The following is a 57,671-nucleotide window of genomic DNA, read 5'->3' as shown; positions in this document are numbered from 1 at the left end:
TCCAGCGCCTCGGTCAGCAGCGCGAACGGCATCTCGGACTCGAACTCGGTGGCGCGGCCGGTGAGCGTCAGCAGCTTGCTGTCCCGGGCGTACCCGGCCAGCTCGGCGAGCAGGCGGGTCTTGCCGATGCCGGGCTCGCCGACGACCTCGATCACCTGTGCGCCGTCGCCGAGGGAGTCCAGCGCCTCGGTGACCGTGCGCCACTCGGCCTCCCGGCCGATCATCGACTGCACGCCGGCCGCCCTCCTCCCCCACGCCACGGGCCGCCATTCTTGCAGCACCAGGCCAATGGCCGGGCGTGGGGGCGCATATTCGGGAAGGGACGACGGGAGGGAAAGGGAACGACAAGCGCCAATGTCGCGGCCCCGGCGGCACTTACGGGCCGTTCGTTCAACTCTGCGAAACGACAGCTAACGCATCCGCGAGGGTTCAATCGACGGGTGTCGGATTACAGACCCGGGAGACACCCGTTCGAGCCTTCCGATCATGGGCCGGGATCCCGATGCTGATCCGGTCCCTGCAACGCTCCGTAATCGGTGAAGGGGAGAGCGAGCACGTGGCAGGCGCCAGTCGAGCACTCTCCGTAGATGGAAACGCCATCAGACCGCGGGGACCGAGGCGACCGCCTCAATCACATCAAGGCTGTGAAGGGTGCACCCGCAATGCCATTGAGGAATGAGCGATGGATCTGGGCCGGACGTGGTGCCTTCGGTGTCATCGTCATAGCGCTGGCGGCCTACCTCGCCACGACCGGACTCGACAAAGCGGACAAGATCGCCGGCAGCATCGGCGCGGTCCTCGCGCTGGCCGCCCTGTGCGCGCCGTATCTGTTGCCCCGGCCGGGAGAAGCGTCCACGTCGGAAACGAACCGGGTCGAGGGCTCCGGCGATGCCACCGCGGTCCGGGGCGGAGCGGCCAACACGGGAGTCCAGATCACCGGCGGCGGACCCGCGCACGTCACGCGGTCCGGAAACGCCCACGCCGAGGGACGGGGCTCGATCGCGAACACCGGCGTGTGGCGCGGGGCCGACCGGTGACCACCACCGACGAGACCACACCGCAGTCCGAGGCCGCCGTCACCGGCTCCGGTAACGCCACCGCCGCCTCGGGTGGCATCGCGAGCACCGGCGCCATTGTCTTCAAGTTCGCGAACGCGTCCCCGCAGGAGAAGACGGCGGGACGATTCGTGGCGTACGCGTTCGCCATGACGATCCTCCTGCTCGTGGCCTGGCTTGTCTGGAGGCAGGTCCAGGCTCCCGACCTGGCGGTCTCCGCCGCGCCGCTGGGATCGGCGCCCGCGGACGTCCGGGCCGGCCTTCCGGTCCAGCCGTCCGGCACCGGCGAGGACCCCGGAGCCGGTAACGCCGCCGCCCCCGGTCCCCGGGCTCCCGATCCCACGACCGGCGGGTCCCGACGGACCTCCCCCGACGCGTCACCGTCACCGTCCAAGGCGGTCCAGCCGGCCGTCACGCAGAAATGCACCGGGCGGCTCGCTCTTCGGGCCGGAATGAGCGCGGACCTGGCGACCTGCACGGCGAGCAGCGGGGGCGCCTCCGCGGACCTGCTGTTCACCAGCGCGGGGATCGATGTGAGAGACGGCATCAAGACGCGACAGGCGGGCAAGAACGGATCGGATACGGCCACCAACTACGACACCTGCAACGGTCTGTTCCTCTACCCGGGCCATCCGGACGCCGAGGTCCCGATCACGACGGCCGCCTGCCTGAGGTCGGACCGGAGCGTCGCCTACATCGACATCATCGAGAGGGACTCCACGCACATTGTCGTGAACCTCCTCGCCTGGAAGCTGCGGTGATTCCGGCTACCGGCCGGACGGGGTGATCAGGGTCCGGGCGGCCGCGCAGGCCCGGGCGGCGACGTCGTCGACGTTGTTGGACTTGCGGGCGAAGAAGCCCTCGGCGTACAGCGAGGTGTAGCCGTGTGCGACGGCGAGGGTCGCCTCGATCAGCAGGACGGCCGCCTCGTACGAGCTGGGGCCGGTCGCCGCGGCCAGGTCGAGCAGCGTGGTCATCAGCGCACGGGTCTGCTCGGCGCGGGCGTCGTCCGCGAGGCCGTACAGCTCGGCGGCGTAGATGACGTGGATGCCGGCGCCGGTGCCGGCCACGTACCGGACATAGGCGCCCGCCGCCGCGGCCAGGCGGTCGGCCGGGTCGGGGCCCGCCGCCTCGGCGGCGTCGGCGATCGCGGCGCGCAGGTCGCGGGCGGCCGCGGCCGAGACCGCGCCGAGCAGGCGGGAGCGGTCCGGGAAGTGCCGGTACGGCGCGGCCGAGCTGACGCCCAGCCGGCGGGCGACCGCGGCGACCGAGAAGCGTTCGAGTCCCTGCTCGGCGAGCAGGGTGAAGCTGGTGTCGATCAGCGCCGCGCGGAGGTCACCGTGGTGGTAGCTCCGTTCCGCCGACATACCCGCCTCCCCGCTTGCCGCCGTGTAAGTTACCTCTTACATTAGCAAGTGATAGCCCTCTTACATGGCGGAGGCACCGTGAGTATCCGGCTCGGCTACCAGATTCCGAACTTCACCTATCCGGGCGTCGAGGTCGGTGACCTCTTCGACACCGTCGCCGCGCAGGCCCGGGAGGCCGAGGCCGCGGGCTTCGACACCGTGCTGGTGATGGACCACTTCTATCAGCTGCCGGGCATCGGCGCGCCGGAGAACGCGATGCTCGAGGCCTACACGACGCTCGGCGCGCTCGCCGGCGCCACGTCGACGATCCAGCTGTCCACGCTGGTCACCGGCAACACGTACCGTAATCCCGCCCTGCTGGCGAAGACCGTGACCACTCTCGACGTGGTCTCGAAGGGCCGCGCCATCCTCGGGATCGGCGCCGGCTGGTTCGAGCGGGAGCACCACGACTACGGCTTCGAGTTCGGCACGTTCGGCCAGCGCTTCGAGCGGCTCGAGGAGGCGCTGACCATCATCGCGCCGATGCTGAAGGGCGAGCCGGCGACGCTCGACGGCAAGTGGTACACCGCGCGCGGCGCCATGAACAACCCGCGGCTGCGCCCGACCATCCCGATCATGCTGGGCGGCAGCGGCGAGCAGAAGACGTTCCGGCTCGCCGCCCGCTTCGCCGACCACATGAACATCATCTGCGACGTCGCGGAGCTGCCGCACAAGGTCGCCGTGCTGCGGCAGCGCTGCGAGGAGATCGGCCGCGACCCCGCCACGCTGGCGACCAGCTACCTGAGCATGGGCCTGGTCGGCGAGACGGAGCAGGAGGTGAAGGAGCTCGGCGAGCTCGTTCCCGAGGACCGCCGCAACCGGGTCTTCCTCGGCACGCCGGACCAGGTCGCCGAGCAGCTGCACGAGCGGGTGCTGGGCGCGGGGATCGACGGGATCACCATCAACCTGGTCCGCAACGGCCACCGGCCCGGCTTCGTCACCCAGGTGGGCGCCGCGCTCAGGCCGCTCGTCGGCTGAGGATCCCGCCGAGCTCATCGGCGGGGTACGGCGTGCGCTTGCTGACGTTCACGATGTCCTCGAAGAACCGTTCCGTGGCCACCGCGACGGGCGTGTGCCGCGCCACGATCCGGCCGGCGCACGCCGAGGCCTCGACGTCCCAGGGCTTGCGGGCGTGCTCGCGCAGGTAGGCCGGGCAGTCCTGCCAGGGGATCTTCAGCAGGTTGCTCACCAGCCAGACGGTCAGGTGGGTGGCCGTGTAGCAGCGGTCGTAGCTGCGGTGCCGCCGTACGAAGGCGGACTCCTCGGCGCTGAGGTCGAACCGTGCGTGCGCGGCCAGGCCGAAGTCGGCGAAGTAGAGGCGACGGCCGTCGGTCAGCAGGTTGCGGAAATGCGCGTCGAAATGCAGGAACCCCTGCGACTCCAGGAAGTCCACGCCGGCACGCAGGGCGCCGTCGACGAACGCGTACGCGGCGTCGGCGGCCTCGCCACCGTCGGCGGTGCGCGCGGTCAGCCAGGCGTCCACCGTGTACGGGATGTGCTCCATGAACAGGGCCACGTCGGCCGAGGCCGAGCCGATCGCCAGCAGCCGGGCGCGTACCTCGTCGTCGCCGTCCCAGTGGGTCACCCAGCGTTCCAGCTCGGCGTCCGGCATCGGATCCGGCCGCCGCGGCAGCACGCGCCAGTGGTACAGCAGCGGAAAGCCGTCGAAGCGATCCTCCAGCACCCAGCGGGTCGTCATGGCGTGCGCGGCGACCTCCCGCCAGGCGCCGAAACCGGTCGAGCCGATGCCGTACTGATAGAACAGCGGAAGCCGGAAGAGGTTCGCCGTCGAGCCGACGTTCTCCGGGCGTCGTTCCAGGTCGGTCAGGGGCACCCGCTTCACGAACACCGGCAGGCCGCCGACCTGGACCGTAACCGTCGTCCCGCCGATGCCCGCGGCGGACGCCGCGGCCTCGGCGAGCAGCGCCTCGACCTCGCCGTCGCGGAGCGCGGCGAGCCTTTCGGACAGTTCGGTGTGGCGCTCCACGCGGTCGGACACCCGGCAACCCTGCCACAAAGATCAGGTACGCAGGGTACGGCTGGGGCTGGTGCCGTATGCGGCGCGATAGTCGGTGCTGAACCGCCCGAGGTGGGTGAAGCCCCACCGGTTGGCGATCATCGCGACGGTGACGCCGGTGGTCGGGTCCGAGGCCTGCAGATCGCGGTGCGCCCTCTCCATGCGGACGGTGCGGGCGTACTGCGTCGGCGTGGTGTCGCGGTGGCGGCGGAACGCGAGCTGAAGCGCGCGGGGGCGTACGCCTGCCGCGGCGGCCATCTCCGCCACCGTGAGCGACCGGTCGATGTTCTCCTCGACGAAGGCCATCGCCCGGCGCAACACCTGCGACGAGACCTCTCCCGGGTGCCGCGGCCGCACGTCGTGGCCGGTGTTGGGGAACACCGCCAGCGCCGTCGACGCGAGAAGCTGGCGAGCCTGCCCGGCGATCAGCGGGTTCGACATGAGTGCGGGGTCGGACAGCACGGTGCGCGTGAGGTAGGCGACGGTGTGCACCCAGTGGCGGCCCAGCGCCGCGGAGATCGGCCGAGGGGTGTCGAAGCGCAGGTCCGCGCCGCTGATACCGGTCTGTGCGTCCGCGACCTCTTCGAGCAGCTTTCGGGGCAGCCGGACGTTCAGCGCGTCGACGTCGCCGAAGTCGACCTCCAAGGGCTGGTCCGGCAGGATCAGCACCACGTCACCCGGCCGCAACAGGTACTCGTCCTTGCCGTGTGCCGCGACGTAGTACCCGCTCATCAGGTGGGTGACGATCAGGTCCCCGGCGGGCGACGTGTCGAGCCGGGTGCGCGCCGAGTAGTGCAGCCGGTTGACCCTGACGTCGTCGAGTTGGGTGAAGACGGTGCGCAGGCCGGCTCCGCCGGGTCCCTCGCCGGCGAATCGCACGTTGACGTCGATCAGGGATCGCCGGATGAAGGCGTGCGCCTGATCGGAGTCGGTGGTGGCGAAGCGCTGCCACTGCGGGCCGGAAAAGACCGCGCCGGCGGTCATACCGACCACCTCCTCCTCGAGGATGCACCCACGCCCCGGCCCTGGGGCGGGGCCTTTGTCCACGATACGCATCGCCTTCGCGGCCGACGTAGTCCACGCGCTGATTCGCTGGCAATACGGCGCGTGCGGCCGCTATACAGGAGGTCGAAGCTGCTCAGGCGCAAGCCTGGGTGGTCCGGCGGGTGCCCGTGGTCAAGTAGTCGGCCTGGGCATCCGTGCGTTTGCGGCCGATGTGCCGCCACCGTCGCGATCGGTGTCAGCGGCCCCCGGGTATCTGCCCCTCGGCGAGGCCGAAGTGTTCGGCCAGCCCGGTGATCTGGAGAATGCGGTGCGCCATGGGGTGCGCGTCGGTGAGCCTCAACTCGCAGTCCACGAGCCGTGCATCGCTGTGGCACAGCAACAGGACCCTGATCCCGGCGGAGTCGAGGAAGCCCACGCTGAACATGTTGATCTCGATACGGCTGGGGCGGTACTTGCGCAGTACGCCGAGGACCACCTTGTGCAGCTGGCCGGCGTTGAGCGCATCGATCTCGCCGACCACGATGATGGTCTGCACGCACCGGTCATCGCCCCGGTCAAGGGTGATGAACAACGACCGCGACTCCGGTTGTTCGACATCGAGCACGCGTTCGTCGCACATTAGGTGCCTCCAGCGCAGTGGTGGAACTACCCCTCACTGCTGAAGGCTCTTGGCGAGACTAGCCGCCGCCCCGCGCCCCGGTCATCACCCGGTAGAGCGACGAGCCGCGGCCCGGATTACCCCAGCACCATCACGGCGGGAGCCCTTTCGGACCGGCCCTCCCAGGACGCCAGGCGCCGGCGCAGCTTGGCCAGGCTCAACGCGAGCAGCCGGGAGGCGTGCATCGGCGAGACCCCGATCCGTTCGGCGATCTGCGCCAGCGTGTGATTGCCGTAGAAGCGCAGCGAGACGACGCGCTGTTCGCGTTCGGTGAGCGTCGCCATGGCCGGGCCGAGGTCGATTCCCAGCTCCGCGAGCGCGTAGCCGTGCTCCGGCACGCCGAGCGTGTCGACGAGCTCGCACGATCCGTCGGGCCCCACCGGGGTCGACAGGGACCACGCCCGGTAGGCGCGGGATCCCTCGAGCCCCTCGATGATCTCCTCGTCCGAGACCCTCAGGTGCGCCGCGAGGTCGGCCACCGTCGGCGTGCGGCCGTGCCGCGCCTGCCACAGGCTGTTCGCCTCGCTGATCGCCAGCCACAGCTCCTGAATCCGGCGCGGCACCCGGACGGTCCAGGTTCGATCCCGGAAGTGGCGGCGGATCTCGCCCAGGATGGTCGGCACCGCGTAGGCGGCGAAGTCGCCGCCGCTGGCGGGATCGAACCGGTCGACGGCCTTGATCAGGCCGATGGCGGCGGTCTGCTGGAGATCGTCGAAGGGCTCGCCGCGGCCGGCATAGCGGCGGGCGAGGCGGTCCGCCATGGGAGTCCAGGCCTCGATGGACCGGCGGCGAAGATCCGGCCGGGCCGGATCGGCGACCGGCAACGCCGCGAAGGCGACGACCAGCCCGACGGCGTGTTCGTCCCGGCTGGTCGCGGCGACGGCCGACGTCTGCGCCGATGCTGTGCGCATGTGGTCCTCTCGGTACGCGAGCGCCCGCGATCAGGGCGCCGGAGCTCGGCGCTCTGTTTGACCGATGCACCCGACCCTAACGGCTATTCGTCCTGCCCGGTCGCCTTGGCGACAAGTGCCGCGGCGACTTCGCGGAGCTTGCGATTCGTGTCCTGGGAGATGCTGGTCAAGATCGAGAAGGCCTCGTCGGCCGTGCACCGGCGCTCGCCCATGATGATGCCCTTGGCCTGCTCGATGACGGCCCGGTTCTCCATCGCCCTGCGCAGATGTTCGGCGAGGCTGGAGGAGGAGTCGTAGAGGTGCGCGTTGGCCAGCGCGACGGCGGCATAACCGGCGAACGTCTGAGCGAGGGCGACGCTTTCACCCTCGAAGGCGCTGGGCGTACCGCTGTAGACGGTGAGCGCTCCGCTGTATGAGTCGTGCATGGGCAGGCCCACCGACAGCGCGGCGCGCACCCCGGCCGCGGTGGCGTGTGCGGCCCACTCGGCCCAGCGAGGATCCGCGGCCACGTCGGCGATGACCACGGGCAGCTCGCCGGCGGCCGCGTCGACGGACGGTCCCACGCGCCGCTCGTGCTGCCATTCCTCGAGACGCCGGGCATGATCGCCGGTGGCGACCGTACGCGAGACGAATTCACTGATAATGGTGACCGCCGCCGCGTCGGCGCCGGGCAGGCTTCGCCGGGCGAGGTCTGCCACCCGCGCGAAAACGCCGTTCAAATCGGTTTCGCTGAATTTGATCTGGCCGATCTCCGCGAAGGTGCAGAGGGACTCCACCGGCTGGTCCGTCAACGTCAGTTTCCCTGCAGCGGGCGCATGGTCTCGACAGACGACCATGCGGTACGGGTGGCTTACTGCCCGAGAGTGGTGGACACTCACGGACCTGCGCCGCTGCTTGACGCTGGTACACCAGCCGATGATTCCGACGGCCGGCCGCAGGACCGCCATGCTACTCGGCGGCGAACAGCCGGGTCCGCTCCGGATCGGACTCACGTGTGGACACGCGGCAGGCGCATCCGCACATGATCAATCGTCCATTCGCAGAATACCGTTCAGCCCGGTGAGGTCGAGAACCTGCGCCGCCACCCCGTGCACGCCGCGAACCGAGAATGCGCCGCGGGCGTGCGCGGCCTGAAGGTGCGCGGTGGCGAGAACATTCGCGCCGTCCGCGCCGAAGAAGTCGACTCCGCGCAGGTCACAACAGATGCGCGGCGTGACTCGGATCGCCGCGGTCAGGGCGGCGGACAACGTAGGCGCGGTATCGGCGTCGATGTCGCCGGCGACCTCGACCACGAGGATCGGACCACGCCGAACCCGCCGGATCCGCAGTGCCCGCGGCGAGAGTCCGGCACTCCCATGAGGGCGTGAATGCCCTCGAGTGGTATGCGGAGAACCTTCATCCGCACACGACGACCGCACTCGCGAATACGGCATCCACCCACCTCTGTCAAAAGGGTTCGGCGGGCACAGTGGCTTGACCCATGTCCAGCATACGGAGGCCGGGACGGTCAGGCCAGCGCTACGGGCCGTGCTGAATCGTCTGCGCGACCAGGGCGGCGGCGACGTCGCGGAGCTTTCGGTTGGTGTCCTGCGACAGCCGGCTCAGGATCCGGAACGCCTCGTCGGGACCGCACCGCCGGTCCGCCATGACGATGCCCTTGGCCTGTTCGATGATCGCCCGGTGCACCATGGCGTCCTGTAGCTGCCGTGCCAGCGTCGCCGCCGTGTCGTAGACGTGCGCGTTGGCGAGCGCGACCGCCACGGAACCGGAGAACGTCGTCGCCAGCACGACCGCCGCGCAGTCGAACACGTCGGGCTTCCTGGCGTAGAGGTTCAGCGCCCCGGTGACGTTGTCGTGCACCGGCAGGCCGATCGAGAGCGAGCTGTGAATCCCCGCCTTGAGCGCCTGCCGGATGTAGATCGGCCAGCGCTCCTCGAGGGTCAGGTCGGGCACCGAGAGGGTCGCGGTGGTCGCCGCGGCCTCCAGGCAGGGGCCACCACCCTCGTACTGCCGTTCGTCAAGGCTCGGCGCGAGGTTCCCGGTGAACGCCGCGGCGTGCGCGTTCCGGCCTCGGATCAAGGACACCGACGCCTCGTCGGCGCCGGCGACGGCACACTTGGACAGCTCGGCGACCTTGTGCAGGACGCCGTCGAGGTCGGTGTCGCTGAGATTGATCAGAGTGAGTTGCGCGAACGCACTCATCGGGTCGAAGGGCTGCTGTGCTTCCACGAGGGACCCCTTGAACGGGAGACAGACCCGCACCGCTCCTGACGCCGACCGGCCGATGCTGGCGGGGACTTTCAGCCTAGGCCCGGGGCAAAAGCATCCGTCGGCGCGGGCCGGGTGTGACGCCACTCACCCCCGTCCGGGTACCCGGTCCGGCGATCTGCTCAAGAAGGCATCGCGGCGGCCGATTGGATCCGGTTGCTCACCCCCCTTCGAAAGGCGTCTGAATGCTGGCTCTGGTGGTCGACGACTCGAGCACGATGCGCCACATCTTGCAGCGCATCGTGGGCGGGCTAGGTTTCGCCTCGTACGAGGCCGGCAACGGGCGGGAGGCTCTCGACCTGCTGTTGGAGATCCCCACGGTGCCGGACGTGGCGCTCATCGACTGGAACATGCCGGTGATGGACGGCCTCGAGCTGATCCGCCACGTCCGCAAGATTCCGCCGCTGCGGGACATGTGCATGATGATGGTGACGACCGAGGCCGAACACAGCCAGATGGTGCGCGCGCTGGCGGCCGGTGCACACGAGTACGTGCTCAAGCCGTTCACACCGGAGATCATCCGGCAGAAGCTGGCCTATCTCGGTCTGGTCGCGCCCGAGAAGCCGGTAGCGGCCCGGGTGTGACGCGCCGGATCGGTTAGGGGGCGATCAGGGGATGTCCCCCTGCCGGTACCCCTGAGCCTGTTCCTACAGTAGTGACATGGCAGCGGCGCGATCCCTTCACGAGATCATCGCGGGGTTGACCGGCGGCGCCGGGACCTCGGGCGACCTCGCCGCCGCGCTGGACGCCGGCGGGCACCCGGACCTACCGGAGGAGCTGCTCGCCGAGGCCGTGGTCAGCTACGCCGGCACCGCGCCGGCCGAGGTCGCGGAGCATCTCGCCCCGTTCGTCATGGCACACGGCCCGATCGCCGAGGACGACGCCGGCGCGGGCGATATCGGTCAGCTCCCCGATCTTCTCGCCACCGCCCCCGCGGGCGGGTTCGGCGACGACCCGGACCTGACGGCGGAGCTTGATCCGCCGATCGAGGCCGGCGACGGGGCGGGCGACGCCCTCGACGACGTGGACGCGGAGCCCGGCTGGGAGCCGCTGGACATGGCGTTCGGCCACGGACACGGGGCCGCGCCGTTCGACGACGCCACAGACGGCGCCCGGGACGACGCCGCGATCGTCGAGGCCGAGCCGACCGGGCACGCCGATTCGCACCATCTGCCGATGCACGAGGAACTGCCGTCGCCGGCCGACGAGCTGTGGGCGACGCACACGCTGCCGGACGAGACCCCGGAGATCGACGACCTCGACGACGAGTAAGGCCGGGTCACAGACCCGGCCACGCTCGTAAGGAACACCCCATCCGGCGGGATCAGCTGACGATCGCCGCCGCGTGTTCCCGCAGCTGCCGCAGGCGGTCCAGCTCGGCGTTCAGATCACGCAGCCGGCTCTCGCGCTCGGCCGTGCTGCGCTTGGCCGCCTCCGACGCGGCCGACAGCGCCTTGGCGTTGGACTGGGCAAGCTCCTCGGCCAGGCCGCTGTAGTGGTCGCGGAGCTGACGCTGGATCCGGCGCAGGGTGTCCCGGGAATCCTTGGTCATCACGAAGGTGACCTCGTCGCAGTAGCGGCGGATCGCGTTCCGGGCCTGATTCTGCCGATTCGTGCGTTGCCGCTTCTTCTCCTCGCGCAGGCCCTTGCGGCCCATCACCAGGCCGATCCCGACGCCGATCGGGCCGAGGGCGATGCCGGCCAGCGTGCCGAGCATGGTGAACATCAGCGCGCCGCCGTAGGCGCTCTTGAGCGCCACCATCGCCTGCTTGCCGACCTTCATCTTGTCCAGCTCGATCTTGTGGTCGACCTGGGCGGTGCCGGCCAGCGGCACCGGGTTGGCGATCGCGACCTGGCGCAGGATCTGGCCCGCGGCCTCCTGGAAATGCGTGCCCACCTGGTCGCTGAGCGCGATCGCCCGGTCCCGGAGCATCATGTAGTTGGCCAGCAGCTCGTGCGAGACCCGGGCCTGTAGCCACCGCTCGGTCTCGTCCCAGGTGTCGGCCGGGTCGTTCTCCTCGATCTCGGCGTCCGCCTCCTCCACCAGCCGGCGGATCCGGCCGCGCAGGTCGTGGTCGATGTCGGAGCTAAGATCGGCGATTCCGTCGCTGAGGGTCTGCTGCCACTTCGCCGCGGCCGCCTTGAGCGCCTCCACGCGCTTCTTCAGCCCGGCGAGGTCGTCCATCACCCGGGCCGCGGCGGCCGGGTCCGCCAGCGCGGCCCGCTCGGCCTCGAACTGGCTCTCGATCTGCTCGCAGATGCCGACCACCGACGCGCCCGCCTGCGCGGCGGCCCGGGAGGCCGCTCCGCCGGACACCCGCTGGGAGACGAACTTGACCAGGTCCGGGAAGCCGGACTCGACGTTGAGTTCCTTGTCGCCGCCGGCGACGGCGCGCAGCCGGAGGTCGGACGAGACCGGAATGATCGGCAGATCTCCCGCGCCGCGCAGGTGTCCGGCGTTGAGGTCACGGATCTTGCGCCAGTACGGATAGAAGTCGGTCTTGGTGAGCACGCACACCGCCGTCGAGCACACCTCGCGGGCCTGGCGCAGGAACTCCAGCTCACTGCGGGTGAGCTCCTGGGCCGCGTCGGTGACGAACAGCAGCGCGTCGGCCATGGAAGCCGCGGTCAGGCTGGCGGCCGAGTGCACCGAGCCGAGGCCGCCGACGCCGGGTGTGTCGACGATGACCAGGCCGCTGGAGAGCAGCTGGCGGGGCAGGCGGACCTCCACGCCGGTGACGCCGTCGACCGCGCCGCCGGCATCCTTCTCCAGGACGTACTCCCGCACCCGGTCGACGGGCACCGACTCGCGCCGGGGCGGCACCTCGTCGAGGAGCACCTGGGCGGAGGGTTCCTTGCCGTAGCGGACGTAGGTCGGCAGCGCGGTGGCGACGTCGTCGTTCACCGGGCAGACCTTGGTGCCGACCAGCGCGTTCACCAGCGAGCTCTTGCCCTGCTTGAACTCGCCGACGACGACGATGTGCACCACCGGGTCGGCCAGGGTCGCGCGGACGGCGGCCAGCCGGCCGGCGAGATCCGCACGCTCATACGCCTCGCAGGCGCGCAGCGCGAGGTCGACGACCTCGGTGGCCCGGCGCAGCGTGCCGCCGGCGTCAGGTGGTGCCGTATTCGCGGTCATCGTCGATCCTCCCGGTCACGGTACGTTACGGCGAACCGGAGTCGGCCCGGCCGGCGGGCGGGCGCGAGCGGGGCGTGACAGGTCCGCCACCTGCCACGCCCCGCTGTTCCCATTCGCCACGGCCCGACATCCGCCGGTCTGAGCACGATCCGATGATCAGGAGTCGAGGCTCGGGTCCGACTCGGTGCTGTCCTCGGCCTTGAGGACCGGCGCGACGTCGTTGAACGAGTCGTCGTTGTTGAACGAGTCCTCGTTGTTGAACGAGTCGTCCGTGGACTGGTCGTTGAAGGAGTCGTTCGTCGACTTGTCGTTGAACGAGTCGTTCGTCGACTGGTCGTTGAACGAGTCCTGCGTCGTGTCCGCGTCGCCGCCGGAGGCCAGCGACGAGTCCTCGACCTCGGAGTCGGTGACGGCCTGCTGGCTGCCCCCGCCGAAGTTGATGTTGATCGGACCGACCTCGCCGCCGCTGCCGCCGCTCGCGTTGCCGCCGACCCCGGCGCCGCCGCTCGCGTTGCCGCCGACCGCGGTGCCGCCGGCGCCGCCCGCGCCGCCGTCGCCGCCCGCGCCCTGGCCGAAGCCCGAGCCACTGCCGCGGAGCCCGACGCCGACCCCGGCACCGACCCCGGCACCGACCGCGCCGTCGCCGCCGCTTCCGCCACCGGCCTGCGCGTCGCCGCCGATGCCCCCGGAGCCACCGGTGCCACTGGCGTTGCCGCCGGCGCCGCCCCTGGTGTCGATGTCGAACTGGGCGGCCTGGTTGTCGTCGCCGACGACGGCCTTGTCCACGTCGTCGCCGACGATGCCGAAGTTGTCGCCCTGGAGCACCTTCTCGGCGTCGCCGCCGGCCTGCACGCCGGAGTTGATGCCGGTGTTGGTGGCCCCGGTGATGTCGCGACCCGCGGTCACCGCGTTGTCTCCGGTGTTGCCGACCACGTCGCCGAACTCCGAGGTGCCGAGGAACGAGCCGTCCCCGGTCGAGCCGAGCACGTCGCCCTCGCCGGTGCCGACCACGGCGCCGTCGCCCGCGGTGACCTTGTCGCCCTCGACGACCTCCACCGACGAGTTGTCGCCGGTCGCGGCGGTCGCGTCGTCCCCCGCCGCCACCGAGCCGCCGGTCGCGGCGACCTGGTCCCCGTCGCCCTGCTGCGCAACGGCGCCGTCGCCGGTGGCCGCGTTGACGTCGCCGTCGCCGGTGCCGGCCACGTTGCCGTCGCCGGTCTGGTTGACGTTCTCCGAGTCGATGTCGATGTCGCCGAGGACGGCGCCGTCGACGTCGACGTCCACCGAGTTGTCGATGTCGGTGCTGTTGTCGGTCGAGTTGTCGATGAAGTTCCGCGAGTTGTCGACGAAGTTCTGGGTGGTGAAGGTCTGCGCGACCTGGGTGACCTGCTGCACCGTCTGCGCGGCCGGGGCCGAGGCCGCCGCGGCTCCGCCGCCACCGCCGCCACCGCCGTGGTAGCCACCGCCGCCGCCGCCGCTGTAGGAACCGCCACCGTAGGAGCTTCCGCCGCTGTAGCCGCTCGCCGATCCGTCCTGGCTGCCGTAGGCGGCGTCCGAGACGATCTGGTTGATGTCGACCGCGTTGAGCGTCTCGGCGTCGATGTCGTTGGCGGCGAAGGCGCCGCCCGGGTCGGCGAGGAACTTCGCGGTCTCGGCGTCGCTGCTGAACACCTTGTTGAACAGCGCCTTGATGTTCTCGATGATGAGCGGGGTAACTTCGACTGCGGCCATGACTTTCTCTCCTGTTTTCAGGCCCGCCCCGGTGGTCGGACATGTGAAGCGTGCCGGTTGTAACCCCTGCCGGGCATCGGGGCTATCCCCCTTCCGGGCGCTGGGGGTTAGGGGGTGCCCCGGCCCGTCAGGCCTCCTCCGGCAGGTGGCTGCGCAGCGCGGCGATCATCTCGGCCCGGTTCGCGGCGCCGAGCTTGACGCGGATCCGGGCCACGTGGTGCTCCACCGTCTTCGGTGACAGGTAGAGCTGCGATCCGATCTCGCGGTGCGTGCGGCCCGCCAGCACCAGCCGGGCCACCTCCACCTCCCGGTCGGACAGGCCGCCCCGCCCCGCGTCCTGCGGCGACTCGTCCACCGCCGGCTCCGTGCGGGACAGCTCCCGCGCCCGCTCCAGCAGCCGGCGCGCGGCCGCCGGGTCGCCGGTGCGGATCGCGGCCTGCCCGAGCAGCCGGGACGACTCCCACGGCAGATCGACCGCGACGAGGGCGGCGGCGTCCGCCAGCACGTCGTCGGGGCGTACCTCGCCGGCGAGCGCGGAGGCCCACCGGACGGCGGCGGCGCACTGTGCCTGCTGCCGGGCGCCGGAGGGTTCCAGGTCGGCGAGCCGGCTCGCGGCGTCGGCCGCGCCCGGCTGGTCCTCGCCGACGACGGCGATCTGCAACCGGATCCATCCGAGCGACACCGCCCAGGCGTCCGGCCGGCCGAGCCGGTCGACGATCGCGCCCAGGTCGTCGAGGATCGGCGTGATCCGCACGTGCCGGCGCAGCCGGGCGGCGGCCACCAGCAGCTCCTCGACCATCTCGAGCTGGAGCAGGTCTACCGCGCGCCGCGCGAGCACCGGCTCGGCGAGCTCCCACGCCGCACGAAGCTGGGCGATGTCGCCGCGGCGGCGCGCGATGCCGGCGGTGAGGCAGGCGAACGCCAGGCGGTCGCGGCCCGGCAGCGGCACGCCGGTCAGGCGCTGGATCTCGGCGAGCGCGGTGTCGTACCGGCCGGCCCGCAGCCGCGCCCAGGCCAGCAGCAGCCGGTGCCGGTTCTGGGCGGCGGGCCCGCCGGCGTGTGCGTGCAGCGCCCGCTCCAGCAGATGCTCGGCGGTCGGTGTGTCGCCGGCGGTCACCGCGACCAGCGCGCCGAGCGCGTGCGGAAGGTCGGGAAGCGTGACCGCGGGCGGCACCTGCTCGTAGGCCTCGGCCGCCTCGATCAGCAGCGGCAGGGCGGCCGCGGGGCTGCCGATCTCCAGCGCCGCCCCGGCGAGACGGCGCAGCGGCAGCGGCGCCGGGCCGGTGGCCGCGGCGCGCGCCGCCTCCGGCCGGCCCGTGGCCATCAGCGCCGCGACGGCCAGGACCGGGCCGGGGGGACCCGTGCTCAGCAGCGCCTCGGCCGCCCGGCCGGCCCGGCCGTCGTGTGCCGCGGCGGCGCCGGCGACCATCGCGAGCCGGGCCGCGTCGGACTCCGACGCCGTCGCCACGTCCAGGTCGACGGGCAGGCCGAGCAGGGTGGCCGCCTCGGCCCGGCCGGCGGCCACGACCGCGGGCTCGGCGCCGGCGTTGAGCGCCTCGTCGTACCAGGACACCGCCCGCTCGGGCGCGGCGAAGCGCAGCCGGTCGGCGGCGCGCCGGTAGACGTCGGCCGCCGCGGGGGTACGCGCGCGGGCCGCGCGCAGCTGCTCCGCCGCGCGGACCGGGTCGGCGCCCGTGGACAGCAGGGCCGTCGCCACCGTGTCGTGCAGCCGGCGCCGCTCCGGCGGCGACAGGTCGGCGAGCACCGCGCGGGCGACCGCCGGGATCATCCGTTCGCCGTCGGGCGTCAGCAGCCCCTGGTCGCGCAGCGCGCGCGTCGCCGCCGCCGCCCGCGCCGGCTCCAGCCGGGCCGCCGCGCAGACCACGTCGTCGTCGAGGTCCAGCCCGAGCGCCAGGATCGTGGCCAGCTCCGCCGTGTCACGACCGGGCCCGGCGAGCCGGCGTTGCAGCCGGGCGACCAGCGCGGGCGGCGTGCCGTCCGGTTCGGCCGCCACCGCCTCGGCCACGGCGGCCAGGCCGGCCGAGGCGGCGTGCACGGCGGCCAGGTGCTCCGGCGCCGGCGGCCGGCCGATCGCGGCGGCGACCAGCGCGGCGAGGGCGCCGGGGTCGAGCGGGCCGAGGTGTTCGACCTTGCCGACGGCGGCGACCGCCTCGTCCAGATCGGCCAGCTCCGGGGTGTCGATCGTGGGGCGGCGGGCGATCGCCATCGGCGTGCCGGAGCGGGCGGCGGCGGCCAGCGCCCGCAGCGCGTCCGGCGGCAGCCGGTGTGCGTCGTCGACGATGACCATCGCGTCGTTCCCGCGGGCGCGGGCCAGCAGCGTCTCCAGGTCACCGACCGTGGTGAAGACGACGGGCACCACCGGACGGCAGGCGGCCGCGGCGATCTCGCCGAGCCTGCGGGTCCGCCCGGAGCCGTCGACCCCCACCACGACAGTCACCCGTGACTTCCCCTCTCGCCGGCGCCGAACTGGCAGCTTACGGCTGGTGGCGGCGGCGGTCGCACAGCCCGTCGCCGCCTGAGACGAGCGTCTACCGTTCGCCGGGCTCGCGGCAGGAAGCTGTCGGAAAGCCGAAAGGGACACAGACCGTTCGGCCGAGCGATAGCAGACCGCCCGGCGCCTTGCTCCGGGTGCCCGCGCTCCGAGAGGCTTGTTCCCGGGTGGCATGCTCAGTGCGTCTGCCAGGGCGGACGACGGTCGGTGTGCGGGAAGTGACGGAGCGCCAGCGGAGGAAAACGGCATGAGCCTGATCGACCGTACGCGGGCGGTGCTCAGCCAGGCCGTCGACGTGTACCGCGGCACGCCGTACGAGCGGCGGCTCGCCGCCGTGCTCCACCGCCTCGACGAGCCGCTCCGGGTGGCCGTCGCCGGCCGGATCAAGGCCGGAAAGTCGACTCTGCTCAACGCCCTGGTCGGCGAGCGGCTGGCGCCGACCGACGCGGGCGAGTGCACCCGCATCGTCACCTGGTATCAGGACGGGCACACCTATCAGGTGACGGCCCAGCCCTATCAGGGTCCGCCGCGGCAGCTCCGGTTCAGCCGCGAGGACGGCGCCATCGAGATAGACCTGGGCGACCTCGGCGTGGACGACGTGGCGCAGCTACAGGTGAGCTGGCCGTCGCAGGCGTTGCGGACCGTGACATTGATCGACACTCCGGGTATCGGATCACTGTCCGAAAAGACCTCGCTGCGCTCCTGGGACCTGCTCGTGCCCGACGAGGAGGAGACGCCCGCCGACGCCGTCATCTACCTGATGCGTCACCTGCACAACAACGACGTCGAGTTCCTGCGGGCCTTCCACGACGTCGAGGTGTCCCGGCCCAATCCGGTGAACGCCATCGGGGTGCTGTCCCGCGCCGACGAGATCGCGGTCGGCCGGCTCGACGCGATGGCGTCGGCGCGCCGGATCGCGGGCCGGCTGAGCACGAGCGCGAGCGTACGGCGGCTGGTGCAGTCCGTCGTGCCGGTCGCGGGCCTGCTCGCCGAGACCGCGACGACCCTCACCGAGGTGGAGTTCGCCCGGTTGCGCCGGATCTCGGAGCTGCCGGTCGCCCAGGCCGAGCAGCTGCTGCTCTCCGCCGACCGGTTCGTGCAGAGCATGCCGGAGCTGGGCATGACCTCGATCGAGCGTGAGGAGCTGCTGGGCCGCTTCGGCCTGTTCGGACTGCGGCTGTCCGCGGCCCTGCTGCGGCACGGCACCTGCGGCACCGCGACGGAGCTGGCCCGGGAGCTGGCCGAGCGCAGCGGCCTCGGGCAGCTGCGTGAGGTGCTCGGCTCGCTCTTCTTCGAGCGCCGGGACGTGCTCAAGTCCAGGTCCGCGCTGCTCGCCCTGGCCGAGGTCACGCGCGTCAGCCCCCGGCCGGGCAGCGAGAAGATCGCCGGCGCGGTGGAGGAGATCATCGCCTCGGCGCACCCGTTCAACGAGCTACGGGTGCTCTCGGGGCTGCGCTCCGGATGGGTGACCGGCAAGCCCGACGTGATCGCCGAGCTGGAGCAGCTCATCGGCGGCGCCGGCGCCGGCGTGCACCAGCGGCTGCGGCTGCCGCCGGACGCCTCCGGCGCGGAGGTGGACGCGGCGGCGGACGCGGCGCTCGCCCGCTGGCAGCGCCGGGCCGAGAATCCCCTGACCTCCGCGGAGATGGCGGTCGCCGCCCGGGTGGCCGTCCGATCCTGCGAGGGCATGATCACAGAACGGCGGCGGCTTCGATGAGCTTCCGGTCAGTACCGTGTGAGGCGCGACGGTTCCGCCGCCGTCTGCGCGACGACCTCCTGAGCCTTGTATTGATGATCATAATCGGAGCATCCATCCATGTACGCGCTTGGAATTGACCTCGGAACCACGTTCACGGCGGCGGCGATCTGGCGCGACGGCCGGGCGGAGACCGTCTCGCTCGGCGACCGGAGCGCGGCCATTCCGTCGGTGGTGCTGCTACGGCAGGACGAGACGTTCCTGACCGGGGACGCGGCGCACCGCCGGGGATTCTCCGAGCCGCAGCGGGTGGCGCGCGAGTTCAAGCGGCGGCTGGGCGACACCACCCCGTTCCTGCTCGGCGGCGTGCCGCAGTCCGCAGAGGCCCTGATGTCGCGGCTGCTCCGCTGGGTCGTCGACGAGGTGACCCGCCGGGAGGGCGGCCGGCCCGCCGCGATCTGCATCACGCACCCCGCGAACTGGGGTCCGTACAAGATGGATCTCATGCGCCAGGCCGCCCGGATGGCCGACCTCGACGTGCCGGTGACCTACACCACCGAGCCCGAGGCGGCGGCGGTCAACTACACCCAGCAGCAGCGCGTCGAGCAGGGTTCGGTCGTGGCCGTCTACGACCTGGGCGGCGGCACCTTCGACGCCGCGGTGCTGCGCAAGACCGCGACCGGGTTCGAGGTCATGGGGCAGCCGGAGGGCATCGAGCGGCTCGGCGGCACCGACTTCGACGCCGCGGTCCTCAACCACGTCCGCGCGGCCCTCGACGGCAAGCTCGAGGCGCTCGACGAGGACGACACCGCGGCGATCAACGCCGTCGCCCGGCTGCGGGACGAGTGCGTGCAGGCCAAGGAGGCGCTCTCCTCGGACACCGACACGACCATCCCGGTGCTGCTGCCGGACGTGTCCACGGAGGTCCGGCTCACCCGGGCCGAGTTCGAGGCGATGGTCCGGCCGGCGCTGCACGGTTCCGTCGAGGCGCTACAGCGTGCCCTGCGGTCGGCCGACTGCACGCCGGAGCAGGTGAGCTCGGTGCTGCTGGTCGGCGGCTCGTCCCGGATGCCGATCGTCGCCCAGCTGGTCGGCTCGGAGCTGGGCCGCCCGGTGGTCGTCGACGCGCACCCCAAGCACTCGGTCGCGCTCGGCGCGGCCTGGCTGGCCGGCGCCGCCCTGGCCAAGCCCGCGGGCGCCGCGCCGGTGTCGGCACCGCCCCGCCAGCAGGCCGCACCCGCGACCCCGGCCACCCGGCCGCCCCGGCGGACGGTCCCGCCCGCGCGGCCCGCGGCGTCGGCGGTACCGTCCGCCGGGCCGGTGCCGGGCACGTACCGCGCCGAGTCCGTGGCGCCGACCCCGGCTCCGGTGCCGCGCGTGCACCCGGCGCCTCCGCCGGCCATGGCCGCGACCGTGGTCGACGGCCCCGGCCTACCGGCGGCCGCCGCCCGCTCGGCCGCCCCGCCGCCGCGGGCCAGGACGTTCGTGTCGGCCGCGGCCGCGGCGGGACCCGCCGCGCCGGCGGCACCGGCGCCCGAGCGGCCGGCCCGGCGCCGCCGGGGTGCCCTGATCGCGACCGGCGCCGCGCTCGTCGTGCTGCTCGCCGCCGGCGTCGCGGGCTGGGCGCTGACCAGGGCCGACGGCAAGGGCGACGACAAGGACAACCGCAACGTGGCCGGCAACGACACCCCCGAGGTCCCGGCCGACGAGCAGTGCACGGACGAGATCAAGAGCAACCCGCGCTGGGTCTGCCTCACCGCGGCGACGGTCGCCGACGGCAAGCTCACCGTCGAGTACGACGCGGAGTTCGGCGACACCCGGCCGTCCAGCTCCGGCGGCTGGCACCTGCACATCTGGGGCGGCGACGGCACCAACCCGCCGGACCGGATCATGGGCGAGCAGGCGCCCGAGGACGAGCAGGGCACCTGGTACGTCGACGACGAGCAGCCCTCGGTGATCGGTACGGACGAGCCGGCCTTCGTCAAGGCCATCGGCAACGCGCCGAAGGTGTGCGCCCGGGTCGCGAACTCCCAGCACGGCCTCGTGACCGACGCCGACGGCACCTACAAGACCGGAAACTGCGTACCGATCAAGTGGTAGTGCAGGTCAGCGTCGGCGGCGTGTTCGTTCCCGTCCACGATCCGAGGAAGCCGAAGGTCGTGCTCGCCGCCGGGTTCAGGGTGCCGTTGTAGGTCTCGTTGCGGGCCGTCACGGTCGCGCCGCTGGTGGACAGCACGGTGTTCCAGCCCTGGCTGACGCGTTGCCCGTTGGCGAAGGTCAGGGTGACGGTCCAGCCGTTGACCCGCGCCGCTCCGGCGGTCACCCGCACCTCGCCCTGGAAGCCGCCGGCCCACTGGCCCACCTGGGTGTAGGTCGCGGTGCAGCCGCCGGGCGCCGGCGTGGGCGTCGGCGTGGGCGTCGGCGTGGGCGTGGGCGTGGTGGTGCCGCCGCCCCAGGCCGCCGTGCCGTCGAGCCAGGCCGCGCGCCGGGTCATCCACGAGCGCATCGCCTGGACCTGGCCCGACCAGGTCGCGGCGGTGTCGGTGACGAACGGCCCGATCATCCGGGTGGTCAGGTTGGGCCACCGCTGGAAGTTGCGCTGGGCCGCGGCGGTCAGCGGCGCGCTCAGCGCGTCGATGCGGGCGCCCAGCGCCGAGTCGGAGAGCAGGCCCCGGCGCAGCGCCTGCCAGCGGGTCCTGAGGTCCTGCTGGAGCGCGGGATCGGTCAGCAGGATCTGGAACCAGTCGTTGGCCTGCGGCGTACGGGTCTGCTGGTGCTGCCATCCGGCGGTCTGCTCGTTGCCGAAGAAGCCGCCGGTGCCGAAGGTCAGGTCGTAGTCCCACAACGGACCGGCCACGATCGGGCCCTCGCGGTCCTTGTAGAAGTAGGTGCTGCGCAGGTACGAGTCCATCTCGCGGCTGAACTCGTTGAGGATGATCAGGTCGACCCAGGAGCCGACGTCGATCCAGCTCCGGTAGCCGGTCTGCGGGTCGGCGAACCGGGAACTGTGCAGCAGGTCGTGGAACTGTTGCAGGTACTGCGTCAGCCAGGACTTCTGCTGTGCGTTCAGCGGTGACGGGTCCTCGACCTCCAGATAGTTCCAGCACGTCGCCGCGGCGCCCGTACAGGTGAGGGTCGGCTCCTCCGCGGCCAGCCACTCGAACTTGAAGATGTAGCCACCGGTGATCTTGGGAAGGGTGGTGTCGGCCTCCTTGAGCTGCTTGAGGTCGAGCCGCTCCTTGCTGTTCTTGATCGTCTCGACGAGCATGTAGACGCCCTGGTAGTCGGCGGCGGCCACCGGCGCGGAGTCGACGTTGAGGTAGAGCTCGACGAAGCGGTAACGCGGCGCCACCATGCCCATCTCCCGGCCGAGGTCGTAGACCAGCGCCTCGCGGATCAGCGACTTGTCGCTGAAAGGCCCGCGCAGCACCCAGTCCGAGTCGGCCGGCATACCCAGCACCGGAAGGTCGGCGTCGTCGTCGGTGCCGTCGCGCAGCTCCAGCCGGTACGGCGCCTTGTCGAAGGTGGCCGACGACTGGCCGCGCAGGTGGATGCCGGCCCGGGTGGCGACGGCCGGCGCCGCCGAGAGCGAGGCGGCACCGCCCGCGGTGTCGAAGATCATGGCGGCGGCGTCGACGAAGTCGCGGCCCGGCTTGCCCCTGCCGTAGTCGTCGATGAGCACCAGCGGCAGGTTGTGCTGCGCGTCGAAGGAGCGGGCGACGTACAGCCCGGTGCCGCCGGCGCCGGTCGCCACCCCGTTCACGTACGCCTGCGCGCGCAGTTGGGTGGTCGCGGTCAGGCTCAGCGCCCGGCCGGAGTAGAGCGTCGAGGTGGGTTCCGGCGGCCGCCCATCCGTGGTGTACCGGATCTCGGCGCCGCCGATCGCGGTGCTCATCGCCACCGAGACGGAGCCCTGGAACGCGCCGCTGGGCACGGAGAACGTGATGTCGTCGGCCAGTGCGGCCGCGGCCGGTGCCGCCACCGCACGCGAGAGCGCGGCGACGACGCAGACGGCGACGAGCGCGGCGAGGACGACCCTGATGCGCCTACCCATGATGCAGTTCCTCTCTCACAGCGGTGAAGTGCCGCCTGAGCACCCGGCGCCAGGGCGCCGCCGGCAGGTCCGCGCGGAAGGCGGCCAGCCCGGTGGCGTACTTGGAGATGGCGACGGGCCGGTGGCCCCGGCGCCACAGCCGGCGGTCGGCGGTCGATGCGGCGGCGCCGGTCTTGGTCTCCACGATCGCCGTGGCCGGCAGCCGCAGTTCGCGGCCGCCGGCGATCCACCGCAGGTCGGTGTCGACGGTGACCCGGCTGTCGGAGTCCGGCAGCAGCAGCGTGAAACGCAGGTAGGCGGTGCGCAGCACGGGCCCGAGGTCGGCCCGGCCGTCGGCGGCCAGGCCGTGGCGCCCGAAGACCTCCTCGACGAAGGCCCGCCCGGCGCCGACGGTGTCGCGCTGCTCGAGGTCGTGCGGCACCCGGTACTTGACCGTGCTGCCGCGCGGGCCCGGCACCTTCACCTCCAGCCAGCAGGAGCCGGTGTCGGCGTACGTCCGTGTCCGGATCTTGAAGCGCCGGCGATGCCGGTACGCGGTCCGCAGGTAGCTGCTCAGGTCGGGGGTGTCGAAGTAGAGCGACTCGTAGGTGAAGTGCCGGATGCCGTCGATGTCGAGCACCACGGCGTGCGGCGCCAGCCGCAGCAGCAGCCAGCCCGCCTCCGCGACCGGCACGATGTACTTGCGGTCGACCCGGCTCTGCAAGGCCGCCCTGGCGTCCAGCTCGGCAAGGCCGATGCCGGGCAGCGCGGCAAGCGCCGGGAACGCCGTGCCGGCGGTCATCGGTGCGCCGCGTACGCGGCCGGGCTGACCGGCGCGACCGGCCGGCGCGACGAGCCGGCGTACCGGACGTCGACCACGGTGGAGTCGTTGATCAGGTCGATGCGCAGCAGCCGGGCGGAGTGCACGTGCGCGCCGAGCAGTTCCTCGAGGCGGCGGACCAGCTCGTCCTGATGGGTCACGGCGGAGTCGAGCACGATGATCTGCTGCCGGTACCGGGCGAGCAGCCGCTGGTTGTCGACGATCGCCATGACGACGAGGATCAGGCCCATCAGGGCGAGGTTGCGCCAGAGCGAGGCGGTGTCGAGCGCGCCGAGCAGGCCGAGGGCGAGCGCGGAGAAGAAGTAGGCGACCTCGTGCTGGTCCAGCTCGGTGGAGCGCAGCCGGATGATGGACAGCACGCCGAACAGCGCCAGACCCAGGCCGAGCCCGGTGCCGGTGTTGCTCGTGCGCAGCGCGTCGGCGACGGCCAGCACGCCGATGTTGACGCTGAAGTAGGCCACCACCAGGTCCCGGCGCCGGTGCCGCGGGAAGTACAGCCCGAACACGAGCACGGTGACGGCGACCACCTCGGCCCCGAGCAACGCCAACTCGGACATACTTCCGTCCCCTCCGAGCACTGAAAGTTCACCGGAAGTTCCGGTGAACGACCGGAACCTGAACCGCAGGTTAAGGCGACCCTTCGACGCATGTCAATGCGTTGCAGGCCGCCTGGAGGGTCCATTGGGACGTGGATCAGCTATTAAGCTGCATGAATAAGCAATTCACAGAGCGAGAATGGCACCGAAACTTTCAGATGCGTCGCTTCATGGGCGCCGGTCGGACACCCAGCTCCCGCATGCGCGTGGTGTAGGTCCGGTAGCGCCGGGCGGCCTCGCCGTGGCGGCCGCTGCCGGTCAGGACGTCGACCATCCGCAGGGCGCCGTCCTCGTCGTACGGGTCGTGGTCGAGCAGCCGCCGCCAGGCCCGCACGGCGGCGTCGGTGTCGCCCGCCTCCGCGCAGGCGGTGCCCAGTGCCCGCATCGCGGCCAGGTACCCGGTGCGCGCCTCGTCGCGCAGCGGCCGCACCGCCTCCAGGTCCGGCTCGTCGTCCAGCACCGCGCCGGCGTACGCGGCGTCCGCCGCCTCCAGCAGCGCCCGGGCCTCGTCGGTGCGCCCGGCGCCGAGTGCGGCGGCTCCGGCGGCGGCGAGCTGGAGGAAGACGTCCACATCGACCGAGAGCGTGTGCGGGTCGTACGCGACGCCGGCCGGACCGGTGACGACGTAGTGGTCCGGCGGGACGGAACGCGTGGGATCCAGGACCGTGCGCAGGATCGACAGCGTGATCGACAGCCGGTTGGCGACCGCGTTCTCGCCCGGCCACAGCGCCTCGCCGATCGCCTCCCGGCTGATCGGCCGCCCGCGCCGGGCGACCAGGAGCTTGAGCAGGTCGCGCGCCTTGCGGCTCTGCCAGGTCGCCGCGGTGACCGACTCGCCGCCGTGCAGCACCGCGAACGAGCCGAGCATCCGCACGGTGACCGGGCTCTCCTGCGGCCGCAGCGACGGCGCCAGCGAGCGGGTGCCGGTGGCCGACTCGACGCCCAGCGCGAGCAGCGTGCGCTCGGCGATGATGCGCGACGCCGCCGGCGTACGGCCGGCGTTGCGGCGCGCCCGCGCCAGCTCGACCCGGGCCACCGCCACCGGATCGCCGATGTCCGTCCAGACCCGGGCCGCGTCGGCGAGCAGCGGGTCCGCCTCGGCGCCCGGGTGCGTCATCGCGGCGAGTTCGAGGCCGTCGGCCAGGGCCGCGGGATTGCGGCCGGTCCGGGCCAGGCCGATCGCCCGCTCGGCGTGGTCCCGGGCGACCGCCGGCTCCGCGGTCAGCACCGCCCACCCCACGGCCACCCGCGCCGCCGCCTCGGTCAGGCCGGTGGACGCGGCGAGCGCCCGGGCCGCCGTCGGCACCGCACCGGCGTCACCCGTCGCGGCCAGGACCCGGGCGAGTCCACACAGGGCCGGCACCAGCGCCTGCGCGATTCCGGTGGCCTCGGCGACCAGCACGGCCTCCTCGTACGCCGCGCGCGCCTGCGGCAGGTCGCCGCAGAGCTCGTAGCTCTCGCCGAGGCCGGTCAGGGGGTATGCCACGCTGCCCGCGCCGGCGCGCTGCAAGGTGGTGCGGGCGGCCCGGAACCCGTCGCGGGCCGCGCGCGGCCGGCCGCCGCGCAGCAGCAGGTCGGCCCGGTTGTGCTGGGCCAGGCCGACCATGGCCGGATGGGGCTCGGCGCCGCCGGAGGTCAGGCCGAGCGCCTCGTCGAGCTCGGCGAGCGCGCCGGTGAGGTCACCCTCCTCCAGCCGCTGCGAGGCGCGGTTGGCCCGGATCCGCAGCTGCTGCGTCCGGTCACCGGCGGCCACGGCGGCGTCCAGCGCCAGCGCGTAGTGCCGGTCGTTGCCCCGGCGGTCACCCTCCGCCGCGGCCAGCAGGGCGAGCACCGTGTGTACGGCCGCCAGCGCCCGCGGATCGCTGCCCGGCCGCGCCAGGGACAGGGCGCGGTCCGCCGCCAGGCGGCAGGCGGACACCTCGCCGCGGGCCCAGGCGACGCTGGCCGCCCAGGCCGCGAGCAGCGCGCGGTCGGCGACGTCGTCGGCCGGGTCCGGCGGGTGCGCCACCCGCTCGCGGACCGACTCGGCGGCATCGAGCCGCCCCTGTAGGTAGAGCACCATGATCACCGGCCACGCGGTACGGGCGGTCAGCGCGCCGGTGTCGCCGGCGGTGCGGCCGGCGTGCTCGGCCGCCTCTTCCCACTCGCCCGCGTCGGCGTGGCGCAGCGTCCCCTCGGCAGGGCCGTCGAACACCCTGGACACCCCCACAAACCGTCTCTGTACCGCGAACTCCGGCGGGCGCGTCACCTGCGTCAATGATCTTACCGCCCCGGCGCGAACGCAGGCAGTGACGATGATCGCTGTGCGGCGGTGCCGGAATATGCGTGCGGAAGCGGCGTACTCTGCCCGTGGCGGCTCGAGGGGGAGGCGAAAGTGCGGATGGCCGGGGTCATCGTGCAGAGCTGTGACGACCCGCCCAGCGTCCGGGAACTGGCGCCGGGCCAGGCGGCGACGTTCGGCCGCGGCTCCCCGCACTCCCCCGTGGACATAGTCCTGCCGGACGCGGCGATCTCCCGGGTGGCGGGCAGCGTCCTCGCCGTCGAGGACCACTGGCTGGTGAGCAACCTCTCCTCCCGCCGCACCTACGTCATCGAGAACCCGGAGGGCGGCGGCGAGTTCATCAAGGTGGCACCGCGCCGCCTGGAGATGCCGGTCCCGTTCGAGTTCTCCCGGGTCGTGGTGCCCGGCTCCGACCGGCCCGCCGCGTTCTACGTCTTCGCGCCCCAGCACGCCTACGCCGACATCTCGCTCACCCCCGACGGCTCGGCCGACGCCACGCGCACCTCGTTCCCGCTGGACGAGACCGCGAAGTACTTCCTCATCCTGCTCGCGCTCTGCGAGCCGCGGCTGCGGAACGCCTCCAGCCCGGTCATACCCACCGCGCCGGAGATCCTGGTCCGGCTCGCCGGCCTGCCGGGCGCGGCCGGCCTCACCCGGGCCGCGATCAACTTCCACATCGGCTACCTCGCCCGCGAGAAGCTGCGGGTGAAGACGCCGGACGACGCGGAGAACACCAAGTGCGACTGGCAGCGCAGCGCACTGGTCTCGCTGGCGCTCCAGTTCGATCTCGTACGCGAGGAGCACCTCGCGCTGCTCACGGCCTGACGGCTACGAGGACGAGGGGAACGGCGTGCCGGCGGCGGCGGGGCGGTAGAGGGTCAGGAACGTGCGCAGCCGCTCGATGTAGGCCGTCAGCTTGGGCCGGTCCTTCGGCACCCCGCCGGCCAGGCGGACCACGTCCGTCGACGTCCGGTACGCGGCGGCCAGGTTCTCCTCCGGGCTGCCCGGCACCTCCTCCAGCGCGGAGGTCATCGAGCACAGGTACCTGCCGACCGCCGGAATGGACACCTCGGGCGGGAACGGCGGGGTGGGCACCTTGTCCCGCTGACCGGCCGGCATGTAGAACTTGAGCACGCTCGGTGTCCAGCGCGCGATGCCGTACTCGTCCGCCGCCGGATCGGACAGGTCGGGGTCGAAGTCGCTCTCGGCCTTGAGGATGGCCGCCACCAGCCACGGCGACACCGCCCGGTTCTCCGGGCACAACGTCCCCGCCTGGACGATGAGGTCGTAGTAGGCCGGCGGAATGCCACCGTCGGTGCGGAAGTAGCGGTCGTATCCGGTCGGCGGGCCCGAGGGCGCGGCGCCGGCCGGCCGTTCTCCCAGCGGAAGCTGCCACATCGTCAGCAGGGCGACGCCGGCCACACCGAGGAGTCCCGCGGCGACGGTGATGCCGCGCCTCGAGGCGAAAAGGCGCCGGAGCGGGGCCGGCGACTCGCCGCGCTCGGCCGCGATGATGTCCAGGGCCCGCCGGTGCATCCGCGCGGCGTCGTGCCGCTTGCGGGTGGCGTGATCGGGTGCCAGGCAGTCGGCGATGAACCGCCGCCACGGCTCGGTGAGCGCGTCCGGCAGGTTGAGCACCGCCTGGCCGGACGCGTACGCGGCGGCCGCGGCGGCGCGCGCCCGCGAGGTGACTCCCGGGAAGGGCAGCCGGCCGGTGAGCAGCTGGCACGCCGCGACGCCGAGCGCCCACAGGTCGGCGGTCTGGCGCACGGGCGTGCCGCGGCGCCGCACCGGTTCGGCCCACCGCTCCGGCGGCATGTAGTCGGAGGTGCCGCCGGGCGGCAGGTATGCGTGCGTGCCGTCGACGTGCGCCGCCAGCCCGAAGTCGGCAAGCCGCACGGAGCCGTCCGGCATGAGCAGGATGTTGCCCGGCTTCAGGTCGCCGTGCACCCAGCCCGCCCGGTGCAGGTGCGCCAGGGCGGCGCACACCTCGGCGATGATCCGCGGCGCGTCCGCCAGCCCGGCGCCCTTCGCCTCCTCCAGCGCCGTGGCCGCGGAACCGGCCGCCAGCTCCAGCGCCAGGACCGTCCCGCCGTCGAGCGCCGGGTTGGCCGGGTCGTCGATGACCATCACGTCCAGCACCCGGATCAGGCCGGGGTGGTCGACGTGGCGGGAGACGGCGACCTCGCGACTGGTCATGTCCGCGAGATGGCTGAGCTGGCGCGAGGTCAGCGTGCCGGTCGCGATGAACTTGAGCGCGGCCTCCTGCCGCTCCGCGCCCGGCTCGGCGTCCACCCGCGCGGCGGAGTAGACGCTGCTCCAGCTACCGCTGGCCAACGGCTGCTCCACACACCAACCGCCGACGCGGTATCCCGTCGGTACACGCACGGTGCAGGCATCCTGCTCCATGGCTTCCCCCGTGAGTCCGGTAACGCAAGACATTATTCACAGCCATCACTACATCGCGCTACGTCGAAATTCGGTGGCATCGATGGGCTCCCTGGAACCTTGCAGGTTTCCCGGACAGGTCGCCTCCGCGATGCTGGTCCGCGATTGACCTCTTCGAAGGAGCAGGATGCGTTCTTCTATCGGAAGACAGCTCTCGTGCCTGGTCGTCGTCGCGTGCACTCTGGCCACCTCGACCGCCGCCGGCCCGGCCCGCGGCGCGCAGACCGCCGCCGCTCCCGCCTCGGTAACGGTGCCCGCCGGGGTCACGGCCGGCGTCGCCGTCTTCGACCGGCAGACGGGTGCCTTCACCGAGCAGCTCAACATCGACATGCAGTTCCGGTCCGCGTCCGTCGTCAAGCTGCTCATCGCGCTGGACTTCCTCTGGCTGCGCGGGCCGGACTACGCCGTTCCGAGCGCCGACCGCACCCGCCTCGACGCGATGCTGCGCGGCAGCGACGACGCCGCCGCCTCGTATTTCTGGGCCGGGAACGGCTACGAGCAGGTGATCAACAGAATGGTGCCGCGCCTCGGGCTGCGTAACACGGCGCCGCCGCCGGCCGCGCAGCGCGGGTACTGGGGATACACCGCCATCACCGCGGGCGACGTGGTGCGCGTCTACCGGTACCTGCTGGATTCGGCGCCGCCGGCGGTGCGGCAGTTCATCATGGACGACCTGCGGCAGAGCACCCGGTGCGCGGCCGACTCCTACGACCAGAACTTCGGCATTCCCAGCGTGTTCGCCCGGCCCAGGGCGGTCAAGCAGGGCTGGTCCGGCTTCGGTGACGCGCCCATGACCTGCACCGGTGGGTCGGCGACGCGGGTCACCGCGGCCGGCGTCGACCTGGTACGGGAGGCGCTGCACACCACGGGCACCGTCGGATCGGACGACCGCGCCATCGTGGTCGTGCTGACCCTGCACCCGGACGGCACGCCGTACGCCAAGGCGTACAACGCCCTGACCGGCATCGCCCGATCGCTCGCCGTGCCGGGCGGCACGCGGCTACCGGGCACGGCGTTCGGCACGTGGGGCTCGGGCGTGCGGGTGCGCTCCGCGCCGAACTCCGGCGCCGCGCCGCTCGGCGTCGTCCCGGCCGGCACCGAGGTCCTGGTGTCCTGCCAGAAGCTGGGCGAGGAGGTCGTGGTCAGCCCGTACCGCAACCCGTGGTGGGCCTACCTGCCACAGTTCGGCGGCTACATGACAAACATCTACATCAGTTCCCCGGACAACCGGCTGCCGAACGTTCCGGACTGCTGAACAACGGGGCTGGCGCCGGACCGCCTCACCGGGAACGCTGTGAGGCGATGACGATGCGAGCGGTACTCACCGACCTGTCCGTTCCGCGCTACCTGCTCACCGCGGCGGCCCAGCACCTGCCCCGCGGCATCGGCAGGGGCACCGGGTGGGGGCTGTCGGGCATGATCTCGCTGCGCGACGACCTGGCGACGCCGGTCCTGCCCGAGGCGCCCGGCTGGGTGCTGCTGCGTCCCGAGCTGTCCGGGATCTGCGGCAGCGACACCGCCGTCGCGCAGGCCAAGTCGTCGCGCGTCCTGAGCGCCTTCTACGCCGCGCGCCGGCAGATCTTCGGCCACGAGATCGTCGCCGTCGTGGACCGGACCGGGCCGGGGACGACCTCGGTCTCGCCGGGTGACCGGGTGGCGATCGATCCGGTGCTCTCGTGCGCTCACCGCGGCTTCGCGCCCTGCCGCTCCTGCCGCGAGGGCTTTCCGTACGTCTGCGAGCGCTTCGACCTGCCCGGGTCGTCCCGGTGCCGGTCGTCCACGCTGGGATTCGACGCGGCGCTGGGCGGCGGCTGGGGCCAGTACGTCGTCGCGCACCAGTCGCAGCTGCACCGGCTGGGCGCGCTGCCGTCCCACCGCGCGGTCCTCTCCGAACCCGCCTCCATCGCCCTGCACGCGGCGCTGCACTGGCGACGGCGCGGCGACCGGGCGGTGGTGACCGGGCCCGGAACCATCGGCCTGCTCCTGATCGCCGCGCTGCGCCGGCTCCACCCCGACCTCGACATCACCGCCGTCGGCCCGGGCGCCTTCAGCCGGGACCGGGCCGTGCGGGCGGGCGCCGACCGGGCACTGGAACCCGGGCCGCGGGTCGTGGAGTCGCTCGCCCTGCTGCACGGCGGCCGAGTGATCAGGCCGCGGCTGACCAGGACGCCCCTTCTCGAGCAGGGCGTCGACGTCGTCTTCGACTGTGTCGCGCTGCCCGCCTCGCTCGACCTCGGGCTGCACCTGCTCCGGCCGACGGGCATGCTCGTGCTGGTCGGCGGCGCCGGCCGGCAACGGGTCGACTGGTCGCTGGTCTGGAACCGCCAGCTCACCGTCCAGGGCACCGTCAACTCCGGCCCCGAGCCCCGGCTGGACGGGCGGACCACCATGTCGCAGGTGGTGGAGTGGCTCGCCGATCCGTCCTACGCCGTCGACGACGTGCTGACGCACACGTTCGGCCTCGACGACTGGCGCACCGCGCTGCGGACCGCGTCGGCCGGGCCGCGGGCGAACGCCGTCAAGGTGGCCCTGCGCCCCAACCCGGACATCGCCCTGGTGCAGTGAGAGTGCTGGGGGCGGCGCCGGAGTGCCGGCGCCGCCCCGATGATCGACGGACGAGCGCTATCGGGCGTGGGCCGCGCTGCGGCCGCCGCACCCGTACGCGCAGGCGCTGAACTGGGCGAAGTGCGGATGGTTGACGCCGCCGAAGGCGGTGAACTCGCCACCCAGCGCGATCTTGCTGAGCGCCGGGTTGGCGTCCATCGTGAGCACGCCCCACTTGCCGTTGCTGCGCGGGTTCCAGTCGAGCAGCTTGCCGGTGGCCCCGTCCAGCGCGACCACCTTCGGCTGGCTGCGCAGCTTCTTGCCCGGGCACCAGGTGGTCGCGGACGCCGACGGCGTCGGGCAGACCTCCGTGAAGTGCCCGCCGGCGTAGACGGCGCCGCCCAGGTTGGTAATCGCCTGGATGTCGCCGTCCGTGACAGTGCTCCAGATGAACCCGCCGTCGGGCTTGTACGCGGCCACCCGGCCGCCGACGCCGCCGAGCCCCGCGTACACCGTGCCGGGCACGAGGGTGATCGCGAAGACCTCGTACGGGGTGGCCGGGCGGAACGTGGCGTCCACCGTCCCGTCGGAGGTCTTCAGCGCGCCGAACCGGGGCGTGCCGGCGCCGTTGAGCTTCTTGAACTTGCCGCCGACGTACAGCCGGGAGCCGGCCACGGTCAGGGCCCTGACCTGCTCATCGGCGGTGCCGGGGAACGCGGTGTCGACCGCGCCGCCGGTCAGCTTGAACGCCGCGAGGTTCTTCACCGCCCTGCCGTCGACCTTGGTGATCTTGCCGCCCAGGTACAGCCGCCCGCCGCCGGCGGCAAGGGCGGTGCCCTCACCGTCCACGGTGTGCTTGAGCGGGCCGACGGCGCCGGTCTTCAGGTCGATGCCGGCCAGGCCCGCGCGGGCCTGTCCGCCGACGTTCTTGAACTTGCCGGTGACGTAGAGCTGCGTTCCCGCGGCGGTCATCGCGAACACGGTGCCGTCGATGGCCGGCGCCCAGGGCAGCAGCTTGCCCGTGCGGGCGTCCAGCGCGGCGAGCCGCTTGCGCAGCACCGGCTTGCCGTTCACGAGCGCGTTGCGGAAACTGCCGCCCACGTACATCGTGTTGCCGACGTAGGTGCTGGTGTACACCAGGCCGTCGAAGCCGACCGAGGGGACGGGCGCGGCGGACACCATCTGAATGGCCTTGGCGTCCGCGACCGCCGCGACGGGCGCGCCCAGCACGGCGAGCGCGGCGGCGAGTAACAGTGCCAGGTGGCGCCGGCGCGGCAGGGCGCGGCGGATAATCGGAGCAAAGAGCATGAATACGACGTTAAGTTTAATAAGTCAACAGAGTCCCTGAATATGGGACGTACACCCTAAAGTGCGGGTAACCGCCACCTGGCCGCACCGGTATGGTGCACCGATGAATCGCACCGCGCTTGTCACCGGGGCCTCGTCCGGCATCGGCCTGGCGACGGCCGTCGCGCTCGCCGCGCGCGGCTACCGCGTCCTGGGCACCAGCCGCGACCCGCGGTCCCTGCCCGCCGAGCGCCGGGCGGACGGCGTGGAGTACCTCGCGCTCGACCTCTCCTCCGAGGAGTCCATCGAGGCGCTGGCCGACCGCCTCGCGGGCGTCGACATCCTGGTCAACAACGCGGGCGAGAGCCAGTCCGGCCCGTTCGAGGAGCTGCCCGCCGACGCCCTGCGCCGGCTGTTCCAGGTAAACGTCCTCGGGCCGGTCCGGCTGAGCCAGCTCGCCCTGCCCGGCATGCGGGAACGCGGCTACGGGCGGGTGGTCATGGTGGGCTCGATGCTCGCGTCGTTCCCGCTCTCCTACCGCTCCTCCTACGTCGCGACGAAGGCGGCCCTGAAGGGCTTCAGCAACGGCGCGCGCCACGAGCTCTCGCCGTTCGGGATCTGGCTGACCACGGTCGAGCCCGGCTCGATCAACACCGGCATCAGCGAGCGGCGCACCCGGTACATAGCTCCGGACTCCCCGCATCGGCGCGACTTCGAGACGATGCTGGCCGCCCTCGACCGCAACGAACGCGCCGGCGTCGCCGCCGAACGCGTCGCCGGGGTGATCGTCAAGGCGATCGAGGCGGCCCGCCCCCGGCCCCGGTACGCCGTGGGCAGCAACGCGCCGTTCGCCTTCGCCCTGCGCCGGGTGCTGCCGGCGGCCCTGACCGAGAAGGCCGTACACCGCCGGCACGACCTCACCCGCTGACGCTCACCCGCCTGACGCTCGCTCGTCGGGCGTGAGCCGGAAGATCCGGATCTGCCTTCTCTCGGCACGCCTGGCGTACGCGGCGTAGCCCGGCCAGATCCGCCGCAGCAGCTCCCAGAGCCGCTCCCGATCGTCGCCGGTGGCCAGGGCGGCGTGCACGCCGAACTCGCGATCGGCGAGGGTCACCCGGGCGGCCGGCCGCGCGAGCAGGTTCCCGGACCACGCGGGGTGGTGCTCCTGGCCCCAGTTCGAGCCGATCACGATGTATTCGTCGCCGTCGGTCGCGTAGAGCAGCGGCTGGGTGCGGGGCAGGCCCGACTTCCGGCCGGTCGTGGTCAGCAGCAGCGACGGCAGCTGGTGCCGGCCGATCACCGACCAGCGCCCGTTGGTCAGCCGGTACAGGCGGCGGTCCAGCGGGGTCACCAGGCGGCCCAGGGCGGCGAACCACCGCTGGTTGCCCAGGCGGCGCAGGAGTGCGGTGTAGTGCGACATCAGACAAGTATCCCGATCACCCGCGGTGGCTCAGACCGGCCCGCCACCGAATCCGATCTCGTTACCGTCCGGGTCGCGGAACGTCGCCTTGCGTACGCCGTTGTCGTAGGTCTCCCGCTGGACCGGCTCGAGGCCCCGCCCGGCGATGTCCGAGAGGCGGGCGTCGAAGTCGCCGACGAAGAGCGTGTGCATGGCGTGCCCGGCGTGCGCGGGCCGCACCTCGATGAACACGTACCGGTGGCCGGCGAGCTCCCACACCGCCTCGGTGTCGTTGGGCAGGAACGACGGCGGGGCACCGAGGAGCCGCTCGTACCAGGCGACCGCGGCGGCGTAGTCACGCACCGGGATGCCCGCGAACAGATCAATGGTCATGAAGCCATGCTAGGAGCGGCGTGGCGGCCCGGGGCCGCCACGCCGCCGGGCCTCACCGCTTCATGCCGTGCTCGATGGCCTCGATGATCCGCGGCCGGAGCTCCGCGGCGCTGATGATCGCGTCGACCGAGCCGACGTCGACCGCGCGCTGGATGCTGTGCACCCGGTCGAACTCCGCGGCGACCTCGCCGAGCTTCTCCGCCCGGACGGCCGACTGCACCTCGGCGAGCTGGGCGTTCAGCGCCGCCCGCTCCGCGCCGCTTGCCGCCGAGACCTGCGCCTGTAGCCCGGTCACCCGGGGGTCGGTCGCGGTGCGGTTGTTCACCTCGCCGGAGAAGACCACGGCCGCCGCCGGTGCGCCGCCGAGCACCGAGGCGAACGAGCCCTCCAGCGCCAGCACCGTCATGTTCGGGTTGAGCGCCTTGGAGAACACCACGAACGCGCCGCCGTGGTACCGGGAGATCACGCAGAACACGATCGGGCCGTCGAAGTTGACGATCGCCCGGCCGATCTCGGCGCCGTACTCGAGCTGGAGCTTGCGCATCGACTCCGGCGAGCCGTCGAACCCGGAGAGGTTCGCCAGCACGACCACCGGACGGTTGCCGGACGCCGAGTTGATCGCCCGCGCGGTCTTCTTCGACGACCGCGGGAACAGCGTGCCCGCGGTGTAGGTGTCCGGCCCGTCGGTGGGCGGGAAGCCGCGCCGCGGCACCGACCGCGACTCGATCCCGATCAGGCAGACCGGCCACCCTCCGATGTGCACGTCCTGCACCGCCGAGGTCTCGGCGTCGGCCATGCCCGCCCAGCGCTCCAGCACCGCGTGGTCCTGGTCGGACAGCGCGCGCATCACCGTACGGATGTCGAACGGCTTCTTGCGATCCGGGTTGTGCTGCGCCGAGAAGATCTCGCCGACGGTGGTGAAGTCGCTGCCGGCGATCGTGTGCGGGAACCCGGAGACGTCGCGGTCGGCCGGGTCGCCGGTGCCCGCCTTGCGCGGCGTCGTCTCGCCGGGCGCCACGTAGGTGTGGTCGTAGTGCGCCATCAGCACGTCGCGCGCGGCCGGCAGACTGGGCGCCCAGTACTGCGCCTGGCCGTTCGGGCCCATCACCCGGTCGTAGCCGCCGATGCCGAAGTTGTCCTCGGCCGACACGCCGCCGGAGAAGTCCAGCGACTGCTTTCCGGTGAGCACCATCGCCGAGTCCGGCGTCATCACGAGGATGCCCTTGGTGTGCATGAGCATCGTCGCCTCGGCGTTCCAGTACGGCTGGGCGCCGACGTTGATCCCCGCGACCACGATGTTGATCTCGCCGCCGGCCTGGGTGAACGTGACGATCCGCTTGAGCGCGGCCGCGACCCAGTCCATGTTCTCGGTGCCCGAGGACATCGAGATCCGGGCGCCCGCCGACAGCGCGAACCACTCCAGCGGTACCCGCATCCGCTCGGCCAGGTCGAGGGCGGCGATCACCCGGGCGCACTCGGGCTCCGACAGCGCGCCCAGCGCCTTCACCGGGTCGCCGAGCAGCACCACCCGCGACATGCCCTCGGGGTAGCGCACGGTCGGCGTCGTGACGACGCCCGCCACGATCGCCGCGGAGTTCCGGCCCTTCGGCCGGTCGACCGGCACGAGCACGCCGTTCCCGTCGAGGTCGTGCTCGGTGAAGCTGCCGCCGGGCCCGGCGAGCATGCCGGTCAGCTCGTACGGGTAGACGTTGCCGCGCCGCGCCGCGCGCAGCACCTTCTGCCGGTAGTCGTCCAGCGGCTGCACCGGCTCCGTCGACGGCTCGCCGACGTGCAGGTGCGCGCCGTCGCCCGGGTCGATGGTGATCCGCACGGCGACCTCGGTCAGCTCGCCCCCGGCGGTGCGCTGCCGGGCGATGAACTGGACCTCCTCCAGCCCGGCGCCCGCCGTGGTCGGCAGGATGCGCTGCACCAGCGCGTGCAGCTCCTCGCCGGTCAGCTCCGTCGACGGCCAGACGTACATCATGATCTGGTTGGTGTCGAACCGCTTGTTCTGCGGCCGCTGCGCCTGGATGTTGCGGATCGCGTCCAGGCCCGCGTTGATGGCCTCCTCCACCGCGGGCAGCGCGACCAGCCGGCCGTCGGCCTCGCGCAGCGGCGTCAGGTCGCGGACCTGGCCCATCGCGAAGAGCCGCTCGTCGGCCGGGTTGCTGCGCGCGACGGCCTTGAACAGGTAGATCTCCTCGTCCGCCGACGGCAGCCGGGTGAGATCGAACTCGCGCAGCCGCTGCAGTTGCAGGCGCTGCGCGATCTGCGGGTGCAGCCCGCGGATCAGCCGGTCCTCGGCGAAGCCCGCGCCGTCGGGCCGGAAGGTGCGGAAGGTGAAGTGGTGGTGCATCACCGCGCCGGTGGTTCCGGCGACGGTCATGGTGATCCGGCGGACGCCCGCGGGCAGCGGGTGCTCGGCCAGCAGCTGTCCGAGCCGCACCGCCATGGTGTCGGCGTCGGGCTGGTCCTCCCACGTGACGTAGAGGTCGGCGACCAGCCCGCCCTCGGCGACGTCGGCGGCGAACCCGCCGAGCGCGCCGATGGCGTCCGGCAGGGCGGCGATGTCGATGGCGGTGGTGACCACCCGCGTCGCGCCGGCCAGGCCGGTGAACTCGGCGGTGACGAACCGGCAGCCCGCGGCCTCCCGCGCGGTGACACCGGACAGCCTGCGGTTGCCGTAGTAGCGGCGGGTCAGCACCTCCAGCAGCGGAACGTGGTCTCGGCCGGGCCGCCCGATCCGCTGCCCGATCAGCCGGACCAGCGGCTCGGAGCTGGCCACCATGGCCTGGATCCGCTCGGCGCGGTCCGGCGCGTCCGGGTTGCGGTCCAGGTGACGCAGGTCGGCGCGCACCGCGGCGTAGACCTCGGCGCGGTTGCGGCGCAGCAGCGGCTGGGCGAACCAGCGGAACACCACACCGCGGGCCAGGTCCGACACCACGGGGAAGCGCACCTGGGTCGCCTCGATCAGGTGCTCGAGGGTGAGCCCGGCGCGCTCGCTCAGCGACTCCAGCGGCGGCGAGCCGGCCAGCCACTGCCGCAGCAGCTCCGACACGATCGCGACGTCGCTCGACATCCGCTGCTGCGCCAGGAAGATGCGGAAGACCGCGGCCTCCAGCTCCGGCGTCCGGTCCAGGTCGACGATGCCGTAGTGCCCGAGCACGAACTTCAGCCGGGCCTGGAACGCCTCGGTGACGCCGGCGCGTTCGACGTCGAGGCTCTGCAGGTAGCTGTGGAAGTACTCGCGGGGGCTGTGCACCAGGTTGCCGGGCTCGAGCTCGCCGCCCGGCTTGTTGCGGCTCAGCTCCGACAGGTCGGCGAAGACCGTCAGCAGCTCCAGCTCGCCCGGCAGCGGCCGGTCGCCGAGCTCGGCCCGCGCCGCCAGGTAGTCGGTCAGCACGCGCCCGCGGTCCTGCGCGTCGACGTCGAAGCCCAGCAGCAGGCTGCGCAGGTCCTGGAGGCCACGCTCGACCCGCTCGACCGCGGAGACTGTCGCCGGCTCGGCGGGCAGGTCGATCTCGACGACCTGACCGGCGCCCGCGGCTTCCTGTTCCTCTCCCTCGTCGGCGAGCGGCTCCAGGCGCATCAGCGGCGTGCCGGTCTCGACCTGGCTGCCCACCGAGACCGGGCACTCGCGCACCCGGGCGCGGAACGGCGCGCGGAGCACCGTCTCCATCTTCATGCTCTCCAGCACCAGGATCGGCGCGCCCGAGTCGACCTCGTCGCCGACCGCCAGCGGCGTCGCCACCACCAGCGCGGGCGCGGGCGAGCGGACCACGCCGCCCTCGTCGCGGCTGATCCGGTGGGTGATGCCGTCGACCTCGACCAGGTGGATCGGGCCGTGCGTGGCCGACACCAGCCGGAAGCGGTGCCCGTTGACCACGATCCGGCCGCTGTAGGCGTCGAACCGCTCGATCTCGACGTCAGCCTGGTGCACGTCGCCGCCGCCGGAGATGCCGACCCGGAAGCGCTTCTGCCCGACGCGGGCGACGCCGACCCGGTAGCCCGTGCCGCGGAGCTTGAGGTCGAGCGGACGGCCGCTCTCGTGCTGCACCTGCGGGCGGCCGCCGTGCGCGGTGGAGAGCAGCCGCTGCCGGCTGACCTCCTCCTCGTCCTGGTACGCCTCGATCGCGGCCGCGGCGAGTGCGATCGCGGAGTTGCGGTGGCTGACCAGCCGGCCCTGCGCGCGTACCCGGTCGATCCAGCCGGTGTCGGCGCTCGCGTCGATCACCTCGGGCTGGTCGAGCAGGTCGAGCACGAAGCTCTTGTTCGTCGCGCCGCCCTCGATGATCACCGTGGTCTCGGCCATCGCGCGGCGCAGCCGTGCGAGCGCCTCGCCGCGGTCCCGGCCATGGGCGATGATCTTCGCGATCATCGAGTCGAAGTCGGCCGGGATGGTGTCGCCCTCGCTGACACCGGTGTCGACGCGGATGCCGGGCCCGGCGGGCAGCACCAGCCGGGCGATGCGGCCGGGCGAGGGTGCGAAGTCACGGTCCGGGTCCTCGGCGTTCAGCCGGGCCTCGACGGCGTGGCCGATCTCCGCCGGCCGGTCGCCCTCGAGCCGTCCGCCGTTCGCGACGTGTAGTTGCAGCCGGACCAGGTCGGTGCCGGTGGTGATCTCGGTGATCGGGTGCTCGACCTGGAGCCGGGTGTTGACCTCGAGGAAGGCGAACAGCCTCTCGCCGGGGTGGTAGAGGAACTCGACGGTGCAGGCGCCGCGGTAGCCGACGGCCAGGGCGAGCCGCGAGGCCGACGCCTTGAGCTCCTCGGCCTGCGCCGGTTCCAGCACCGGCGAGGCGGACTCCTCGATGATCTTCTGATTGCGCCGCTGCACCGAGCAGTCGCGCACGCCCAGCGCCCACGCGGTGCCCTGCCCGTCGGCGATGACCTGCACCTCGACGTGCCGCGCGCCGGTGACCAGGCGCTCGAGGAAGACCACGCCGGAGCCGAAGGCGCGCAGCGCCTCCTGGCTGGTGCGCTCGTAGGCGTCGGTCAGGTCCTCGCCCGACGCGACCATCCGGATGCCGCGCCCGCCGCCGCCGGCGGTCGCCTTGAGCATCAGCGGGTAGCCGATCTCGGCGCCGGCGCGCAGCGCGTCCTCGAGGGTGGCGACCTCGCCCCGGCTCCACGGCGCGACGGGCACGCCGGCCTCCTCGGCGATCAGCTTCGCGCCGATCTTGTCGCCGAGCTTGCGCATCGCGTCGGCGCTGGGCCCGACGAAGGCGACGCCGATCTTCTCGCACAGTTCGGCGAACGCCGGGTCCTCGGCGACGAAGCCCCAGCCGACCCACGCCGCGTCGGACCGGGTCTCCACCAGCGCCCGTTCCAGCACGGCATGGTCGAGGTACGGGCGCGCCGAGGCGGGGCCGAGACAGTAGGTGACGTCCGCTTCCCGGACGAAGGTCGCGTTGCGGTCGGCGTCGGTGTAAAGAGCCACCGTCTCGATCCGCGTTCCGGTTTCCGCCGATAGATCCCGGACCGCGTGGATGAGCCGCATTGCGGCCTCTCCACGGTTGACGATGGCGACACGACTGAACACCGGCTGAGCCTCCCAAGTCCCCACGCACAGCAGGCGACGTCCGGGTCCCGAAGCGTCGCCTGCACCTGTCTACACCCTGCTTGACTACTGCCGAGTACACCAATTTTTCACGTCGCGCGCCTCTCGGAGCTGCTGCGATGCGGGACCGATGGCAGCAGGGACCGAGCTGTCGCGGTCGACGCGGGGCGTCACTCTAAGGCACCTTGCGCAGTTCGGGCACCCACGGCCTCGGCGCCCTTCGCTTCGCCGGGCGCGGGCCGAGGCCGGCACCCCCGCCCGAGATGACCGCTTTCGACACTCTAACTCGGACTCGACGGTGAGCCTCGGACCTGGCGGCGGCGCGCCCACAGTCATTCCGGGTCGCCGTTCCGTGTCCGTTATTACCCGTATGGCGAGGTTTTCCAGCGCGGAAATCCTCAAGTCTCGCCGTTCGGGTCGGTCGCAACCGCCCGGCACCTGTTCGGGACCGGGTCGCGCACCCGCCGCACCGGAATCTCTAGTGCATGCCCGGCCGAACCTGCGGCCGGACAAGCGAGGGGGAAGCCACAGTGCGGATCAAGCTTGCGAAGTCGCTGACCGTTCTGGCCGCCATGGCCGTCGGCGCCGGTACCGCGATGGCGGGTACCACGGCTGCCACGGCCGCGCCGGCCAAGCCGTGTGTGACGGATGCGAACCTGGTGCCCTCGTGTGGCGTGTTGTGGGGTGCCGCCGCCGGCGGTTTCACCACCAACCCGCGCGACGCCGAGCTGAAGGCCTGGGAGAAGCTGTCCGGCCGCACCGCGAACATCTTCCACACCTACCACAAGGGTGACGAGGTCTTCCCGACCAAGAGCGAGATCGCGATGGCCCGGGACAAGAACAACCCGCGGGTGCTGCTGCTGAACTGGAAGATCGCCTACGGCTCGAACTGGGCCAAGGTCGCCAAGGGCGAGCAGGACAAGCGCATCGACAAGTTCGCCGCCCACGTGAAGAAGAACTACCCGGAGAAGTTCTTCCTGGTCCTCAACCACGAGCCGGAGAACGACGTCATCGCCAAGAAGGGCTCCGGCTGGGAGGCCAAGGACTTCAAGGCCATGTACCGCCACACCATCAAGCGCCTGGAGAGCAAGGGTGTGACGAACGCGATCAACGTGATGGCGTACATGGGTAACGAGAAGTGGATGGCCCAGTCCTGGTGGAAGGACCTGTACCCGGGCGACGACGTCGTGGACTGGATCGGCCTGGACTCCTACGTGAACGCGGAGAAGGGTGCCTACCACTACGGCATGTTCGCCGACCTGCTCGACCGTAAGGCCACTGGCAACAAGGGTCCGGGCTTCTACGACTGGGCCACCACCCAGCACAAGAGCAAGCCGATCATGGTCGCCGAGTGGGGTGTCTACCACCGGGTCGGCAAGGTCCACGACAAGGCGCCCGGCTACAACAGCGTCCTGCCGGAGCTGAAGAAGCGGCCCGCGATCAAGGCCATCGTGTACTTCGACACCAAGAAGGACGACCAGGGCGACCGCGACATCAGCATCAACTCGACCAAGACCGCCCTGACCGCGTTCAAGAAGCTCGCCGCCGACCCGATCTTCAACGTCAAGATCGCCTGACCCGACCCGCACCACCCCACGAGCCGCCCGGCATCAGCCGGGCGGCTCGACCGCTTTCCGGCACGGGCCGGCCGGCAACCGATCGGTGACCGCCTGGAACCCGCTTTGCTATGAGAACTCCCCGAACCGGGCCGACCTGAACAGAGAACCTGGCGGTAGGCCAGGCGCCGAACTCCGAAGGGGACCTCCTTGCGTATTCGCCGTTACGTCCTGGCCGCCCTCGTTCCCGCCACCCTCGGCACCGCGATGTTCGTGTCCCCGGCCGCGGCCGCGCCGGCAAAGGCGTCGGAGAAGTCGCTGGAGGCGGACATCGCCCGCCTCACCAACGAGCAGCGCACCGCCAAGGGGTGCCCCGCCGCCACGGTCAACGCGCAGCTCACCGCCGCGGCCCGCGGCCACAGCGAGTGGATGGCGGAGACCGGCACGTTCTCGCACACCGGCCGGGACAACTCGAGGTTCGTGGAGCGCGCCAAGGTCGCCGGCTATGCCCGCCCCTCCAGCGAGAACATCGCCTACGGATACCGCTCCGCCGACGAGGTCGTGAAGGCCTGGATGAAGAGCCCCGGCCACCGCGCCAACATCCTCAACTGCAAGTCCAAGGCCGTCGGCGTCGGCGCCGTCTACAACGCCAAGGGCGACGCCTATTACACCCAGGTGTTCGGCTTCTGAGCCGACCGGAACGACAGCGCCCCCGCCGAGCCCCCTTCGGCGGGGGCGCTGTGTCATTCCGGTCCGGGTGCGCGGGCGCGCACGTCCGAATGCGCGGCGCGCAGCGCGTCCAGGTGGGCGTCGGCGCCCGGCGGGGATAGGCGGTCCAGCTCCCGCCAGGCCTGCTCGAGCGCCCGCTCCAGCCCGACGTGCTGGCGCCTGAGCTCGGCACGCAGCTTCTCGATGCGGCGGATCCAGCCCGCGGCGGCACCGTTGCCCCGCTCCGGGCCGGCCTCGGTCACCGGGACGATCGCCGCCAGCGGGCGACCGCCGTCGGTGACCACAGTGGTCTGCCGGGTGAGACCGGCGAGCCGGGCCAGCTGCACGAAACGGGTGCGCGCCTCGGCCAGCGGCAACTCGAGCCTCGGGTGCGGAATCGGGGCGGCGGTTTCAGCCATGCCCCCGATGATGGCGGTCGCCTGTGACATTTTCCGGGCCGGCGGGCACCGCGAAGATCGGCCGCCCGTCGATGCTGACGCCGTTCTTCACCCGGCGGTACTCCGCGAGGTCCTCGTCGGTACGCCGCTCGCTCCACCGCGTCAGCAGGTCACGGTCGCCCTCGTAGGCCATCAGCGGCACGGCGTAACCGCACGAGTCGCTGACCCGGGTGACGTTGACGTCGATGACGGAGCGGGCGCCGTGCGTGTCCGGCGGCGCCGGGAAGAACCGCGCCAGCTCCGCGTACTCCGGGTCGGTGATCGGCACGGCACGGCCGCGGCCGTGCAGCCGGACGATGTTGGGCGGGCCCTGGAAGGCGCAGAACATCAGCGTGATCCGCCCGTTCTCGCGAAGGTGTGCGATGGTCTCCGCGCCGCTGCCGTGGTAGTCCAGGTACGCCACGCGGTGCTCGCCGAGCACCACGAACGTGCCCGTCATGCCCTTGGGCGAGACGTTGACATGACCGCCCGGCCCCGTCGGCGCGGTCGCCACGAAGAACATCGGCTGCGCCTCGATGAAGTCGCGCAGCCGCCCGTCGATCCGCTCATGCACCTTCATGACGCCCATCCTCGCCGACCGGCGACGGGCCGGCCGACGTGATTTCCCACTCACCGGCGGCGGCACGCCTCCCACGTACTCTCGACGGCGTGAGCATCGCACCGCCGGCCGTGACCCTCGGCAACCGCTTCGCGCGCGAACTCCCGGAGCTGGCGGTGCCCTGGCAGGCCGCGGCGACGCCCGATCCGCGGCTGCTCGTGCTCGACGAGCGGCTGGCCGGCGAGCTGGGCCTCGACCCCGCCTGGCTGCGCGGCCCCGACGGCGTGCGCCTGCTGGTCGGCGCCGACGTGCCCGACGGCGCCACCCCGGTGGCGCAGGCATACGCGGGACACCAGTTCGGCGGGTACTCACCGCGGCTGGGCGACGGGCGCGCGCTGCTGCTCGGCGAGCTCGTCGACGCCGGCGGCCACGTGCGCGACCTGCACCTCAAGGGCTCCGGGCGCACCCCGTTCGCGCGCGGCGGCGACGGCCTGGCCGCGGTCGGACCGATGCTGCGCGAGTACGTCGTCAGCCGGGCCATGCACGCCCTCGGCATCCCCACGACCCGCTCCCTCGCCGTGGTGGCGACCGGGCGCCCGGTGCGCCGCGAGACCATGCTGCCGGGTGCCGTGCTCGCCCGGGTCGCCGGCAGTCACCTGCGCGTCGGAAGCTTCCAGTACGCCCGGGCCACCAACGATGCCGACCTGCTGCGCCGCCTCGCCGACCACGCGATCGACCGGCATCATCCCGCCGCGGCGCAGGCCGAGCGCCCCTACCTCGCGCTGTTCGAGGCCGTGGTCGCCGCACAGGCCGCGCTGGTGGCCCGGTGGATGCTCGTGGGATTCGTGCACGGCGTCATGAACACCGACAACATGACGATCTCGGGCGAGACCATCGACTACGGGCCGTGCGCGTTCATGGAGGCCCACGACCCGGCCGCGGTCTTCAGCTCGATCGACAACGGCGGGCGCTACGCCTACGGCAACCAGCCGGTGGTGGCGCAGTGGAACCTCGCCCGGCTCGCCGAGTCGCTGCTGCCACTCATCCATGACGACGAGGAGCGGGCGGTCGCGCTCGCGATGGAGTCCCTCGCCGGGTTCCGCTCCCGCTACGACGCCGAGTGGTCGGCCGGCATGCGGGCCAAGCTCGGCCTCCCCACCGACCCCGGCCCCGCGTCGGCCGCGCCGCTTGTCGACGGGCTGCCCGCGCTGATGCAGGCGGACCAGGTCGACCACACCTCGTTCTTCCGCGCGCTCGCCGTCGCCGCCCGCGGGGACGGCGAACCCGTACGCCGCCTGTTCGCCGACCTCCCGGCGGTCGACGACTGGTTGGCGCGCTGGCGCGCCCTGCGCCCGGACGCCGACGCCATGGACCGGGTCAACCCGGTCTACATCCCCCGCAACCACCTCGTCGAGGAGGCCCTCGCGGCCGCGGCCGAGGACGACCTCGGCGAGCTTCACCGGCTGCTGGACGCCGTGACCGGCCCCTACGACGAGCGCACCGGCCTGGAGCGCTACGCCGCGCCCGCGCCGCCTGACTTCGGCCGCTACCGGACCTTCTGCGGCACCTGAGGCGGGCTCGCCCCCGGCGGCCCTCGGTCACCGGAGCGGGTGGCCGAGGGTCGCCGTGCCCGATCGGCTACGGGCACTCCCTCCAGGCGAAGTGGTAGGTGGTGGAGATGCTGCCGTCGGTGGAGTCCATCGTCAGGAAGCTCGCGTCCGTCGATGTGCCCTTGGCGACTCGCAGCTCAGTGTTGATGTTGAGGTTTCGCAGTTCTCCGCACGGGTGCCAGACAACCGCGGCGACGGGGACCTCGTCGCTGGCGAACCAGTTGTCGTCCAGCGGCGCCGCGACCGGGTGCACGGAGAAGGTGCTCTGGGTCATGCCCTGGAAGTAGTAGTTGGCCCGCTGCGAGGCGGTGGCACCCCGTTGAAGCAGCCCGTACCCGCGGTAGTCGACCTTGGTGATCGCGAAGGTGAAGCCCTGCGGGACGTGGACCAACACGTTCAGCTGGCAGTTCTTGCGGCCTTCGGTGGTGGGAATGCCCGGTCCGGCCTGGGCCAGGTACTCGCTGTAGATCGCGGTGAAGGCGGTGTTGTCCGGCGAGACCGCGACGTCGGCCGTGCCGGGCCGGCAGCCCGAGCCGGCCATCGCGACCAGGTCGATGACGATGTGGTCGGACGGCGGGTCGTCCAGGATGCTTCCGGCCGAGGCGGGCGATCCCACGATCAGCGAGGAGGCTATTAACGCCAGTACGGCTCCCCCACGCACCAACAATTTACGCATGGAACTCCCTTCGAGGTGATACAACGATGCGCACGCGGATCGATGTTATGGGTATTCATTGATGACGGTCAATGGATTGCATTTAGTCTCAATGCACGGCTGTTGGATTGCGCCATACAGGTTCTTCGGGCATTTTCGACAGGTCGCGTAAAGCAACACATCGCATTTTCAGGATTTTTCGGGCGACACGTCAGGTTGAAAGGACCGAAATATCCTGGCAATAACCTCGAATCGTCCCCATTACTGGGCGTCAGGCCAGCCCAACTCGGCGTACGCGAAAGCTTTCGCACATCGATCATCGTCAATGCTTGTGTATGGGGTACCCGCTGACTAGCATTCCGTAGCGGAACATGGCCGCGGCAGTATTGCCGTTATGACCGACACCGTTGACGGACATCATCCCGGGTCGCACGCGACCCGGGCAATTCAGCGATGAAGCACGCGCGACGACCGGCAGAAATTGAGCAGCAATCGAGAGGAATACGATGACCAAAAGCTTCGCCGGCGCGAGACAAGGAACTCTCGCCATACTCTGCGCGGTGCTTGCGCTGTCGCTGTCCACCCCGGCACACGCCGCCGCACCCGCGGCGGCCGCCACCGTCCCGGACACGAACATCACGCTCGAGGTGGTAGCCGCCAACGGCTCGGGCTGCGCGCCCGGCACCGCCGCGGTGATCGCCAACTCCGACCGGACGGGCTTCCGGATCAGGTACAACGACTTCGTGGCCGAGTCGGGCGGCAACGCCGCCCCGACGGACCGCCGCAAGAACTGCCAGATCGGCGTGCTGGTGACCGTCCCCGCGGGGTGGAGCTTCGCGATCGCCGAGGCGGAATACCGGGGCCGGGCGCGGCTCTACTCCGGCGCGACGGCCCTCCAGCGCACGAACTACTACTGGCAGGGCTCCTCCACCAGCAGCAGCAGCGAGGAGACGTTCGCCGGCCCGCTCCAGGGCTACTGGGAGACCAGGGACGTGGCGCCCGTGCTGGTCTACACGCCGTGCTCGGCGCAGAAGGTCCTGAACATCAACACCGAGCTGCGGGTGGACGGCGGCTCGTCGAGCAGCAAGAGCAGCATGTCGATGAAGTCGAGCGAGGGCGACGTCGACACCCTCTTCAACTTCAGCTGGGCGCAGTGCTGACACCGTAGCCCGCCACCGCGGCACATCCGATGATCACGAAGGGCTCCGCGGAGCCCTTCGTGGTCGTTGCCCGTCCTATGCGATTCACCTCGAACAGGATAGTGAGTCTCGAAGGCGCTGTCAGCGCTTCAAACCACCATAAAAGGTCCAGATCATCGGCGACCCTCTAACGGCGTCACCGGCTTCGCGCCCGTTTTTTACTTATATGTTGGTATTACCAGGGGCACGTGGTTGGCGACTGCCGAGATTGGGGGTCTTCGTGCGTTGGTTCAACGACCTGTCGGTAGCTCTGAAGATCTACGCGGCGGTGCTGGTCGCCGTGGTGGCCGGCAGCGTCGTCGGCGTGGTCGGCCTCCAGAAGCTCTCGGACACGGCGGACGCGACGGAGTACCTCTACAGCCAGACGCTGGTGCCGGTGGCCCAGCTCGGCACGGTTCAGCAGGAGGTTCAGCGATCCTGGGTGTCGCTGCTCGACGCACTCATCGCCGACGACTCCGCCGACCGGCTCTCCGACCTGCGGGCGATGTCCGACGCCGACGCCGAGGCCGACGAGGTGTTCGCCGGGTACACCGCAACGGACATGAGCGGGCGGGAGCAGGCGGTGGCCCAGTTTCGTGACGCCCTGGCGGAGCTGCGCCGGGTCCGCAACGAGCAGCTGGTGCCGCTGGCCGTGAGCGGCGACGTGGCCGGCTTCCAGCAGGTGGTCGACGACATCGCGCGCCCGGCGCTGAACTCCGCCTCGGCGGCGCTGGAGGAGCTGGTGCTGATCGAGACGGAGGCGGCGGTCGAGAAGCGCGCGGAGACGGCCGCGGCGTACCAGACGGCCCGCGTCCAGATGCTCGCGGTGTGGCTGGCCGGGGTGCTGCTCGCCTTCGGCCTGGCATACCTGATCGTGCGCGGCATCATGGCGACCATCGCCGCGGTGGCGCGGGTGACGATGGCCCTGGCCTCGGGACATCCGACGGTCGGCACCGGGGTGTCCGGCCGGGACGAGCTGGGCCGGATGGCGACGGCCCTGGACAGCGCCGTGGTACACCGCGACCAGCTCACCGCCGAGCTGTCGGCGACGGTGACCGCCCTGCGCGCGGCGAGCGCGGCCAAGAGCGAATTCCTGGCCAACATGAGCCACGAGCTCCGCACGCCGCTGAACGCCATCATCGGGTTCAGCGACCTCATGCGCACCGAGCCGACCGTCGGCCAGAACAGCATGGTGCCGACCGAGTGGATCCACCACATCCACTCCAGCGGCAGCCACCTGCTCGGGCTGATCAACGAGATCCTCGACCTGGCCAAGGTCGAATCCGGCCAGCTCGACCTGCACCCGGAGCCGGTGTTCCTGCCGGAGGCCGTCGCCGAGGTCGTCGCCTCGCTGCGCGCGCTCTCGGAGCACAAGGAGATCGAGGTGACCGTCGCGGTCGCGTCGTTGTCGGTGCAGGCGGACCGGATGCGCCTGCGGCAGATCGTCACCAACCTCTTTGCCAACGCCGTCAAGTTCACCCCCACCGGCGGGCGGATCTTCCTGACCGGGCGGCGGGTCGGCGCCGAGGTCGCGCTGACCGTCGCCGACACCGGGCCGGGCATCGCCCCCGAGGATCATCATCGGGTCTTCGAGGAGTTCCAGCAGGCCGGCGAGCAGGGCGCCCGCGCGCAGGGCACCGGGCTGGGCCTGGCGCTGACCCAGCGGCTGGTCGCCGCGCACCGCGGACGCCTCGAACTGGAATCCGAGCTCGGCCACGGCGCCAAGTTCACGGTCTACCTGCCGGCCGCGCGGGCACCGGAGGCCGGCACGGGACACGGCCGAGCCGGGCCGGGTACGGCCGGCATCCTGATCGTGGAGGACGACGCCGGCGCCGCCGCCATGCTGTCCGCCCACCTCGAGGCGGCGGGCTACGACGTCCGTGTCGCCGCGACCGGAGAGCAGGGGCTCTCCGCCGCCCGGGAATGCACGCCGGAGGCCGTCCTGCTTGACCTGCGGCTGCCCGGCATGGACGGCTGGGAGGTCCTGACCGCCCTGAAGGCCGACGACCAGTTCCGGCACATTCCCGTGGTCATCATCAGCGTCGCCGGCCCGCGGGCGATCGGCATGGCGCTGGGCGCGGTCGACTACTTCGTCAAGCCCCTGAGCCGGCCGGCCCTGCTGGCCTGGCTGGCGCGCCACGGACTCATCCCGGCGACGACCGACCGGACCCTCGACATCCTGGCCATCGACGACGACCCGCACAGCCTCGAGATCATCGACGCCAGCCTGACGGCGGAGGACATCCGGATCCGGCGTGCCCGCAACGGCACCGAGGGGCTCGCCCTCGCCCGCGGCCACCGGCCCGACCTCATCATCTGCGACCTGCTCATGCCCGGCATGGACGGATTCGACGTCGTCGCCGCCCTGCACGGCGACCCGGCCACCAGCGGGATCCCCGTCGTGATCCTGACCGCGCGCAGCCTCACCGCGGCCGACAAGGCCCGGCTCAGCGCCAAGATCATCACCACCATGCCGGAGGGGCCGGCCGCCACCTGCCTGTCGGAGCTGGCCCGGCTCCTCGGGGAGCTCACCGGGCGCACGGCCGACCGCCGGGAGTCCCTGAGCGTGTAGGCCGCGCCCTACCGATCATCGGCGCCGGATCAGTGCGGTGATGAGCGGTTGAAGCAGCCCTCCACGACGCATGCCGGCCGAAGGCGGGTGGCGTCCGCCGTGGCTGCCTTTCGCGGGCCCGGGATGGCACCTCCCCTTTACGTCCTCCAGCGGCGTACCGGTGTGCCGCAATTGACCCACTCGATCATCTGAGCCTTGGCGAGGATCCGTTCCCAGGCGGACCGACCACCTTGTACTGAGCCGGGACATTGACCTACGCTGATCTCTGTCGCGAGCCGGGCAGTCATCGTCGGGTCCATGTCCGTGGGCCGGACGCCTTCTGCCCCCATTCTCCGGGGCAACTCGTTCTGAGGTAGCTCATGAAGAGACGACTCGCCATCCTGGGCATTTCCCTGCTCGCCATCGCCGCTTCGATTGTGGTGTTCTCCGCGCCGGCGTCGGCCGCCGTGGGACTCCACATCAGCGGCCGGAACATCGTCGAGGCCAACGGCCAGACCTTCGTCATGCGCGGGATCAACCACCCGCACGTCTGGTACACCAACCAGACCAAGTCGTTCGCCGACGTCAAGGCGCTCGGCGCGAACACCGTGCGCGTCGTGCTGGGCAGCGGCAAGCGATGGGGCCCGTCAACGGACGTCGCCAATGTGATCTCGCTGTGCCGGCAGCAGCGGCTGATCTGCGTCCTCGAGGTACACGACACCACCGGCTACGGCGAGGACGCCGCCGCCGCCACGCTCGACGAGGCGGTCAACTACTGGATCAGCCAGAAGAGCGCGCTGGTCGGGCAGGAGAGCTATGTCGTGATCAACATCGGCAACGAGCCGATCGGCAACACCAACGCCGGCCAGTGGACCAGCGCGACCACCGCCGCCATCCAGAAGATGCGCAGCAACGGGTTCGAGCACCTGATCATGATCGACGGCCCCAACTGGGGGCAGGACTGGCAGTACGTCATGCGGGACAACGCGCAGACCGTGCTGAACGCCGACAGCCTGCACAACACCGTGCTGTCGATCCACATGTACGACGTGTTCAGCACGCCCGCGAGCATCACCGACTACCTCAACCGCTTCCAGGCGGCGGGCTGGCCACTGGTCATCGGCGAGTTCGGCTGGCAACGCTCGTCCGGCAACGTCGATCACGAGACGGTGCTTGCCGAGTCGGTCTCCCGGGGCCTCGGGTACCTGGGCTGGTCCTGGTCCGGAAACACCGACCCGTACCTGGACATGGCGACCGGCTTCGACCCGGCCCAGCTGACCACCTGGGGCCAGCGGATCTTCAACGGCGCCAACGGCATCAAGGCCACCGCCAAGGAGGCCACCGTCTACGGCGGCGGCCCGACAACACCGCCGACCACACCGCCGACGACGCCACCGACCACCCCGCCGACAACGCCACCGACGACGCCGCCGACCAGCACCCCGCCGCCCACCGGTCAGGGCTGCACGGCGACGTACACCGTCGCCGGCCAGTGGCCCGGCGGCTTCCAGGGCACCGTGCGGGTGACCGCCGGCGGCGCCGCCGTCAACGGCTGGACGGTGAGCTGGACCTTCCCCAACGGCCAGAGCGTCACCCAGGCGTGGAACGCGACGATCACCGGCACCTCGAGCGTCACCGCGCGCAACGTGAGCTACAACGGCCGGCTCGGCGCCGGCGCCTGGACCGAGTTCGGGTTCCTCGGAAGCTGGACCGGCACCAACGGCATCCCGGCGGTGTCCTGCACCGCGTCCTGAGAATCCGGAGCGTGCGGGCCGGGCGGCGCGCCCGGCCCGCACGCGCTACGGCAGCGGGCGGACGATCGCCCACACCACCTTGCCGTCGACGGCCGGCATGGCACCCCAGACGCTGGCCCGGGCGTCCACCATCCGCAGGCCCTCGCCGTACCCCCGCACGGCGGCGCCGGAGTCGTCGGCGGCCGGATCGAGCACGCCCGTCAGCCGCGGATCGCCGTCGCGCACCCCGAGGTAGATGCCGCAGCCGCGGCGGGACACCGTGACGGCCATGTCGGTGCCGGTGTGTTCGACCGCGTTGGTCACCAGCGCCGACATCACCTTCCGGCTGGTGTCCACCAGGTTCGGCAGGCCCCAGGCGTCGCAGGCGACCGTGACCAGGTCGCCGGCGGCGCCGGCCGAGGCCGGTTCGGGGCGCAGCCGGCTCAGGTACAGGCGGTCGGTCAGCAGCATCCGGTCGGCGACGGCGGCGCGGGCCTGCTCGACGGTGACGAATATGGGCAGGATGCGTACGGCGCCGAGCCTGCGCAGCCGACTGGCCAGTTGCCTGGTCGGCGGCATGGTCAGGACCAACTGGGGCGACGGCCGGAGCGCGCTCGCCGCCCGGGCGCCGGCGAGCCACACGCCGGCGCTCGCCGCGTCCAGGTCGCTGAGGTCGTGCAGGTCGACGATGATCGCCGAGGGGCGCTCCGCCATGCACCCGCGCAGCAGGGCGTGCACGTCGAGACACATGCGGCGGCTCCACCGCCCCTGCACCGCGATCTCGATCACCGAATTGTCGGGGGCCCGGGTGACCGACAGACCGGATTCCGCCTGCTGGTCCCCGCTGAACACGTACGGGGGCTCGACCTCCATGTCTTCTCCCCTGATCAGTGCCCGTTCCATGCCTCTTCGGCAGTCTGGAACGTCCGGCCGCGGGCGGTCAACATCGGCGGCCGCTTGTGCTCCAGCGTCATCCGTTCGAGAACCCACGACCATGCAGCAGCCATGATGCAGTGAGTCGTTCGAGGTGGGGGCTATCGCCCGCTCGCGACGGCCTCCGCGAAGACGGCCGTGGCGTCCGCGACGTCGACCTCCCGCAGCCGCAGCGGACCGCCGGTCTCGGTCAGGCAGGCGTTCGTCGCCCCGCCCGCGAAGAACGGCGCGAACCCGATGTCCCCGATGAGCCGGGTCGCCGCGTCGCGCGCCTCCCGGTGGTCGGTGCAGATGAACTCCGCGAGCAGCGGATCCCGGCCACGACGACGCCGGAGCACGCCGGGCGAGCACGTGTTGAACGCCTTGACCCACTGGGCGTCGGGCGCCCATTCCGACAGCGTCTCGATGCCGCTGTGGCCCTTGGGCACCGCGCGCTCGTACCCGTGCCCCCTGGTCCAGACGACGGGGTTGGTCGCGTCCAGCACGGGCTTTCCGGTCAGCGCGCCGGCGGTCGCGTCGATCAGCGAGTGCGCGGACACCCACTCGGGCGCGAAAAGTACGACGTCACCGAAGGTGGCGGCGTCCGTCGCGGTGACGATGCCGGTGAGTCCCCGATCGGCCGCAGGCGCGCTGATGACGACGTCGTGACCGGCCTGCGCCCACCACTCGGCCAACGATCCGCCCAGCTCACCACCGCCGATGATTCCGATCCGCATGAGCAAATTCTCCCTCCGCGGTCCGCACCGCGAGAGGGAAACGCTTGAACACGGAGGGGGTGGGCGTCTCCGCACACCCCCCGTCACGCGCCGGGCCTACGAGCCGAGGTTGGCCAGCGTGATCAGCGTGAGCACCAGCGCGAACGGGATGGCGAGGCCGATGATGGTCATCGGCCGCTGGAGCAGGCGCGGGCCCGGCTCCATCGGCGGGCGGCTGGGGCCGTACGGGTTCGGCTGCGGCGGCGCCAGGTTGGCCACCTTGCCGCGCTTGGCCAGGTTGATCAGCACCGTGATCGGCGTGACGATGAACGATCCGTAGCCCCACCAGCCCTGCACCAGGGTGCGTGACGTCATGCTGCGGAACGTGGACAGTCCGCAGTCGCGGCAGAACGGCCCCTCCTGGCTGAGGAACTGCATCAGCACGACGAGGCCACGGTGCCCGCGGAAGGTCACCGGCGCGGCGGGCACGCTGCCGCACATCCGGCAGGAGGCGACGGCAAGCTGCGCGTACGGTGCCTGTGTCATGGACGGCTGCTCTGAGTAGGACACGTTTCCTCTATCGATCCGGGGGCGGAGGCGCGTCAGGCTACTCGCAGGCCTCCCGGATGATCGAGGCGGTGGTGACGCCGGCCGTGGCCGCGCCGCGCAGGTACCCACATTGCCGGGCGATTCCGGCACACTCGCGCGGCGGGCAGGAACGACAACGGGCCACACCCGGATGGATGTGGCCCGTCTCGTGCTGTCGGTCAGGTATGACTAGCGGTGCCCGCCACCCTGGTGCGGACCCCCGCCACCGCCGTGGGGACCGCCCGGACCACCAGGACCGCCCGGACCACCCGGACCGCCGGGACCGCCGGGACCACCCGGACCGCCGGGACCGCCGGGACCGTGGTGGTTGTTGTTCCAGTTGTTGTCGTTGTTGTTCCAGCGCCAACCGACCCAGAGCGCCCAACCGCCCCAGCGGGTCCGCTGGCAGGAGAAGTAGTCCCAGCGGTCCCACCGCACCCCACGACGGCCGGCGTACACGCAGTCACCCCGGTAGCGGTAGTTGCGGATGAAGCGATCGCGGGGAGCCTGGTGCTCCTGCGCGACGCCCTGCGTCGTTGCCGCGTTCGCGGTCAGCGCCGCCGGCGTCGACGGCGCCGCGGCAGCCGGGCCGACCGCGAGGGTCGCCACGGTGACCACAGCCATTCCGGTCACCGCCAGCATTCGTGTTGCCCTACTCATGAAACCACCTTTTCTAGGCAGGTCAATTGCTTGATCAACATAAACACAATCGGGCGCCGGAATTCGCGGATCAGGTCGACGTTAACTCGATTAGGTGATTTAGCGTGTTGCGCCGTTGCGGATTCAAAACCCGAGGGCGATTCCGCGGATTTATGCCCTATCCGCCGGGCGGACGATAGGCTCCGGCCGACCGGCCGGGAAGATCAGACCTTTCGGTTGATAAGAAACACGCAACCAATCACCGCCACGCGTGATATTGCGACCGGAGAACCTATTCTGCCAGCCGCTGACCGCGCTCAGCAGGCGAACTACCTGGGCGCAAACAAAGCGGAGGGACCGCCATTTCATGCGTCGACGGCGGTCGCGGAGCGGCGGAATACCGCCATAACGAGCGATTCACCGCGTCCGGGAATCGACTTTTCGCGATTTAGCGAGCACCTCACGGCAACGACACGCCGTCGATTTTGCTCCTGAGCAAATATTCCTCGGCGGACACTCGTATGATCCGCACGCAATAGACCGCGGCCCACCGTAAAACACCGATGCCCTGCGGAGAAACTCCGGCGGGCATCGAAATGTCTTACGGAATGAAGGCGGATCAGCGCCGCCAGCGCCAGTTCAACTCCTCCGCGCCGGGCGCGGGGCCGGGCAGCGGCTCGCCGTCCCCGGCCGACAGGCCGGTCAGCAGCAGCGCCAGGTAGCGCTGCCGCAGTTCCCGGGTCCGCTCCGCGTCCGGCACGCGCACCGCGGCGCAGCCCTCCAGCAGCAGGGCGACGTCCTGCACCACCGCGTCCGCGCGCAGCCGGCCACCGGCCTGCGCCCGCTCGACCAGCCCGGCCGCGAGCGCGGTGGCGCGCTGCGCGTCGCTCGTCATCTCCGGCGTCGGCGTGAAGGTCCCGGCCAGGTGCACGGTCAGCGAGTGCACGTCCGCGTCGACCAGGCGGCGCAGGAAGTCGGAGAACGCCTGCCAGCCGTCGGGCTCGGCGGCCGCCGACTCGGCCACCTCCAGGTAGCGGCGCAGGCCGTCGTGGCAGAGCCGGCGGAGCAGATCCTCCTTGTTCGCGTACCTGCGGTAGAGGGCGCTGATGCCGACGCCGGCCCGCTCGGCCACCGCGGCGATCGGCGCCTTGGGGTCGGCGAGGAAAACCTCGCGGGCGGCCTCGAGGATCACGGTGTCGTTGCGCGCCGCCTGGGTACGGCGGCCCGGCATCTTCGTCGTCATGGAGACAGCCTACCGGGAATCGGAACGATGCGTTCCGTTCCGGGATGCTGTCCGCTCAGGTCAGGGTGCGGCCGTGCCGGATCGACGGGCCGGGATGCTCCGGGAGATACACCACCTCGACGATCTGCACCCCGAGCTCGTCGAGCCGCAGGAGCACATCGGACAGAACCGCCTGATTCGGCAGCTCCCCGCGAAGTACCGTCTGCGGCTGCGCGGAGAGCAGCGGAAATGCGGTCAACAGCTCGTCGGAGAGATGCCCGGCCACCCGGATCAGGTAGTTGGTCACGGGCCGAGCCTGCCGGGTACGCGCCGACCGCGCCTCATCCCGGGCGAGCGAGAAGGGCTCCGTCCCCTGTGGTGGGTACTGCCCGGGTAGACATCGACCTCTGTCCGTTCCGGCACCACCCCGGGGGCGGACTACGGGGTACGGTTCGCCGGGCACACCCTCGTCGATGGCTTCAGGAGTGCACAGGATGCGTCGGATTCTCGCCGTGGCGACCGCGATCGCCACGCTGCTCGCGGCGTACGCCTGCACCTCCGGCGAGGGGCCCGGCGTGGCGGGCACCAAGATCAGCGTCGGCGTCATCCCGATCGTCGACGTGGCGCCGGTCTATCTCGGCCGGCAGAAGGGCTTCTTCAGCCGCCGGGGCATCGATCTCACACTGGTGCCCGAGCAGGGCGGCGCGCTGATCGTCAAGGGCGTGCTCGCCGGGCGCTACCAGTTCGGCTTCAGCAACGTGACCTCGCTGATGGCGGCGCAGTCCGAGGGCGCGCCGCTCAAGGCGGTGGCGAACGGGGTCGCCTCGACCGGGCGGGCCGGCCGGGACTTCTCCGCCGTCGTCGTCACCGACGGCAGCCCGATCCGGTCGGCGAAGGACCTGGCCGGCAAGCGGATCGCGGTCAACACCCTGCGGAACCTGGGCGACACCACGGTGCGGCAGTCGGTGCGCCGGGCCGGCGGGAACCCGACCGGCATCCGGTTCCAGGCGATGCCGTTCTCGGAGATGCCGTCCGCGTTGCAGGCCCGGCAGGTGGACGCCGCCTGGGTGGTGGAGCCCCAGCTCTCCGAGGCGCTCACCCAGGGCGGCCAGGTGGTGGCGTCCAACTTCGTCGACACCGCGCCGGACCTGACGGTGGCCATGTACTTCACCAGCCGCCCGACCATCGAGGTGGATCCGGACCTGGTCGCCCGCTTCGCCGAGGCGGTGAACGAGTCGCTGCGGTACGCCGCCGGCCACCCGGAGGAGATCCGCGACACGGTCGGCACCTACACCCAGATCACCGACACCGTCCGCACGGCGATGATCCTGCCGAACTGGTCGAGCGACATCAACCGGGCGTCGCTGGAGCAGCTGGCCACGCTCGGCCGCGAGGACGGGATCTTCACCCAGTCCCCCGCCCTGGATCAGCTCCTGCCCTGACAGGGCGAGAAAGCGCTTCCCCGCAGCAGGCGCATCTTTCCGCACATGACGCCTAGAATCCCGCCGCAGGGATCGAGAAAGCGCTTCCCCAGCGGCATACTCCGGGGCACCCCGAACGACCGACCGGCCCTCCCCAGCCGATCCCCCACCGCGGCGAGGGCGGCCCCGTCCCCCGAAGGATCGCCATGCACAGATCACCGACCCCCGGCACGCGGGCGTTGCTCGCCGCGGCACTCACCACCGTCCTGATCGGCGCGCTCTCCCTGGCGGTCGCCGGCACCGCGGCGGCGGCCACCACCGTCGTACAGGCCGAGGCGTACGCCGCGCAGTCCGGCGTGCAGCTCGAACCGACCGGCGACGCCGGTGGCGGCCAGAACGCCGCCTACCTGACAAACGGCGACTGGATGCGCTACGACGGCGTCGACCTCGGCGCGGCCGGGGCGCTGACCGTGACCGCGCGGGTCTCCTCGGCCATCGGCACCGGCAGCGTCGAGCTGCGTACCGGGTCGGCGACCGGCCCGCTGCTCGCCCAGTTCCCGATCACGGCGACCGGCGGCTGGCAGAACTGGGTCACGCTGACGGCAACGGCCGCGACCCATCCGGCCGGCGCGCAGACCGTCTTCGCGGTCATGCGGAACACCGGCGCCGGCGACTTCGTCAACATCAACTGGTTCTCGTTCGGCTCCGGCGGCACCCCGGGCGAGGGCTGGGTCCCCATCGATCAGGCCAGGTGGAACGCCCAGCTCGCCGAGTTCCGGGCGATGGCGCCGCGGCCGGTGCCCGCCAACTCCGTACGCGTGCCCGAGTTCAACGCGTCCTGCCTCTACAGCCACTCGAGGCCGGACGACCCGATCGTCTTCCCGGGAATGGCCGGGGCCTCGCACATGCACAGCTTCATCGGCAACGACAGCACCGACGCCGGCACCACCACGGACACGTTGCTGCGCAACGCCGGCACGAGCTGCCGCCCGGCCGAGGACCTCTCGGCGTACTGGATTCCCAGCCTCTACGAGCGCGGCCAGGTCGTCGAGCCCAAGGACGTGGTGGTCTACTACGGCTCACGGCTGACCAACTCGGCCGCAACGGTGCCGTTCCCACAGGGTTTCCGGATGATCGCCGGCGACGCCCGGCTACAGGCGCCCACCCCGGCCGGCTCGGTCAACCAGTTCTACTGCGCCGGCGCGGGTGGCGAGATCGGCCGGAGCGCGGACGGCAACTGGCCGCGGTGCGCGCCGGGCGCGACGCTGATGTTCCAGCTCGTCTTCCCGGACTGCTGGGACGGCGTGCACCTGGACAGCCCGACGCACAAGGCGCACGTCGCGTACACCTACGACGGCACCTGCGGCGGGGCCTTCCCGGTCGCCATCCCGTCGATCTCGTTCCTG

At 71.7% G+C, this 57,671-nt stretch carries 49 protein-coding genes (2 of these 49 cut by a window edge); 19 read left to right on the top strand and 30 right to left on the bottom strand.

Translation table 11 applies throughout. From position 1 onward, the window contains the following. Positions 1–224: the 5' portion of a helix-turn-helix transcriptional regulator gene (locus tag BJ971_RS06335; protein ID WP_239087469.1), read on the bottom strand. Its footprint begins 2,617 nt before the window's first position; 224 of the gene's 2,841 nt are visible here — the first part of the coding sequence; its start codon is at positions 222–224; its stop codon lies beyond the left edge, outside the window. 363 nt (positions 225–587) lie between these two features. On the opposite strand from BJ971_RS06335, the gene BJ971_RS06330 reads away from it, so the two are divergent. Both BJ971_RS06330 and BJ971_RS06325 read left to right on the top strand, forming a co-directional pair. Further along, on the top strand, positions 588–1,037 hold the full coding sequence (locus BJ971_RS06330) for a hypothetical protein (RefSeq protein ID WP_184990674.1): 450 nt from the start codon (positions 588–590) through the stop codon (positions 1,035–1,037). Continuing rightward, entirely contained in the window at positions 1,034–1,816 is a 783-nt protein-coding gene (locus BJ971_RS06325; RefSeq protein ID WP_184990672.1) for a hypothetical protein, read from the top strand. Before BJ971_RS06330 ends, BJ971_RS06325 begins: the two co-directional genes overlap by 4 nt. A gap of 6 nt (positions 1,817–1,822) precedes the next feature. Here the strand turns inward: BJ971_RS06325 and BJ971_RS06320 are convergent, their stop codons facing one another. Next, positions 1,823–2,422: a TetR/AcrR family transcriptional regulator gene (locus BJ971_RS06320; protein WP_184990670.1), complete on the bottom strand. Its 600-nt coding sequence runs from the start codon at positions 2,420–2,422 to the stop codon at positions 1,823–1,825. Positions 2,423–2,500: 78 nt separating this feature from the next. On the opposite strand from BJ971_RS06320, the gene BJ971_RS06315 reads away from it, so the two are divergent. After that, positions 2,501–3,439 (top strand): LLM class F420-dependent oxidoreductase, encoded by a 939-nt coding sequence (locus tag BJ971_RS06315; RefSeq protein ID WP_184990667.1) that lies wholly within the window; start codon positions 2,501–2,503, stop codon positions 3,437–3,439. Here BJ971_RS06315 and BJ971_RS06310 read toward each other — a convergent pair. From BJ971_RS06310 to BJ971_RS06280, 7 genes are all read right to left on the bottom strand, one after another. Beyond that, positions 3,420–4,460 (bottom strand): protein kinase family protein, encoded by a 1,041-nt coding sequence (locus BJ971_RS06310; protein WP_184990665.1) that lies wholly within the window; start codon positions 4,458–4,460, stop codon positions 3,420–3,422. The two genes, BJ971_RS06315 and BJ971_RS06310, sit on opposite strands and share 20 nt — an antisense overlap. Positions 4,461–4,481: 21 nt before the next feature. Beyond that, complete coding sequence (locus BJ971_RS06305; RefSeq protein ID WP_184990663.1) at positions 4,482–5,462, bottom strand: AraC family transcriptional regulator; 981 nt, start codon at positions 5,460–5,462, stop codon at positions 4,482–4,484. Positions 5,463–5,718: 256 nt separating this feature from the next. Then, on the bottom strand, positions 5,719–6,087 hold the full coding sequence (locus BJ971_RS06300; RefSeq protein WP_184990661.1) for an STAS domain-containing protein: 369 nt from the start codon (positions 6,085–6,087) through the stop codon (positions 5,719–5,721). 131 nt (positions 6,088–6,218) lie between these two features. Continuing rightward, positions 6,219–7,052 carry a SigB/SigF/SigG family RNA polymerase sigma factor gene (locus BJ971_RS06295; RefSeq protein ID WP_184990659.1) on the bottom strand — a complete coding sequence of 278 codons (834 nt, stop codon included), beginning with the start codon at positions 7,050–7,052 and terminating at the stop codon, positions 6,219–6,221. An 83-nt stretch (positions 7,053–7,135) separates the two neighbouring features. Continuing rightward, the gene (locus BJ971_RS06290) at positions 7,136–7,888 is read right to left on the bottom strand and encodes a GAF and ANTAR domain-containing protein (protein WP_184990657.1); all 753 of its coding nucleotides are present in this window, start codon (positions 7,886–7,888) and stop codon (positions 7,136–7,138) included. A gap of 189 nt (positions 7,889–8,077) precedes the next feature. Then, complete coding sequence (locus tag BJ971_RS06285; RefSeq protein WP_260414860.1) at positions 8,078–8,485, bottom strand: STAS domain-containing protein; 408 nt, start codon at positions 8,483–8,485, stop codon at positions 8,078–8,080. A gap of 85 nt (positions 8,486–8,570) precedes the next feature. Next, on the bottom strand, positions 8,571–9,281 hold the full coding sequence (locus tag BJ971_RS06280) for a GAF and ANTAR domain-containing protein (RefSeq protein ID WP_239087460.1): 711 nt from the start codon (positions 9,279–9,281) through the stop codon (positions 8,571–8,573). Positions 9,282–9,505: 224 nt separating this feature from the next. Between BJ971_RS06280 and BJ971_RS06275 the strand changes: the two genes are divergently transcribed. Further along, entirely contained in the window at positions 9,506–9,904 is a 399-nt protein-coding gene (locus tag BJ971_RS06275; protein WP_184990653.1) for a response regulator, read from the top strand. 76 nt (positions 9,905–9,980) lie between these two features. Then, positions 9,981–10,592, top strand: a complete 612-nt coding sequence (locus tag BJ971_RS06270; protein WP_184990651.1) for a hypothetical protein — start codon at positions 9,981–9,983, stop codon at positions 10,590–10,592. Positions 10,593–10,644: 52 nt separating this feature from the next. Here BJ971_RS06270 and BJ971_RS06265 read toward each other — a convergent pair whose 3' ends face one another. The 3 genes from BJ971_RS06265 to BJ971_RS06255 all read right to left on the bottom strand — a co-directional run bounded on the left by BJ971_RS06265 (position 10,645) and on the right by BJ971_RS06255 (position 16,648). Then, on the bottom strand, positions 10,645–12,459 hold the full coding sequence (locus BJ971_RS06265; RefSeq protein ID WP_184990649.1) for a dynamin family protein: 1,815 nt from the start codon (positions 12,457–12,459) through the stop codon (positions 10,645–10,647). Positions 12,460–12,615: 156 nt separating this feature from the next. Beyond that, entirely contained in the window at positions 12,616–14,190 is a 1,575-nt protein-coding gene (locus BJ971_RS06260) for a hypothetical protein (protein WP_184990647.1), read from the bottom strand. 127 nt (positions 14,191–14,317) lie between these two features. Beyond that, complete coding sequence (locus BJ971_RS06255; protein WP_239087461.1) at positions 14,318–16,648, bottom strand: helix-turn-helix domain-containing protein; 2,331 nt, start codon at positions 16,646–16,648, stop codon at positions 14,318–14,320. Between the two features lie 301 nt (positions 16,649–16,949). On the opposite strand from BJ971_RS06255, the gene BJ971_RS06250 reads away from it, so the two are divergent. Both BJ971_RS06250 and BJ971_RS06245 read left to right on the top strand, forming a co-directional pair. Further along, positions 16,950–18,419 (top strand): dynamin family protein, encoded by a 1,470-nt coding sequence (locus tag BJ971_RS06250; protein ID WP_184990642.1) that lies wholly within the window; start codon positions 16,950–16,952, stop codon positions 18,417–18,419. A 99-nt stretch (positions 18,420–18,518) separates the two neighbouring features. Then, positions 18,519–20,498 carry an Hsp70 family protein gene (locus BJ971_RS06245; protein WP_184990640.1) on the top strand — a complete coding sequence of 660 codons (1,980 nt, stop codon included), beginning with the start codon at positions 18,519–18,521 and terminating at the stop codon, positions 20,496–20,498. Here BJ971_RS06245 and BJ971_RS06240 read toward each other — a convergent pair. The 4 genes from BJ971_RS06240 to BJ971_RS41960 form a co-directional block, all read right to left on the bottom strand. Beyond that, entirely contained in the window at positions 20,488–22,452 is a 1,965-nt protein-coding gene (locus BJ971_RS06240) for a CotH kinase family protein (RefSeq protein ID WP_184990638.1), read from the bottom strand. The two genes, BJ971_RS06245 and BJ971_RS06240, sit on opposite strands and share 11 nt — an antisense overlap. Beyond that, on the bottom strand, positions 22,445–23,233 hold the full coding sequence (locus tag BJ971_RS06235) for a polyphosphate polymerase domain-containing protein (RefSeq protein WP_184990636.1): 789 nt from the start codon (positions 23,231–23,233) through the stop codon (positions 22,445–22,447). Before BJ971_RS06235 ends, BJ971_RS06240 begins: the two co-directional genes overlap by 8 nt. After that, a complete protein-coding gene (locus BJ971_RS06230; RefSeq protein ID WP_184990635.1) occupies positions 23,230–23,829 on the bottom strand; it encodes a DUF4956 domain-containing protein in 600 nt (199 codons plus the stop codon). The genes BJ971_RS06235 and BJ971_RS06230 overlap by 4 nt, the downstream gene beginning before the upstream one ends. A gap of 193 nt (positions 23,830–24,022) precedes the next feature. After that, positions 24,023–26,062, bottom strand: a complete 2,040-nt coding sequence (locus BJ971_RS41960; protein ID WP_184990634.1) for an AfsR/SARP family transcriptional regulator — start codon at positions 26,060–26,062, stop codon at positions 24,023–24,025. Between the two features lie 180 nt (positions 26,063–26,242). On the opposite strand from BJ971_RS41960, the gene BJ971_RS06220 reads away from it, so the two are divergent. After that, positions 26,243–26,974, top strand: coding sequence for an FHA domain-containing protein (locus tag BJ971_RS06220; protein ID WP_369076804.1), 732 nt, complete (start codon positions 26,243–26,245; stop codon positions 26,972–26,974). 3 nt (positions 26,975–26,977) lie between these two features. Here BJ971_RS06220 and BJ971_RS06215 read toward each other — a convergent pair whose 3' ends face one another. Beyond that, positions 26,978–28,498 carry a serine/threonine-protein kinase gene (locus tag BJ971_RS06215; RefSeq protein WP_203709311.1) on the bottom strand — a complete coding sequence of 507 codons (1,521 nt, stop codon included), beginning with the start codon at positions 28,496–28,498 and terminating at the stop codon, positions 26,978–26,980. 226 nt (positions 28,499–28,724) lie between these two features. Between BJ971_RS06215 and BJ971_RS06210 the strand changes: the two genes are divergently transcribed. Together BJ971_RS06210 and BJ971_RS06205 are read left to right on the top strand one after the other, a co-directional pair. Beyond that, positions 28,725–29,852, top strand: coding sequence for an SH3 domain-containing protein (locus BJ971_RS06210; RefSeq protein WP_203709312.1), 1,128 nt, complete (start codon positions 28,725–28,727; stop codon positions 29,850–29,852). Positions 29,853–29,899: 47 nt separating this feature from the next. After that, positions 29,900–31,162: a zinc-dependent alcohol dehydrogenase gene (locus tag BJ971_RS06205; RefSeq protein WP_239087462.1), complete on the top strand. Its 1,263-nt coding sequence runs from the start codon at positions 29,900–29,902 to the stop codon at positions 31,160–31,162. Between the two features lie 57 nt (positions 31,163–31,219). On the opposite strand, the gene BJ971_RS06200 is transcribed toward BJ971_RS06205, so the two are convergent. Continuing rightward, positions 31,220–32,449 (bottom strand): hypothetical protein, encoded by a 1,230-nt coding sequence (locus tag BJ971_RS06200; protein ID WP_184990632.1) that lies wholly within the window; start codon positions 32,447–32,449, stop codon positions 31,220–31,222. Positions 32,450–32,552: 103 nt separating this feature from the next. On the opposite strand from BJ971_RS06200, the gene BJ971_RS06195 reads away from it, so the two are divergent. Then, complete coding sequence (locus tag BJ971_RS06195) at positions 32,553–33,356, top strand: SDR family oxidoreductase (RefSeq protein WP_184990631.1); 804 nt, start codon at positions 32,553–32,555, stop codon at positions 33,354–33,356. A gap of 3 nt (positions 33,357–33,359) precedes the next feature. Here BJ971_RS06195 and BJ971_RS06190 read toward each other — a convergent pair whose 3' ends face one another. The 3 genes from BJ971_RS06190 to BJ971_RS06180 are packed head-to-tail and all read right to left on the bottom strand — an operon-like array spanning position 33,360 to position 39,762. Beyond that, positions 33,360–33,848, bottom strand: a complete 489-nt coding sequence (locus BJ971_RS06190; protein WP_184990630.1) for a nitroreductase/quinone reductase family protein — start codon at positions 33,846–33,848, stop codon at positions 33,360–33,362. 30 nt (positions 33,849–33,878) lie between these two features. Further along, entirely contained in the window at positions 33,879–34,220 is a 342-nt protein-coding gene (locus BJ971_RS06185) for a VOC family protein (protein WP_184990628.1), read from the bottom strand. A gap of 52 nt (positions 34,221–34,272) precedes the next feature. Beyond that, positions 34,273–39,762 carry an ATP-binding protein gene (locus tag BJ971_RS06180; protein WP_184990626.1) on the bottom strand — a complete coding sequence of 1,830 codons (5,490 nt, stop codon included), beginning with the start codon at positions 39,760–39,762 and terminating at the stop codon, positions 34,273–34,275. 548 nt (positions 39,763–40,310) lie between these two features. Here BJ971_RS06180 and BJ971_RS06175 point away from each other — a divergent pair. Together BJ971_RS06175 and BJ971_RS06170 are read left to right on the top strand one after the other, a co-directional pair. Then, complete coding sequence (locus BJ971_RS06175) at positions 40,311–41,357, top strand: glycoside hydrolase family 26 protein (RefSeq protein ID WP_239087463.1); 1,047 nt, start codon at positions 40,311–40,313, stop codon at positions 41,355–41,357. A 189-nt stretch (positions 41,358–41,546) separates the two neighbouring features. Further along, entirely contained in the window at positions 41,547–42,026 is a 480-nt protein-coding gene (locus tag BJ971_RS06170) for a CAP domain-containing protein (RefSeq protein WP_239087464.1), read from the top strand. 53 nt (positions 42,027–42,079) lie between these two features. Here the strand turns inward: BJ971_RS06170 and BJ971_RS06165 are convergent, their stop codons facing one another. Then, positions 42,080–42,463 (bottom strand): type II toxin-antitoxin system Phd/YefM family antitoxin, encoded by a 384-nt coding sequence (locus BJ971_RS06165; protein WP_184990622.1) that lies wholly within the window; start codon positions 42,461–42,463, stop codon positions 42,080–42,082. Continuing rightward, the gene (locus BJ971_RS06160) at positions 42,456–43,061 is read right to left on the bottom strand and encodes a pyridoxamine 5'-phosphate oxidase family protein (protein WP_184990620.1); all 606 of its coding nucleotides are present in this window, start codon (positions 43,059–43,061) and stop codon (positions 42,456–42,458) included. The genes BJ971_RS06165 and BJ971_RS06160 overlap by 8 nt, the downstream gene beginning before the upstream one ends. A gap of 89 nt (positions 43,062–43,150) precedes the next feature. Between BJ971_RS06160 and BJ971_RS06155 the strand changes: the two genes are divergently transcribed. After that, on the top strand, positions 43,151–44,611 hold the full coding sequence (locus tag BJ971_RS06155) for a protein adenylyltransferase SelO (RefSeq protein WP_184990617.1): 1,461 nt from the start codon (positions 43,151–43,153) through the stop codon (positions 44,609–44,611). A gap of 67 nt (positions 44,612–44,678) precedes the next feature. Here BJ971_RS06155 and BJ971_RS06150 read toward each other — a convergent pair whose 3' ends face one another. Next, positions 44,679–45,326 carry a DUF4360 domain-containing protein gene (locus tag BJ971_RS06150; protein ID WP_184990615.1) on the bottom strand — a complete coding sequence of 216 codons (648 nt, stop codon included), beginning with the start codon at positions 45,324–45,326 and terminating at the stop codon, positions 44,679–44,681. Positions 45,327–45,865: 539 nt separating this feature from the next. On the opposite strand from BJ971_RS06150, the gene BJ971_RS06145 reads away from it, so the two are divergent. The 3 genes from BJ971_RS06145 (at position 45,866) to BJ971_RS06135 (ending at position 50,788) form a co-directional block, all read left to right on the top strand. Further along, on the top strand, positions 45,866–46,465 hold the full coding sequence (locus BJ971_RS06145; protein ID WP_239087465.1) for a DUF4360 domain-containing protein: 600 nt from the start codon (positions 45,866–45,868) through the stop codon (positions 46,463–46,465). A gap of 259 nt (positions 46,466–46,724) precedes the next feature. After that, positions 46,725–49,055, top strand: coding sequence for a response regulator (locus tag BJ971_RS06140; RefSeq protein ID WP_184990612.1), 2,331 nt, complete (start codon positions 46,725–46,727; stop codon positions 49,053–49,055). Between the two features lie 359 nt (positions 49,056–49,414). After that, complete coding sequence (locus BJ971_RS06135) at positions 49,415–50,788, top strand: cellulase family glycosylhydrolase (RefSeq protein ID WP_184990610.1); 1,374 nt, start codon at positions 49,415–49,417, stop codon at positions 50,786–50,788. A gap of 45 nt (positions 50,789–50,833) precedes the next feature. Here the strand turns inward: BJ971_RS06135 and BJ971_RS06130 are convergent, their stop codons facing one another. From BJ971_RS06130 to BJ971_RS06105, 6 genes are all read right to left on the bottom strand, one after another. Continuing rightward, entirely contained in the window at positions 50,834–51,640 is an 807-nt protein-coding gene (locus BJ971_RS06130; RefSeq protein WP_184990608.1) for an ATP-binding protein, read from the bottom strand. 161 nt (positions 51,641–51,801) lie between these two features. Beyond that, positions 51,802–52,416, bottom strand: coding sequence for an NADPH-dependent F420 reductase (locus BJ971_RS06125; protein ID WP_184990606.1), 615 nt, complete (start codon positions 52,414–52,416; stop codon positions 51,802–51,804). Positions 52,417–52,512: 96 nt separating this feature from the next. Further along, a complete protein-coding gene (locus tag BJ971_RS06120; RefSeq protein ID WP_184990604.1) occupies positions 52,513–52,941 on the bottom strand; it encodes a hypothetical protein in 429 nt (142 codons plus the stop codon). Between the two features lie 231 nt (positions 52,942–53,172). Then, positions 53,173–53,643, bottom strand: a complete 471-nt coding sequence (locus BJ971_RS06115) for a hypothetical protein (protein WP_184999366.1) — start codon at positions 53,641–53,643, stop codon at positions 53,173–53,175. A 598-nt stretch (positions 53,644–54,241) separates the two neighbouring features. After that, complete coding sequence (locus BJ971_RS06110) at positions 54,242–54,865, bottom strand: TetR/AcrR family transcriptional regulator (RefSeq protein WP_203709314.1); 624 nt, start codon at positions 54,863–54,865, stop codon at positions 54,242–54,244. 55 nt (positions 54,866–54,920) lie between these two features. Beyond that, the gene (locus BJ971_RS06105) at positions 54,921–55,151 is read right to left on the bottom strand and encodes a DUF8691 family protein (RefSeq protein WP_184990602.1); all 231 of its coding nucleotides are present in this window, start codon (positions 55,149–55,151) and stop codon (positions 54,921–54,923) included. Positions 55,152–55,338: 187 nt separating this feature from the next. Between BJ971_RS06105 and BJ971_RS06100 the strand changes: the two genes are divergently transcribed. Next, positions 55,339–56,286, top strand: a complete 948-nt coding sequence (locus BJ971_RS06100; RefSeq protein WP_184990600.1) for an ABC transporter substrate-binding protein — start codon at positions 55,339–55,341, stop codon at positions 56,284–56,286. Between the two features lie 185 nt (positions 56,287–56,471). Next, positions 56,472–57,671 carry the 5' portion of a DUF1996 domain-containing protein gene (locus BJ971_RS06095; protein WP_184990598.1) on the top strand. It continues 168 nt past the right edge of the window, so only the first 1,200 of its 1,368 coding nucleotides appear in the window; the start codon lies at positions 56,472–56,474; its stop codon lies off the right edge, out of view.

This window comes from Amorphoplanes digitatis (assembly GCF_014205335.1).
Taxonomy (GTDB): Bacteria; Actinomycetota; Actinomycetes; order Mycobacteriales; family Micromonosporaceae; genus Actinoplanes; species Actinoplanes digitatus.
The sequence above is the reverse complement of the archived record's forward strand: the minus strand, read 5'-3'. Positions and strand labels throughout refer to the sequence as shown.

What these genes read in the sequence shown, in the direction of transcription:
- BJ971_RS06330 (WP_184990674.1), top strand. Translation starts at nt 588, where the DNA reads ATGGAAACGCCATCAGACCGCGGGGACCGAGGCGACCGCCTCAATCAC.
- BJ971_RS06320 (WP_184990670.1), bottom strand. Translation starts at nt 2,422, where the DNA reads ATGTCGGCGGAACGGAGCTACCACCACGGTGACCTCCGCGCGGCGCTG.
- BJ971_RS06305 (WP_184990663.1), bottom strand. Translation starts at nt 5,462, where the DNA reads ATGACCGCCGGCGCGGTCTTTTCCGGCCCGCAGTGGCAGCGCTTCGCC.
- BJ971_RS06295 (WP_184990659.1), bottom strand. Translation starts at nt 7,052, where the DNA reads ATGCGCACAGCATCGGCGCAGACGTCGGCCGTCGCCGCGACCAGCCGG.
- BJ971_RS06290 (WP_184990657.1), bottom strand. Translation starts at nt 7,888, where the DNA reads ATGGTCGTCTGTCGAGACCATGCGCCCGCTGCAGGGAAACTGACGTTG.
- BJ971_RS06285 (WP_260414860.1), bottom strand. Translation starts at nt 8,485, where the DNA reads ATGCCGTATTCGCGAGTGCGGTCGTCGTGTGCGGATGAAGGTTCTCCG.
- BJ971_RS06275 (WP_184990653.1), top strand. Translation starts at nt 9,506, where the DNA reads ATGCTGGCTCTGGTGGTCGACGACTCGAGCACGATGCGCCACATCTTG.
- BJ971_RS06270 (WP_184990651.1), top strand. Translation starts at nt 9,981, where the DNA reads ATGGCAGCGGCGCGATCCCTTCACGAGATCATCGCGGGGTTGACCGGC.
- BJ971_RS06265 (WP_184990649.1), bottom strand. Translation starts at nt 12,459, where the DNA reads ATGACCGCGAATACGGCACCACCTGACGCCGGCGGCACGCTGCGCCGG.
- BJ971_RS06260 (WP_184990647.1), bottom strand. Translation starts at nt 14,190, where the DNA reads ATGGCCGCAGTCGAAGTTACCCCGCTCATCATCGAGAACATCAAGGCG.
- BJ971_RS06250 (WP_184990642.1), top strand. Translation starts at nt 16,950, where the DNA reads ATGAGCCTGATCGACCGTACGCGGGCGGTGCTCAGCCAGGCCGTCGAC.
- BJ971_RS06245 (WP_184990640.1), top strand. Translation starts at nt 18,519, where the DNA reads ATGTACGCGCTTGGAATTGACCTCGGAACCACGTTCACGGCGGCGGCG.
- BJ971_RS06240 (WP_184990638.1), bottom strand. Translation starts at nt 22,452, where the DNA reads ATGGGTAGGCGCATCAGGGTCGTCCTCGCCGCGCTCGTCGCCGTCTGC.
- BJ971_RS06235 (WP_184990636.1), bottom strand. Translation starts at nt 23,233, where the DNA reads ATGACCGCCGGCACGGCGTTCCCGGCGCTTGCCGCGCTGCCCGGCATC.
- BJ971_RS06230 (WP_184990635.1), bottom strand. Translation starts at nt 23,829, where the DNA reads ATGTCCGAGTTGGCGTTGCTCGGGGCCGAGGTGGTCGCCGTCACCGTG.
- BJ971_RS06210 (WP_203709312.1), top strand. Translation starts at nt 28,725, where the DNA reads ATGCGTTCTTCTATCGGAAGACAGCTCTCGTGCCTGGTCGTCGTCGCG.
- BJ971_RS06205 (WP_239087462.1), top strand. Translation starts at nt 29,900, where the DNA reads ATGACGATGCGAGCGGTACTCACCGACCTGTCCGTTCCGCGCTACCTG.
- BJ971_RS06200 (WP_184990632.1), bottom strand. Translation starts at nt 32,449, where the DNA reads ATGCTCTTTGCTCCGATTATCCGCCGCGCCCTGCCGCGCCGGCGCCAC.
- BJ971_RS06195 (WP_184990631.1), top strand. Translation starts at nt 32,553, where the DNA reads ATGAATCGCACCGCGCTTGTCACCGGGGCCTCGTCCGGCATCGGCCTG.
- BJ971_RS06190 (WP_184990630.1), bottom strand. Translation starts at nt 33,848, where the DNA reads ATGTCGCACTACACCGCACTCCTGCGCCGCCTGGGCAACCAGCGGTGG.
- BJ971_RS06185 (WP_184990628.1), bottom strand. Translation starts at nt 34,220, where the DNA reads ATGACCATTGATCTGTTCGCGGGCATCCCGGTGCGTGACTACGCCGCC.
- BJ971_RS06165 (WP_184990622.1), bottom strand. Translation starts at nt 42,463, where the DNA reads ATGGCTGAAACCGCCGCCCCGATTCCGCACCCGAGGCTCGAGTTGCCG.
- BJ971_RS06160 (WP_184990620.1), bottom strand. Translation starts at nt 43,061, where the DNA reads ATGAAGGTGCATGAGCGGATCGACGGGCGGCTGCGCGACTTCATCGAG.
- BJ971_RS06150 (WP_184990615.1), bottom strand. Translation starts at nt 45,326, where the DNA reads ATGCGTAAATTGTTGGTGCGTGGGGGAGCCGTACTGGCGTTAATAGCC.
- BJ971_RS06135 (WP_184990610.1), top strand. Translation starts at nt 49,415, where the DNA reads ATGAAGAGACGACTCGCCATCCTGGGCATTTCCCTGCTCGCCATCGCC.
- BJ971_RS06130 (WP_184990608.1), bottom strand. Translation starts at nt 51,640, where the DNA reads ATGGAGGTCGAGCCCCCGTACGTGTTCAGCGGGGACCAGCAGGCGGAA.
- BJ971_RS06125 (WP_184990606.1), bottom strand. Translation starts at nt 52,416, where the DNA reads ATGCGGATCGGAATCATCGGCGGTGGTGAGCTGGGCGGATCGTTGGCC.
- BJ971_RS06120 (WP_184990604.1), bottom strand. Translation starts at nt 52,941, where the DNA reads ATGACACAGGCACCGTACGCGCAGCTTGCCGTCGCCTCCTGCCGGATG.
- BJ971_RS06115 (WP_184999366.1), bottom strand. Translation starts at nt 53,643, where the DNA reads ATGAGTAGGGCAACACGAATGCTGGCGGTGACCGGAATGGCTGTGGTC.
- BJ971_RS06110 (WP_203709314.1), bottom strand. Translation starts at nt 54,865, where the DNA reads ATGACGACGAAGATGCCGGGCCGCCGTACCCAGGCGGCGCGCAACGAC.
- BJ971_RS06100 (WP_184990600.1), top strand. Translation starts at nt 55,339, where the DNA reads ATGCGTCGGATTCTCGCCGTGGCGACCGCGATCGCCACGCTGCTCGCG.